General features: G+C 61.3%; 42 protein-coding genes and 1 tRNA gene. 21 read left to right on the top strand and 22 right to left on the bottom strand.

The window, feature by feature from the left end:
* The 3 genes from ACK59H_RS08285 to ACK59H_RS08275 form a co-directional block, all read left to right on the top strand.
* Positions 1-1,130: MFS transporter (locus ACK59H_RS08285; protein ID WP_409264393.1), on the top strand; the 1,130-nt coding region annotated here is incomplete at its 5' end.
* Positions 1,131-1,233: 103 nt separating this feature from the next.
* Positions 1,234-1,377, top strand: a complete 144-nt coding sequence (locus ACK59H_RS08280) for a hypothetical protein (protein ID WP_186478252.1) — start codon at positions 1,234-1,236, stop codon at positions 1,375-1,377.
* Positions 1,378-1,463: 86 nt separating this feature from the next.
* Positions 1,464-2,624 (top strand): MFS transporter, encoded by a 1,161-nt coding sequence (locus tag ACK59H_RS08275; protein WP_409264392.1) that lies wholly within the window; start codon positions 1,464-1,466, stop codon positions 2,622-2,624.
* A gap of 58 nt (positions 2,625-2,682) precedes the next feature.
* Here the strand turns inward: ACK59H_RS08275 and ACK59H_RS08270 are convergent, their stop codons facing one another.
* The 3 genes from ACK59H_RS08270 to ACK59H_RS08260 form a co-directional block, all read right to left on the bottom strand.
* Complete coding sequence (locus tag ACK59H_RS08270; protein WP_060477521.1) at positions 2,683-5,172, bottom strand: TonB-dependent receptor; 2,490 nt, start codon at positions 5,170-5,172, stop codon at positions 2,683-2,685.
* A 95-nt stretch (positions 5,173-5,267) separates the two neighbouring features.
* A complete protein-coding gene (locus ACK59H_RS08265) occupies positions 5,268-6,221 on the bottom strand; it encodes a FecR domain-containing protein (protein ID WP_060477522.1) in 954 nt (317 codons plus the stop codon).
* Positions 6,211-6,723 carry a sigma-70 family RNA polymerase sigma factor gene (locus ACK59H_RS08260; protein ID WP_060477523.1) on the bottom strand — a complete coding sequence of 171 codons (513 nt, stop codon included), beginning with the start codon at positions 6,721-6,723 and terminating at the stop codon, positions 6,211-6,213. Before ACK59H_RS08260 ends, ACK59H_RS08265 begins: the two co-directional genes overlap by 11 nt.
* Positions 6,724-6,899: 176 nt before the next feature.
* Here ACK59H_RS08260 and ACK59H_RS08255 point away from each other — a divergent pair, with 176 nt between their 5' ends.
* The 3 genes from ACK59H_RS08255 to ACK59H_RS08245 are packed head-to-tail and all read left to right on the top strand — an operon-like array spanning position 6,900 to position 11,070.
* Positions 6,900-7,523: a DNA-3-methyladenine glycosylase gene (locus tag ACK59H_RS08255; protein WP_060477524.1), complete on the top strand. Its 624-nt coding sequence runs from the start codon at positions 6,900-6,902 to the stop codon at positions 7,521-7,523.
* 35 nt (positions 7,524-7,558) lie between these two features.
* Positions 7,559-8,611, top strand: coding sequence for a bifunctional DNA-binding transcriptional regulator/O6-methylguanine-DNA methyltransferase Ada (gene ada, locus ACK59H_RS08250; protein ID WP_060477525.1), 1,053 nt, complete (start codon positions 7,559-7,561; stop codon positions 8,609-8,611).
* Positions 8,612-8,667: 56 nt separating this feature from the next.
* Entirely contained in the window at positions 8,668-11,070 is a 2,403-nt protein-coding gene (locus tag ACK59H_RS08245; protein WP_060477526.1) for a DUF3772 domain-containing protein, read from the top strand.
* Positions 11,071-11,239: 169 nt separating this feature from the next.
* On the opposite strand, the gene ACK59H_RS08240 is transcribed toward ACK59H_RS08245, so the two are convergent.
* The 3 genes from ACK59H_RS08240 to ACK59H_RS08230 form a co-directional block, all read right to left on the bottom strand.
* Positions 11,240-12,670 (bottom strand): aldehyde dehydrogenase family protein, encoded by a 1,431-nt coding sequence (locus ACK59H_RS08240; RefSeq protein ID WP_060477527.1) that lies wholly within the window; start codon positions 12,668-12,670, stop codon positions 11,240-11,242.
* Between the two features lie 13 nt (positions 12,671-12,683).
* Positions 12,684-14,183 (bottom strand): cytosine permease, encoded by a 1,500-nt coding sequence (locus tag ACK59H_RS08235; RefSeq protein ID WP_060477528.1) that lies wholly within the window; start codon positions 14,181-14,183, stop codon positions 12,684-12,686.
* Between the two features lie 93 nt (positions 14,184-14,276).
* Positions 14,277-14,666, bottom strand: coding sequence for a nuclear transport factor 2 family protein (locus ACK59H_RS08230; protein ID WP_060477529.1), 390 nt, complete (start codon positions 14,664-14,666; stop codon positions 14,277-14,279).
* 209 nt (positions 14,667-14,875) lie between these two features.
* Here ACK59H_RS08230 and ycaC point away from each other — a divergent pair, with 209 nt between their 5' ends.
* On the top strand, positions 14,876-15,496 hold the full coding sequence (ycaC, locus tag ACK59H_RS08225) for an isochorismate family cysteine hydrolase YcaC (protein ID WP_060477530.1): 621 nt from the start codon (positions 14,876-14,878) through the stop codon (positions 15,494-15,496).
* 99 nt (positions 15,497-15,595) lie between these two features.
* Positions 15,596-16,069, top strand: a complete 474-nt coding sequence (locus ACK59H_RS08220; protein WP_060477531.1) for an OsmC family protein — start codon at positions 15,596-15,598, stop codon at positions 16,067-16,069.
* A gap of 63 nt (positions 16,070-16,132) precedes the next feature.
* Here the strand turns inward: ACK59H_RS08220 and ychF are convergent, their stop codons facing one another.
* The 8 genes from ychF to ACK59H_RS08180 all read right to left on the bottom strand — a co-directional run bounded on the left by ychF (position 16,133) and on the right by ACK59H_RS08180 (position 22,935).
* Positions 16,133-17,233 (bottom strand): redox-regulated ATPase YchF, encoded by a 1,101-nt coding sequence (ychF, locus tag ACK59H_RS08215; RefSeq protein WP_060477532.1) that lies wholly within the window; start codon positions 17,231-17,233, stop codon positions 16,133-16,135.
* Between the two features lie 22 nt (positions 17,234-17,255).
* Positions 17,256-17,840, bottom strand: coding sequence for an aminoacyl-tRNA hydrolase (gene pth, locus ACK59H_RS08210; protein ID WP_009686183.1), 585 nt, complete (start codon positions 17,838-17,840; stop codon positions 17,256-17,258).
* An 81-nt stretch (positions 17,841-17,921) separates the two neighbouring features.
* The gene (locus ACK59H_RS08205; RefSeq protein ID WP_060477533.1) at positions 17,922-18,521 is read right to left on the bottom strand and encodes a 50S ribosomal protein L25/general stress protein Ctc; all 600 of its coding nucleotides are present in this window, start codon (positions 18,519-18,521) and stop codon (positions 17,922-17,924) included.
* Positions 18,522-18,641: 120 nt separating this feature from the next.
* The gene (locus tag ACK59H_RS08200) at positions 18,642-19,583 is read right to left on the bottom strand and encodes a ribose-phosphate pyrophosphokinase (protein ID WP_003247410.1); all 942 of its coding nucleotides are present in this window, start codon (positions 19,581-19,583) and stop codon (positions 18,642-18,644) included.
* A gap of 48 nt (positions 19,584-19,631) precedes the next feature.
* Positions 19,632-19,706, bottom strand: a tRNA-Gln gene (locus ACK59H_RS08195).
* Between the two features lie 20 nt (positions 19,707-19,726).
* Positions 19,727-20,587, bottom strand: coding sequence for a 4-(cytidine 5'-diphospho)-2-C-methyl-D-erythritol kinase (gene ispE / locus ACK59H_RS08190; protein ID WP_060477534.1), 861 nt, complete (start codon positions 20,585-20,587; stop codon positions 19,727-19,729).
* A 4-nt stretch (positions 20,588-20,591) separates the two neighbouring features.
* Positions 20,592-21,209: a lipoprotein insertase outer membrane protein LolB gene (lolB, locus tag ACK59H_RS08185; RefSeq protein ID WP_060477535.1), complete on the bottom strand. Its 618-nt coding sequence runs from the start codon at positions 21,207-21,209 to the stop codon at positions 20,592-20,594.
* A 4-nt stretch (positions 21,210-21,213) separates the two neighbouring features.
* Positions 21,214-22,935, bottom strand: coding sequence for a tetratricopeptide repeat protein (locus ACK59H_RS08180; RefSeq protein ID WP_060477536.1), 1,722 nt, complete (start codon positions 22,933-22,935; stop codon positions 21,214-21,216).
* Between the two features lie 291 nt (positions 22,936-23,226).
* Between ACK59H_RS08180 and ACK59H_RS08175 the strand changes: the two genes are divergently transcribed.
* The 7 genes from ACK59H_RS08175 to ACK59H_RS08145 all read left to right on the top strand — a co-directional run bounded on the left by ACK59H_RS08175 (position 23,227) and on the right by ACK59H_RS08145 (position 29,067).
* Positions 23,227-23,568, top strand: a complete 342-nt coding sequence (locus ACK59H_RS08175) for a hypothetical protein (RefSeq protein ID WP_060477537.1) — start codon at positions 23,227-23,229, stop codon at positions 23,566-23,568.
* Positions 23,569-23,717: 149 nt separating this feature from the next.
* A complete protein-coding gene (gene hemA / locus ACK59H_RS08170; protein WP_060477538.1) occupies positions 23,718-24,995 on the top strand; it encodes a glutamyl-tRNA reductase in 1,278 nt (425 codons plus the stop codon).
* The gene (prfA, locus tag ACK59H_RS08165; RefSeq protein ID WP_060477539.1) at positions 24,992-26,074 is read left to right on the top strand and encodes a peptide chain release factor 1; all 1,083 of its coding nucleotides are present in this window, start codon (positions 24,992-24,994) and stop codon (positions 26,072-26,074) included. The genes hemA and prfA overlap by 4 nt, the downstream gene beginning before the upstream one ends.
* Entirely contained in the window at positions 26,074-26,904 is an 831-nt protein-coding gene (gene prmC / locus ACK59H_RS08160) for a peptide chain release factor N(5)-glutamine methyltransferase (protein WP_060477540.1), read from the top strand. Before prfA ends, prmC begins: the two co-directional genes overlap by 1 nt.
* Positions 26,898-27,653: a molybdopterin-synthase adenylyltransferase MoeB gene (locus ACK59H_RS08155; RefSeq protein ID WP_060477541.1), complete on the top strand. Its 756-nt coding sequence runs from the start codon at positions 26,898-26,900 to the stop codon at positions 27,651-27,653. The genes prmC and ACK59H_RS08155 overlap by 7 nt, the downstream gene beginning before the upstream one ends.
* A complete protein-coding gene (murI, locus tag ACK59H_RS08150; protein WP_060477542.1) occupies positions 27,646-28,443 on the top strand; it encodes a glutamate racemase in 798 nt (265 codons plus the stop codon). Before ACK59H_RS08155 ends, murI begins: the two co-directional genes overlap by 8 nt.
* A 105-nt stretch (positions 28,444-28,548) precedes the next feature.
* The gene (locus ACK59H_RS08145) at positions 28,549-29,067 is read left to right on the top strand and encodes an acyloxyacyl hydrolase (protein ID WP_060477543.1); all 519 of its coding nucleotides are present in this window, start codon (positions 28,549-28,551) and stop codon (positions 29,065-29,067) included.
* A gap of 65 nt (positions 29,068-29,132) precedes the next feature.
* On the opposite strand, the gene ACK59H_RS08140 is transcribed toward ACK59H_RS08145, so the two are convergent.
* The 5 genes from ACK59H_RS08140 to ACK59H_RS08120 all read right to left on the bottom strand — a co-directional run bounded on the left by ACK59H_RS08140 (position 29,133) and on the right by ACK59H_RS08120 (position 34,211).
* On the bottom strand, positions 29,133-29,831 hold the full coding sequence (locus tag ACK59H_RS08140) for an SDR family oxidoreductase (protein ID WP_060477544.1): 699 nt from the start codon (positions 29,829-29,831) through the stop codon (positions 29,133-29,135).
* Positions 29,832-29,842: 11 nt separating this feature from the next.
* Positions 29,843-31,270: a deoxyribodipyrimidine photo-lyase gene (gene phrB / locus ACK59H_RS08135; protein ID WP_060477545.1), complete on the bottom strand. Its 1,428-nt coding sequence runs from the start codon at positions 31,268-31,270 to the stop codon at positions 29,843-29,845.
* 13 nt (positions 31,271-31,283) lie between these two features.
* Positions 31,284-32,159 (bottom strand): MerR family transcriptional regulator, encoded by an 876-nt coding sequence (locus ACK59H_RS08130; protein ID WP_060477546.1) that lies wholly within the window; start codon positions 32,157-32,159, stop codon positions 31,284-31,286.
* Positions 32,149-33,117 carry a DUF523 and DUF1722 domain-containing protein gene (locus ACK59H_RS08125; protein WP_060477547.1) on the bottom strand — a complete coding sequence of 323 codons (969 nt, stop codon included), beginning with the start codon at positions 33,115-33,117 and terminating at the stop codon, positions 32,149-32,151. The genes ACK59H_RS08130 and ACK59H_RS08125 overlap by 11 nt, the downstream gene beginning before the upstream one ends.
* Positions 33,118-33,224: 107 nt before the next feature.
* The gene (locus tag ACK59H_RS08120) at positions 33,225-34,211 is read right to left on the bottom strand and encodes an NAD(P)/FAD-dependent oxidoreductase (RefSeq protein ID WP_060477548.1); all 987 of its coding nucleotides are present in this window, start codon (positions 34,209-34,211) and stop codon (positions 33,225-33,227) included.
* A 188-nt stretch (positions 34,212-34,399) separates the two neighbouring features.
* Here ACK59H_RS08120 and ACK59H_RS08115 point away from each other — a divergent pair, with 188 nt between their 5' ends.
* Both ACK59H_RS08115 and hemH read left to right on the top strand, forming a co-directional pair.
* Entirely contained in the window at positions 34,400-35,305 is a 906-nt protein-coding gene (locus ACK59H_RS08115; RefSeq protein ID WP_060477602.1) for a TIGR01777 family oxidoreductase, read from the top strand.
* A 13-nt stretch (positions 35,306-35,318) separates the two neighbouring features.
* Positions 35,319-36,332, top strand: coding sequence for a ferrochelatase (hemH, locus tag ACK59H_RS08110; protein WP_060477549.1), 1,014 nt, complete (start codon positions 35,319-35,321; stop codon positions 36,330-36,332).
* Positions 36,333-36,399: 67 nt separating this feature from the next.
* On the opposite strand, the gene ACK59H_RS08105 is transcribed toward hemH, so the two are convergent.
* Positions 36,400-37,674: a uracil-xanthine permease family protein gene (locus ACK59H_RS08105; RefSeq protein ID WP_060477550.1), complete on the bottom strand. Its 1,275-nt coding sequence runs from the start codon at positions 37,672-37,674 to the stop codon at positions 36,400-36,402.
* Positions 37,675-37,676: 2 nt separating this feature from the next.
* A complete protein-coding gene (upp, locus tag ACK59H_RS08100) occupies positions 37,677-38,315 on the bottom strand; it encodes a uracil phosphoribosyltransferase (protein ID WP_060477551.1) in 639 nt (212 codons plus the stop codon).
* Positions 38,316-38,473: 158 nt separating this feature from the next.
* On the opposite strand from upp, the gene ACK59H_RS08095 reads away from it, so the two are divergent.
* From ACK59H_RS08095 to ACK59H_RS08080, 4 genes are all read left to right on the top strand, one after another.
* Positions 38,474-39,031 carry a hypoxanthine-guanine phosphoribosyltransferase gene (locus ACK59H_RS08095; protein ID WP_060477552.1) on the top strand — a complete coding sequence of 186 codons (558 nt, stop codon included), beginning with the start codon at positions 38,474-38,476 and terminating at the stop codon, positions 39,029-39,031.
* A 2-nt stretch (positions 39,032-39,033) separates the two neighbouring features.
* Entirely contained in the window at positions 39,034-39,507 is a 474-nt protein-coding gene (locus tag ACK59H_RS08090) for a WbuC family cupin fold metalloprotein (RefSeq protein ID WP_060477553.1), read from the top strand.
* A gap of 52 nt (positions 39,508-39,559) precedes the next feature.
* Entirely contained in the window at positions 39,560-40,030 is a 471-nt protein-coding gene (locus ACK59H_RS08085) for a hypothetical protein (RefSeq protein WP_060477554.1), read from the top strand.
* Positions 40,031-40,096: 66 nt separating this feature from the next.
* Positions 40,097-40,387, top strand: coding sequence for a PA4642 family protein (locus ACK59H_RS08080; protein WP_060477555.1), 291 nt, complete (start codon positions 40,097-40,099; stop codon positions 40,385-40,387).
* 53 nt (positions 40,388-40,440) lie between these two features.
* Here ACK59H_RS08080 and mqo read toward each other — a convergent pair whose 3' ends face one another.
* On the bottom strand, positions 40,441-41,946 hold the full coding sequence (gene mqo, locus ACK59H_RS08075; protein ID WP_060477556.1) for a malate dehydrogenase (quinone): 1,506 nt from the start codon (positions 41,944-41,946) through the stop codon (positions 40,441-40,443).
* Between the last annotated feature and the right edge of the window lie 411 nt (positions 41,947-42,357).

Below are 42,357 nucleotides of genomic sequence, written 5' to 3'. Positions count from 1 at the left end.
GCGCGCTGGCGCACCTGATCAATGACCTTATCCAGTCAGTGCTGCCAGCGATCTATCCGATGCTCAAGGCCAACTACGATCTGAGTTTTGCGCAGATTGGCATGATCACCTTGACCTTCCAGATCACAGCTTCGCTATTGCAGCCGTGGGTGGGTTTCTTCACCGACCGCAGGCCCACGCCCAACTTGCTGCCGCTGGGCACCCTGTGCACCTTGGTCGGCATCGTCATGCTGGCGTTCGTTGGCAGCTTCCCGATGATTCTGCTGGCATCGGCGCTGGTCGGTATCGGGTCTTCCACCTTCCATCCGGAAACGTCACGTATCGCCAGGCTGGCTTCAGGTGGCCGTTTTGGCTTGGCACAATCGACCTTCCAGGTAGGCGGCAACACCGGTTCTGCCTTTGGCCCGCTGCTGGCAGCGGCCATCGTCATTCCCTTCGGCCAGACCCACGTAGCCTGGTTCGGCGTGGCAGCACTGTTTTTCTTCGCCGTGACCCTGATGCTGCGCCGTTGGTACATGGAACACTTGAACCAGGCCAAGGCCCGCAAAACAATGCAGGCCCGCCATGGCATTTCCCGTGGGCGAGTGATTGCGGCGCTGATCGTGCTGGGGTTACTGGTGTTTTCCAAGTACTTCTACATGGCCAGCTTCACCAGCTATTTCACCTTCTACCTGATCGAAAAGTTCGACCTTTCGGTGGCAAGCTCGCAGTTGCATCTATTCCTTTTCCTCGGCGCGGTAGCCGCAGGTACGTTCTTCGGCGGGCCGATCGGTGACCGAATTGGGCGCAAAGCGGTGATCTGGTTCTCGATCCTGGGCGTGGCGCCGTTCACCCTGGTGCTGCCGTATGCCGACCTGTTCTGGACTACGGTACTGAGCGTGGTGATCGGTTTCATCCTCGCATCGGCGTTCTCGGCCATCGTGGTCTATGCCCAGGAACTGGTGCCGGGCAGTGTGGGCATGATTGCCGGGGTGTTCTTCGGGCTGATGTTCGGCTTTGGCGGCATCGGTGCCGCGCTGCTGGGCTACCTGGCCGATTGGCGCGGGATCGAATACGTGTATGGCTTGTGCTCGTACCTGCCGTTGTTCGGCCTGCTGGCAGTGTTCCTGCCGTCTACCAGCAAGCGTTGAGTTAGCTGGGGCCTCGCTGAGGCCCCATGGCAATTGACGGCTCAGCCTGCCTTGGCCTAGAGTGCCGTCTTTCATTTCACCCACCTGCGTAGTAGCCATCGCAATGCGCCGTAGCCAATCCCTCCCACACGCTCGCCAGCCTGCGCTTGAGGCCATGCGTCGTGCGTGGCCGAGCGATACGGTGCTCAAGCGTCGCCGCAGCGTGCTGTTCGCCTTCACGTTCTCGCCACACCCAGCCCTGATCTGACCCTGCGCCCTTGCCCCGTTCACCGTCCCGGTGCGCGTTGGGGCGCCTGTTTCTGCACGTCTTTTCGGTTTTGCCTGGAGTGGTACATGAACATGCGTTTGCTGGCGGGCCTTCTGTTCGCCGTGTCGGTGGTGGGCTTCAGCCTGGGAGCCAGCCTGCCGCTGGTGTCGTTGCGCTTGCACGAAGCCGGTGCTGGCACCCTTGAAATCGGCATCATCTCGGCCATTCCGGCCGCAGGCATGATGTTTTCGGCGTTCTTGGTCGATGCCTGCTGCCGGCACCTGACCCGGCGCACCATCTACCTGTTGTGCTTTAGCCTTTGCACGGTAAGCGTCGCGTTGCTCGATTCGGCCTTCGATTCGCTGTGGCTGCTGGCCCTGCTGCGTCTGGGGCTGGGTATCGGCATGGGCATTGCGATCATCCTCGGGGAGTCCTGGGTCAACGAACTGTGCCCGGATCACAACCGTGGCAAGATCATGGCCCTTTACGCCACCAGTTTCACGGGCTTCCAGGTCCTTGGCCCTGCACTGATCGCGCTGCTTGGCGCCGATAGCCCTTGGATCATCGGTGTGGTCATCCTAGGTTACGGCCTGGCTTTGCTATGTATCGTGCTGACAGTACCCAATGATCACGTCGAGCATGGCGATGATGACGAGAAAAGCTTCGGCCTGATGGGCTTCTTCCGCGTGGCGCCAGCGTTGTGCGTAGCGGTGCTGTTCTTTTCGTTCTTCGATGCCGTGGTGCTGTCGCTGCTGCCGGTGTATGCCACCAGCCATGGCTTTGCCGTGGCTGTGGCAGCACTGATGGTGACGGTGGTGTTCGCCGCAGACATGGTGTTCCAGCTGCCGTTGGGCTGGTTGGCCGACCGCGTAGAGCGCACGGGGCTGCATTTGATGTGCGGGCTGGTGGCGATGGCCATCGGCATCGCCTTGCCGTGGCTGCTGCAGGTGACCTGGCTGCTGTGGCCAATGCTGGTGCTGCTGGGCGCGGTGGCCGGTGGTATCTACACCTTGGCGCTGGTGCTGATCGGCCAGCGCTTCAAGGGCCAGGACCTGGTCACGGCCAACGCCAGCGTGGGCCTGTTGTGGGGCGTCGGCAGCCTGGTCGGGCCGCTGGTGAGCGGGGCGGCGATGGGTGTCGCACCCCATGGTCTGCCTATGGCGCTGGCGCTGATGGCAGGGTTGTTCGTGTGCTTTGCCCGGCAGTCCTGGCGCCGGGCAGGCAAAATGCGAGCGCTGGCCGATTGAGTTTGGCGGGTGGCCAGGGCCGGCCTGTTCGCGGGTGGATCGGGGCCCACGTCGCTAATCAGAATGTCCCGCGCAGCGTTACCGAGACATTGCGCGGGTCTCCCCAGTAATACCCGGTTGGCGTCGGCGCTACCTGGCGGTAGTACTTTTTATCGAAGATGTTGTTGGCATTGAGCTGCACCGAGTAGTGCTCGTTGAAGCGGTAGTTGACCATGGCGTTGTACACCGCGTAACCCGCCTGGCTAGCCTCGGCGCCGGGGTTGACGCCGCGTGCGTTGCTGGCCGCCCTTGAATAGATCGCACTCTGTGCCTGCACGCCACCGCCAACGGTCCAGGCATCGAGTTGACCCGGCAGCCGGTAGCTGGTGAATAGCTTGAGCAGGCGTTTGGGGTCAGTGGTGCGGATGGCATTGCCCTGGTTGGTCGGGTCGTTCAGGTACTCGGTGGTGTTGTAGGTGTAGCCACCGGCGACGTTCCAGCCTGGCAGCACCTCGCCGGAAATCTCCAGTTCGAAGCCTTGGCTACGGTTCTTGCCTGCGGCGATCTTGCAGTACCCGGTATTGACCCCACACGGCTGGCCGCTGGCGATGTCGTCGATCGCGTTACCCACTTGATAAATGCGAAACAACGCGAGCGATGCGTTCAGGCGCCCGTCGTAGAACTCGCCCTTGATGCCGGTTTCGTAGGCTTGACCTTCGACCGGTTCGAGCACCGAGCCGTTGATATCGGTGGAGGTTTGCGGGTTGAAGATTTCGGTATAGCTGGCGTAGGTGCTGAAGTTATCGTTCAGGTCATAAATCAGCGCGGCGTAGGGCACGATCTTGTTGTCGACGCTGAAGCTGCCATTGCTACTGGTGTTGTTCTCTTGCTCGTAGTCATACCAGTTGCTGCGTGCACCGATGATCGCCGTCAGCGGGTCGGCCAGCGAAATCCGCCAGGTGGCGTAGGCGCCTTGCTGGGTTGTGCGGGTGCGTACCGGGTGGGCGAGGATGTCGATATCGGGGTTGGCCAGGCTGGTTTTCGGGTCCCATTGGCGAATGTCGAAGACGCCCGACTGCACATAATTGGTCGCCGAGGCGTATGAGTCGTTGCGGATACGCTCCACGCCCAGCATCAGGTCATGGGTCCGGCCGAGTAGGTCGAACGGCCCGTTGAGGGTCGCGCTCAGGTTGTTTTGCAGGCTTTCACCGCCATCGCCTTCAGTAACCTGGTAGTTCATCAGGTAAGGGTTGTTGGTCGGGTTGGCAGAACCGGTGGCGCGGCTGAGGTAGGTTTGCTTAAAGCCATCGTCGGCCAGCTCGAAGTGGGTGCGCTGGGCCATCAACTTGAGCTTCCAGTCGTTGTCGAAGCGGTGCTCGAGTTCTGCGAAGGTTTGCAGGTTGCTGCGGTTCCAACGGTTCCAGTCGGCGCCCAGGTAAGTGCTGCGGCCCAGCGGTAGCGGCGAGCCGTCATAGTCGGCAGGTAGGTTGCCCCAGGCCCCGGTGGCATCGAGCTTGGTCCATTCAAGGCCGGTGGTCAGGGTGGTGCTGTCATTGAGGTCGAAGGCCAGCACACCGTACAGCACCTCCTTGCGCTCCTGGCGTGCTGCCTGGAAGTGGTCCTTGTCATCGTGCACGGCGATCACTCGGCCACGCACATTGCCGGTCTCGGTCAGCGGGCCGGAGAGGTCTGCCACGTAACGCTGGGCATCCCACGAGCCCAAGGTCACGCTGCCTTCGCCCTGGTACTGGTAGGTGGGGCGCTTGCGCACCAGGTTGACAGTGCCCGAAGGGTTGCCGGCACCGCGAATCATGCCAGTGGCGCCGCGCAGGATCTCGGCCCGGTCGATGATGGCCGAGTCGCTTTGAATGAACGAGCCGCCACCACTGCCCTGTACCACCGTGGCACCGTCATACTGGATGGCATCGATTGCGTAGCCGCGCGAATAGTACTGTACCCGCTCGCTGTCGGTCAGGTTCACGACCACGCCTGGGGTCTGCTCCAGCAAATGGGTGAGGTTGGTGATGTGCTGGTCATCGAGGCGCTGGCGCGTGATCACGGTGACCGACTGTGGCGTTTGCCGCAGGCTTTGCGCGGTCTTGCCGATGGTGACAGCGCCAGTGGTGTATGAGCCGCTGCGCTCGGTGGTCTCGCCCAGCCGAGCGCTGGAAATGCTGGTGGCTCCCAGTTGCAGCGCGCCGTCTGCAGCCATTGTCGGGGTCAGCACAAAGCTGCCGTGACCCTCTTGTTGCACCTGGACATCGCTGCCCTGCAACAGAATCGACAGCGCTTGAGCGCCATCATGACGACCCTGCACACCCTGTGTGGTCTTGCCTTGCAGGCTGCTGGCATCGTACGAGATGTTCAGCCCGGCTTGGCGGGCCAGTTGGTCCAGTGCCGCTGCCAGTGGGCCGGGTGCAATGTGCCAGTCGCGCGGCTGGCTATGGCTCGAAGGCGCCGCCAGGGCCACTGCCGGAGCAGCCAGGCCGCAGCCCAAGCCAAGGCCGAACACGCCAGCGCGCACAGCTTGGCTCAGCCGCACATTGCGGGGAAAACTGGGGTGGATCATGGAGCGCTCCTGAAGGTTGGTAGACCACTGTTGGGGCTTTATTCCCTTCAGGCCGAACGAGAATGAGATTCCACCTCATTTATTTCCAGAAATATTCAAACGGCGGCGACGCTCACCCAGTAACGCGTACGCAAGTCGATGCGCACCGGCAGGCTGCGCCTTAACAGTTGAAGGATCCGCAGCGTGTCGCCTAATTGATAGGTACCCGACACCCTCAGCCCCGCCACCTCTGGAGCGCAACGCAGCACGCCTGGGCGGTAGCGCGCCAGCTCGGCGATGAATTCACCCAGTGGCATCTGCTGCACGCTGAGCACGCCATCGGTCCAGCCCCACGGGTCGCCATGCCAGTGGGCGGGGGAGTAGGCGCCGCTGGCCAGCACTTGCAGCACTTCGCCAGCCTGCAGCTGCTTGGCAGCGCGGGTGTTCGGCAACAGCGTGACGGTGCCGCGACGCACCGCCAGCAATACACCCTGATCGTTTTCACGCAGTAGTAATTGCCCATCGCGGGTGCCCAACGCGCCGATGCGCGTGTTGATGCGATAAGGCCGGTCGTCGCTGGCGTTGCTGTCCAGGCTGACCTCGCCACGCAGCAGCGTCAGCTCACGGTAGTCGGCGCTGTAGTGCAGATCGATGGCACTGGCAGTGTTGAGTTGAATAAGGCTGCCATCACTGCCCTGGATGCGGCGGCGTTCGCCAGTGGCTGTGCGGTTGTCTGCCATCAGGGCTGGCAGGCCCAGGGGTTCGCGGGCGGCCCAACCGAGGCTGCCACCGACCGCTAGCACCGCCAGCAGCTTGAGGTGGTCACGGCGGCGGATCTGCAGGCGCCGGCTACCCTCCAGGGTGTTGCGGCTCAGTGCGTTCGGCAGCTCAGCCAGTTCATCGCTCAGGTTGCTGACCCGCAACCAGGCCTGGGCATTGTGCGGATGCTCGCCCAACCATTGCTCGAACGCACGGTGCGTTTCAGGGCTTGGCGTATCGAAGCGCAGTTTCACCAGCCACGCGATGGCCTGGTCGACCTGTGCCTGTGGCGGTGCTGGCTCACTCGGCATAACGTAGCCGGTAGCAAACGCCCAGCGCCTTGGCCAAGTCGCGCTCGACGGTGGCTCGTGAAACCGCCAGGTGCAGCGCGATCTTGGGGATGCTCAAACCCTCCAGCTGGGCCAGCAAAAAGGCCTGTCGGGTACGCGGCTTGAGCTGCTGCAGGGCACGGTCCAAGCGTTCGAGGGTATCGAGGATGATGCGTCGGTGCTCCTCGCTGGGCGCCTCGCCCTCAGGCAGCAGTGCCAGGCTTTCCTGATAGGCCCGCTCCAGCGCGCGGCGGCGGAACTGGTCGATCATCAGGCCACGGGCGATGCTGCTCAGGTAGGCGCGGGGCTCTTTGAGCGGTGATACCTGGCGCGCGCGTAGCAAGCGCACGAAGGTATCTTGTGCCAGGTCCGCCGCATGCTCCTGGCAGCCGACCCGGCTGCGCAGCCAGCCACGCAACCAGGCGTGATGCGACTGATAGAGCACAGCGACCTCGGCCGGTTTGAGCGTGTCGTTGATCTGCATCGTAGCGAAGGCCCGGTTTTGTGGATCATGTGCGTTTGTGAATGGTTCTCAATTCTATGCGGGGATGCTGGCACTGAGCAATGGCGTTTCTGGAATTACCTGAGCAAGATCCGGCGTTTGCCCGATGAGTGGCTGCGTTATGCTGGACCTGCCTGAAGCTGAAGGAGCGTTGCTAGATGCTTGCCGACCTTTTCCCTGACGCGTACCGCGCAGCCACGCACTACCTGGCTTCGCTGGATCCTGACTGGGCACGGCATATCCAGGCTACCGGGCCATGCCTGCATCGGGCCACCCCAGAGCGCGAGCCTTACGAAGCGTTGGTACGCGCCATCGCCTATCAACAGCTCCATGCACGGGCAGCCGAGGCGATACTTGGCCGGTTGCTGGCTCTGTTCCCCGGGCAGCCGTTTCCAGCGCCCGCACAACTGTTGGCGCTCAGTCCCGAGGTACTGCGCGGGTGTGGCTTTTCGGCGAGTAAGCTGGCCACCCTCCAGGGTATTGCGCAAGCCAGCCTGCAGGGCATCGTGCCAAGCCGCGATGAGGCACAAGAGCTATCCGATGATGCGTTGATAGCGCGCCTGGTGACGTTGCGTGGCGTGGGCCGCTGGACGGTGGAAATGCTGCTGATCTACTGCCTGGAGCGTTCGGATATTCTGCCGGTGGACGATTTTGGTGTGCGCGAGGGCTACCGTCGGCTCAAGGGGCTGGACAAGGCGCCGACGCCAGCTCAGATGCGCTCGCTCGGCGGTGCCTGGAGCCCGTACCGTACCGTTGCCGCCTGGTACCTGTGGCGGGCGTGAGCCACCGACCGAACTGACTGTCGAGGTAAACCGCGATGAAAGCTTTCACAACCGACCTTCAACGCTGGCAAGCCGTCGAAGCCCGCGATGCCTCTGGCGCCGGGCATTTCGTCTACGCGGTGCGCACCACCGGTGTGTACTGCCACCCCGGCTGCAAGGCGCGCATGGCCAAACGCGAGAATGTCGAGTTCTTCAACGACTCCAGCAGTGCCGAAGCCGCAGGCTACCGCCCGTGCCGCCGCTGCATGGCCCAGCCGAACGCTTCTCGGCGCGCAGACTTGGTGGCCCGCGCCTGTCGCTTGCTCGAACGCAGCGACAGCCCGCCGACGCTCGACCAACTCGGCGCGCAACTTGCCGTCAGCCCATTCCACCTGCACCGCTTGTTCAAAGCCGCAACCGGCCTCACGCCCAAGGCATACGCCAGCGCCTTTCGCGCCCGGCGCCTGCGCGAGCGGCTGGGCGATGGGGATGGGTCGGTAACCGATGCCATCTACGACGCGGGCTACAACTCCAACAGCCGTTTCTACCAGAGCGCCCCCCAGCGCCTGGGCATGCAACCCCGCGACTACCGGGCTGGCGGCGTGGGTGCGACCGTCCATTTCGCCATCGGCGAGTGTTCTCTGGGCGCAATCCTTGTAGCGCAAAGCGAAAAGGGCATCTGCGCCATCGCGCTGGGCGATGATCCCCAGGTTTTGCTCGAGCAGCTGCAGGATCAGTTTCCCAAGGCTCGTTTGATTGGGGGCGATGCCAGTTATGAGCGGCTGGTCGCCGAAGTGGTCGGGTTCGTCGAGGTGCCAGCACTGGGGTTGAACCTACCGTTGGACGTGCAGGGTACCGCCTTCCAGGAGCGGGTCTGGCAAGCGCTGCGCGAGGTGCCCGTGGGCAGCCAGGTCAGCTACAGCGATATCGCTGAACGCATCGGTGCACCAAAAGCGGTGCGGGCGGTAGCCAAGGCCTGTGGCGCCAATCGCATTGCGGTGGCCATCCCTTGCCATAGGGTGGTGCGCCGGGACGGCGATATCAGCGGCTATCGCTGGGGGGTAGAGCGCAAACGGCAGCTGCTGGCACGAGAAACGGCACTCACCTGAAGGCACCAAGGCGGGTAGAATCCACCGCCATATCGATGTGTGAAGAGGAACATTCGATGAGGCGCGTTTGCCTTGCCCGTTTTTGTCTGGCCTTCTTGGCCTTGATGTTGGTAGTGGCGCAGCCGGCCTGGTCGGCGCCCGTGGCACCCGCATCGAACCTTGCGGCCGGCGATTTGCCAGCGCTGGATGAAACCGCCAGCTATGAACAACTCAGTGACCGGCTCGACCTGATCCGCCAGGGGGTCACCAGCAACGCCAACGACGATGTGCTCTCGCAGTTGCGCTTGGCGACCGTGCAGGTGCAGCGCCAGGCTGATGCCTTGAGCACCTTGCGCGCCGCCGATGTGGCCAAACTGGACGATAAGCTCAATGTGCTGGGGCCGGTGCAGCCGGACGAAGCGCCGAGCATCACCCAGCAGCGCAAGCAGCTCGATGCCGAGAAAAAGGCGCTGGTGGCCGAACAGGATCAGGCCGCCAAGTTGACCCAGTCGGCCCGCGACCTGTCGACACAGATCGTCAACCTGCGCCGCAGCCAGTTCAACTCGCAGATCCTCAGCCGTGCCGCCAGTCCGTTGAGCCCCGCCTTCTGGTCGAGCCTGATCCGCCCCACCGATGATGATGTCGCTCGCCTGCGTGACCTGCGCAGTGAAGCTGGGGCTGCCTTGAACAGTGCCTTCAGCGCCGATCATCGCTGGTTCTTCATCGCCACTGTGGCGGCCGCGTTCCTGGTCTGGATCTGGCTGCGGCGGGTTATCGAGCGCATGTTGGCCGCTGCCATGGTGCGCTGGCTACCCGAGGGGCGCCTGCGCCGCAGCGCATTGGCCCTGAGCGTCAGCCTGGCCACCCTGGCCACCATCGCAGGGTCGGTATCGCTGCTGCGCTGGGGCCTTGAGAGCAGCGCAGAACTGGGCTCCGACGTTGCCAGCCTGACCAACCATTTCCTGACCCTAGTGGTGTTCAGCGCCTTCATCAGCGGCCTTGGCCGCGCCATGCTCATGCTGCAGCGCCCATCCTGGCGCCTGCCAGCAATCCACGACGAAGTGGCTGCGGCCCTGGGCTGGTTCCCCAAGCTGCTGGCATTGGCGCTGATGGTGATGCTGACCATCGAGCGCATCAACAGTGTGATCGGCACAAGCCTGGCGCTGACCGTGGCCACCAATGGCCTGACGGCGTTGGTGGTGGCGGCGATTTTCTCGTTTGCCCTGGTGCGATACCGCCGCACGTTGCGTGAGCATCAACTGCCCCGCCCGGCAGGGTTGGCGGGCTTGATCCCGTTCGTGATCGTGGTGTGGGTCGGTTTGATCGTGCTGAGCCTGCTGGCCGGCTACCTGACGTTGGCTTACTTCCTCACCGGCAAGCTGCTGTGGATCAGCGTGGTCGGGGTGTGCGCCTACCTGCTCACCACCTTCTTTAGCGACCTGTGCGAAATCCTGCTCTCGCCTCGCCAGCCAGGGGGGCTGACGCTGGCCGCGAGCCTGGGCTTGGCACCGCGCCACCAGGCGCAGGCCAGCACCGTGCTGGTGGGTATCAGTCGCACGGTGCTGCTGCTCATGGCCATCCTGCTGGCGTTGATGCCATCGGGCACGAGCCCCGGCGAGTTGCTGCTGAGCCTGGGAGATTGGGACGGCACCGGCGGCAAGCTGCTCGGCAACCTCAACATCGTGCCGCAGGACATTGTGCTGGCGTTGTTGATCTTTGTGGGTGGCTGGTTCGCCATACGGGTGCTCAAGCGCTGGCTGAGCGAGCGGTTGCTGCCGGAAACCGACATGGATGCAGGTATGCGGGCCTCGCTGGTGACCCTCGTGGGGTACCTCGGTTTCCTGTTCCTGGCCATGTTGGTGATGTCGACCCTGCATATCAACCTGACCAGCCTGACGTGGGTCGTCAGTGCGCTGTCGGTGGGCATCGGTTTCGGTTTGCAGCAGATCGTGCAGAACTTCATCTCCGGCCTGATCCTGCTGACCGAGCGCCCGGTGAAGGTGGGCGATTGGGTGAGCCTGGCAGGGGTCGAGGGGGATATCCGCCGGATCAACGTACGTGCTACCGAAATCCAGATGTCCGACCGCTCAACGGTGATTGTGCCCAACTCGCAGTTCATTTCGCAGAATGTGCGAAACGTGACCATGGGCAATGCCCTGGGCGTGGTGGGTATCACGCTGACGTTGCCGCTGGATACCGATGCCAACCGCGTGCGTGAACTGCTGCTGGCGGCCTATCAGGAGCATGAAGCGATCCTTGACGCGCCGGCCAGTTCGGTCAGTTTCAAGGAGCTGACTTCGACGGGCATGGTCATTGGTGTGAGTGGCTTTGTGGCGGGGCCGCGGCAGGTATCGGGCACTCGCAGCGATTTACTGTTCACCATTCTGGGCCGCTTGCGCGAAGAGGGGATCGCCCTGTCGTCGCCCCAGAGCATGGTGCTGCTGCAGGAAGGCACGCGCGGGGGCGATGAGCCTTCGTGAGCATTTTGCCGCTGAGGGCCGTTCGTAACGCGAATGTCTTTATAGCCCAACGTCGTTGAGGCCAACAGGTGTTCGCCTCAGCGCCTGGTCAGGCGCTGAGGCTGATGCGTCCTAGTCGACGCCTGGCCTTGAAGGCGATGAAGGCGTCGTGGTGCACACCTCTGGCCCATCACCCCAAACAGCGGGTCACATGCTTCACCGACTGATAAGCCGACAACCCCCAGGGCCCCAGCTCGCGACCAATTCCGCTGCCCTTGGTGCCGCCCCAAGACGTCTCTACGAACACTGCCTGTACCGAGTTGATCCACACATGCCCGACTTCCAGGGCATCGGCGACACGTTCGGCGCGTGCCAGGTCGGCGCAGCACACCGTGGCAACCAGCCCGAAACGGCTGTCGTTGGCCTCGGCAATCGCCTGTTCCTCAGTGGCGAAGCGGCGCGCGCAGAGTACCGGGCCGAAGATTTCCTCGCTCCATAGGCGGCTATCCTTGGGCACGTCGGTATACAGTGTCGGGCTCACGAACCAGCCTTCGCGGTCCAGCGCCTGTCCACCTGCCAGGCAATGCAGGCCTTCTTCACGGGCGGTGGCGAAGTAGCTGGCAACCTTCAGCCATTGAGCCTGGCTGGTCAGCGGCCCCATATCGACGTCTTCGGTCAAGGGGTTTCCCACCCGCAGCTTTTGCAGCGCCGCCTGCAGACGCGGCAGCAGCGTATCGGCAATGCCCTCCTGCACCAGCAGGCGCGAAGTGGCCGAACACATCTGGCCGGCGTTCCAGGTGATACCGGCGACGATCCATTGCACTGCCTGGTCCGGGTCGCAATCGTCGAACACCACGATCGCCGATTTGCCACCCAGCTCCAGGGTCACCGGTCGGCATTGGGCCGAGGCACTGCGCATCACCAGGCTACCGACGCTGTTGCTGCCGGTGAACGAGAGTTTGTCCAAACCGTTGTGGTTGCTCAACGCGGCGCCTGTTTCAGCCTTGCCATTGACGATGTTCAGTACACCGGCCGGCAGGCCCAGGCTATCGGCAATCTGGCCGTAAGCCAGCTCGATGAGCGGCGTCACTTCCGAGGGTTTGAGCACCACGGTGCAGCCGGCAGCCAGGGCTGGCGCAAGCTTCCAGGCGCTGGTCACCAGGGGGAAGTTCCATGGCACGATCAGGCCGACGACGCCCACCGGCTCCAGGCGGGTGCGCGCCGTGAAACCGGGCGCAGCCAACGGCACCTCGCGGTTTTTCGATGGCAGTTGCTCGGCCAGGTCGGCGTAGTAAGCGAAGGTGGCGATCGCATCGTCCAAGTCGATCTCGGCCTCATGGCGTGGTTTGCCATTGTTGCGCATCTGCAGCGCGATCAATTCCTCGCGACGCTGGCCGAGCTGTTCGGCAAAACCGCGCAGGTAGGCGGCACGCGCTTGGCTACTGACCCGTTTCCAGGTCGTCAGGGCCTGGCGCGCAGCGCTCACAGCCTGGTCGACCTGGGCCACGCTGGCAGCCATCAGTTCGGCAAACGGCAAGCCCAGTGCAGGCTCGTTGACGTTAATGCAGTCGCTGCCCTGGCCTTCGACCCAGCGCCCGCCAATGTAGTGGGAAGTATTCATGCAGATAATCCAGTCAGGCTGTTTCGGCAGCGGTTACAGGAGGATGCTCGGCGCTTTTGCAGCGCACCCAGCGCGGGCCTTTTGGGCCATACACGCCAGCAGGTTCAGGGAACAGGTTGAGCAGCAGCAGGTACAGCACACCGGCCAGGCCCAAAGTTACCGGCAGGCTCAGGTCGATGCCCCCGGCCAGGTTGCCCAAGGGGCCGACGAATTGCCCTGGCAGGTTGACGAAGCACAACCCGACCACCGCGCTGGGGATCCACGCGCCCATGCCACGCCAGTTCCAGCCGTGCAGGAACCAGTAGTGCCCGCCACGCTGGCCGCGGGTAAACACCTGCAGGTCGTCGGCATGGTAAAAACCGCGCCGGGTGATCAGGCCGATGATCATGATCACCATCCAGGGGCTGGTGCAGGTGATGATCAGGACGGCGAAGGTCGACACGCTCTGCACCAGGTTGAAGGCGAAGCGGCCGATGAAGATGAAGCCGATCGCCAGTACACCGATCAGCAAGGTAGCGCCAGCGCGGCTGAGCAGGCGCGGGAACACGCTGGACATGTCCAGCCCGGTGCCATATAGCGCGGTGGTGCCGGTGGACATGCCGCCGATCACGGCAATCAGGCACACCGGCAGGAAGAACCAGCTCGGCGCCACCGCCAGCAGGCCGCCGACGTAGTTGTTGGCAGCGACGTAATCGGGCGCTTGGGTGGCCACCAGGGTGGCGGTGCACAGGCCGAACAAGAATGGGATCAGCGTCGCGACCTGTGCTGCAATCACCGCCAGCATGATGCGCGACTTAGGGGTTTGCCGTGGAATGTAGCGCGACCAGTCGCCGAGGAAGGCACCGAACGACACCGGATTGCTCATTGCCAGGATCGCGGCACCGACGAAAGCTGCCCAAAACCCCGGCTGGCTTAGGTTGACGCTACCAGCAAAGCCCGCATCGAATGGGCCGGCAAAGGCGAATATGCCTAGCAGAAACAGCAGGCTCGACGCCCAGACGGCGACCTTGTTGACCCACAGCATGAAGCGAAAACCAAAGATGCACACAACCAGCACCAGCACCGCGAACAGGCCGTAGGCCAGGCCCAAGGTCAGGTCGGTTTCCGGCAGCCCGGCCAGGCGCTTGGCGCCGCCGACCAGGGCATCACCTGAGCTCCACACCGACAGTGAAAAGAACGCCACAGCGGTGAGCAGCGACAGGAACGAGCCAACGATGCGCCCGTGCACACCAAAGTGTGCGCCCGATGACACCGCGTTGTTGGTGCCGTTGAGCGCACCGAACAGGCCCATGGGGGCGAGGATCAGTGCGCCAACGCCAACGCCGAGCAGAATTGCCCAGACGCCGGCCTGGAACGATAGCCCGAACAGCACTGGGAAGCTGCCCAATACGGCAGTGGCGAAGGTATTGGCACCGCCGAAGATCAGGCGGAACAGGTCTAGCGGGCAAGCGTCGCGTTGATCGTCGGGGATCTGTTCGACGCCATTGGTCTCGATACCGGTCGAGTGGCTCATGGTGATGCTCCAGCGCGGTTGTTGTAGGCCCGCAGCTATGTGTGGGCCCTATTGTGGGTGCGATGGCAGTGCGGCAAGGCCGCGTAAGTTGGATCAGGATGCAGTCACGACCGACAAGTGCTCGTGGCACGCCAGCCAATGATCGCCCTGGCGGCGAAACACGATGGTTTCGCGTTCGGCCAGTTGGTGTTCTTCGCCGGCAAGGCGGATATGCGTAGCCACGTCATGCATGAAGATGGCTACTTCCCCTTGCAGGCTCACCTGCACGTTGCTCGACTCACAGCCGAGCACGGCCAAACCCTCGGCCTGCCATTGGGCCCAGAGCGCTTGGTATTCACGGCGCGAGAGCAGTGGCTGGGGCAAGGTGTGGAACAGGAACGTGGCGTCTTCGCTGAAACAGGCGAAATAGCGTGCGCTGTCGTTGCTGGCGAAGGCTGCGATCAGGTCGGCGGCGGCTTTGCGTACTTGAGCGGTCTGGTCCACGACAGTGGCCTCACGATTATTGTGATTGTGGTGAAGCGATTCTGGTGGCGACGCAGAAGGGGAAAAATCGCTAAGGAAAAATAATCACTTCAGAAATCTGTGAAGTGATGGTCGTCAGGCCCTAGCCTGCCCACCCGACTGACGGTTCTACGCGATCCTGATCCTTGCCTACGCTCAAACTCCCACCCTTTGCGAGTAGGAGATGCGTCATGGCGTTCCAATACAAGCGTCTGGACAAGAATGATGCCGCCGTTCTTTTGGTCGACCATCAAACGGGCCTGTTATCGCTGGTACGCGATATCGACCCCGACCGGTTCAAGAACAACGTGCTGGCGCTCTCTGACCTAGCCAAGTACTTCAAGCTGCCGACCATCCTGACCACCAGTTTCGAAACCGGCCCCAACGGCCCGCTGGTTCCGGAGCTCAAGGAGCAGTTCCCTGACGCCCCCTATATCGCCCGCCCTGGCAATATCAACGCCTGGGACAACGAAGATTTCGTCAAGGCGGTGAAGGCCACTGGCAGGAAACAGCTGCTGATCGCCGGGGTAGTCACCGAAGTCTGCGTAGCCTTTCCGGCATTGTCAGCCTTGGAGGAGGGCTTTGAGGTATTCGTGGTGACCGACGCCTCTGGCACTTTCAACGAGTTGACCCGCGACTCGGCCTGGCGGCGCATGGAGGCAGCCGGTGCTCAGCTGATGACCTGGTTTGGCGTGGCTTGCGAGCTGCACCGTGATTGGCGCAACGATGTCGAGGGGCTGGGTACGCTGTTCTCCAATCACATCCCCGACTATCGCAATCTGATGACCAGTTACGACAAGCTGGCGAAGTAGGGTAGCAAGGGCGTTGCCAGACGAGCAAAGCGGTTTGCTGTCATGTCCAGTGCTCGATTAGTCTGAGTGCAACGCCCTTAACGCAATCGAGGAATACGTATGAAGGAACATACCTATCAGGTGACGGTGGATTGGGTGGGCAATACGGGTGAGGGCACATCCAGCTATACCTCCTATCAGCGCAATTTCACCGCCCAAGCCCTGAACAAACCTGTGCTTGAGGGCTCTGCAGACTCGGCCTTTCGCGGTGATGCCAGCCGCTGGAACCCCGAGGACATGCTTGTCGCATCGCTTTCGGCCTGTCACAAGCTCTGGTACTTACACCTATGCGCAGTCAACGCGGTGAATGTGCTTGAGTATGTCGATAATGCTCAGGGGCGAATGGTTGAAGGCGATGCTCATCGTAAAGGGCATTTCACTGAAGTGGTGCTGCGTCCACAGATCGTGGTCAGCGCAGAGTCCGATGTAACCCTTGCAAGGCAGCTGCATGATACTGCCCATCATGAGTGTTTCCTGGCCAATTCGGTCAATTTTCCAGTGCGCTGCGAACCGGCTATCCACCGCCAGGGCTAAAGAAAAAACCCCTTGCGGCGTGGGCAGCAAGGGGTTTTTTTGGCTTGCACAGCGCTTTGTGCGTTACACGTTGAAGCGGAAGTGCATAACGTCACCGTCTTTGACGATGTAGTCCTTGCCTTCAAGGCGCCATTTGCCGGCTTCCTTGGCGCCGCTTTCACCCTTGAACTGGATGAAGTCGTCGTAGGCCACCACTTCGGCGCGGATGAAGCCTTTCTCGAAGTCGGTGTGGATCACCCCTGCGGCTTGCGGGGCGGTGGCGCCGACGCGCACGGTCCACGCGCGAACTTCCTGCACGCCAGCAGTGAAGTACGTTTGCAGGTTGAGTAGCTCATAACCGGCACGGATTACACGGTTCAGGCCAGGCTCTTCCAGGCCCAGGGCCTCGAGGAACATATCTTTCTCTTCACCGTCGTCCAGCTCGGCGATTTCCGCTTCGATCTTGTTGCACACCGGCACCACGACCGCGCCTTCTTCTTCGGCAATGGCCTTGACCACGTCCAGGTGCGGGTTGTTCTCGAAGCCGTCTTCGGCCACGTTGGCGATGTACATCACAGGTTTGCTGGTCAGCAGGTGGAAGCCGCGGATCAGGGCCTTTTCATCATCAGCCATGTTCTTCATCAGGCTGCGCGCAGGCTTGCCTTCGGTGAAGTGCGGGATGAGCTTCTCCAGGATCGCCTTCTGGGCCAGGGCATCCTTGTCACCGCCCTTGGCATTGCGGGCTACTTTCTGCAGCTGTTTTTCGCAGCTGTCCAGGTCGGCGAAGATCAGTTCGAGGTCGATGATCTCGATGTCACGCTTGGGGTCGACGCTATTGGAAACGTGGATCACGTTTTCATCTTCGAAGCAGCGCACCACATGGGCGATGGCATCGGTCTCACGGATGTTGGCCAGGAACTTGTTGCCCAGGCCTTCACCTTTCGACGCCCCGGCCACCAGGCCTGCGATGTCGACGAACTCCATGGTGGTCGGCAGGATGCGGTTGGGCTTGACGATTTCCGCCAGGGCTGCCAGGCGTGCATCGGGCATCGGCACGATGCCGCTGTTCGGCTCGATGGTGCAGAAAGGGAAGTTCTCCGCCGCGATGCCAGACTTGGTCAGGGCGTTGAACAGGGTGGACTTGCCGACGTTGGGCAGGCCGACGATGCCGCAATTGAAACCCATGGGTATTCCCCTCTCTAGGAAATCAGGCCTTCTGGCTGTGCAACTCGCGCATGGCCTTGGCGAAGTCGCCAGCCAGTACGTCCGGCAGCACGCCGAGGGCAAAATCGATGCTGGCGTCGAGCTTCTCCTGCTCGGCGCGCGGCGCGCGGCCCAGGACGAAGTTGGAGACCAGTTTGGCGTCACCTGGGTGGCCGATGCCAAGCCGCAGGCGATGGAAGTCGTTCTGGTTGCCGAGCTGCGCGATGATGTCGCGTAGGCCGTTGTGCCCCCCATGGCCGCCGCCGCGCTTGAGCTTGGCAACGCCCGGAGGCAGGTCGAGTTCGTCATGTGCCACCAGGATTGCTTCCGGCTTGATGCGGAAGAAATTCGCCAATGCCGCCACGGCCTGGCCGCTGCGGTTCATGTAGGTGGTGGGGATCAACAGACGAACGTCGTTGCCCTGATGGCTGAACTTAGCCGTCAGGCCGAAATATTTCTTGTCAGCGGTCAGCGATACCCGCTGGGCGCTGGCAATGCGTTCTACGAAAAGAGCCCCTGCGTTATGCCGGGTCTGTTCGTATTCGGGGCCGGGGTTACCCAGGCCGACGATCAACTGGATGGCGGTCACGTCAGGGGCTCTTCCTTGGAGTTGTTGGGTTACAGGGCGCGGGGCGCACTGTAACCCGATCAACACCGGCGCGCGAGTGGATTACTCGGCAGCGTCTTCTTCAGCAGCTTCGGCGGAAATGCGCGGAGCGTGAACGTTGGCAACAGCTTTGTCATCACCGTGGGCCAGAGCGACGAACTCTACGCCTTTCGGAGCTTTCAGGTCCGACAGGTGGATGATGGTGCCGATTTCGGCCTTGGCCAGGTCAACTTCGATGAACTCTGGCAGGTCTTTGGCTTCGCAGGAAACTTCGATCTGCGATTCAACGTGCGAAACTTCGCCGCCTTTCTTGATCGGTGCTTCTTCGTTGATGAAGTGCACTGGAACAACAGCGGTCAGCTTCTGGCCAGCAACCACGCGAACGAAGTCAGCGTGCATGATGAAGCCTTTGGCTGGGTGACGCTGCATGGCCTTGACCACGACGTTCTGCTTGGCGCCATCGACGTTCAGTTCGATAACGTGGCTGAAGGCAGCTTCGTTTTCGAACAGCTTGGCGATTTCCTTGGCCACGATGGTCAGGGATTGGGCTTCTTTATCGCCACCGTATACAACGGCAGGGATGTTGGCGGAGTGACGCAGGCGGCGGCTCGCACCTTTCCCCAGGTCAGTACGCGCTTGGGCGTTCAGGATGAAATCAGTCATTTTGCTTCTCCAAAATAGCCTCCCGTAAGGCGTTTGCGACCAGCGCCAGACGGGGTGGCAAAAAAGCCCCGCCCCAACAAGATGCTGGGGCGGGGCGCTTCATATCAACACGTGTTCCGCTTAGCGGAACATCGCGCTGATCGATTCTTCGTTGCTGATGCGGCGAACCGCTTCGGCAACAACCGGTGCGATATCCAGCTGGCGGATACGGTCACAGGCTTGAGCAGCGGCAGACAGCGGAACGGTGTTGGTCACCACCAGCTCGTCCAGGACCGACTTCTCGATGTTTTCGATCGCACGGCCCGACAGAACAGGGTGCGTGCAGTAGGCGTAAACCTTGGCAGCGCCATGCTCTTTCAAGGCTTTGGCCGCGTGGCACAGGGTGCCGGCGGTGTCGACCATGTCGTCTACCAGGATGCAAGTGCGCCCTTCGACGTCGCCGATGATGTGCATGACCTCGGAGTGGTTAGCCTTCTCGCGGCGTTTGTCGATGATACCCAGATCTACACCCAGGGACTTGGCAACGGCGCGTGCGCGCACAACGCCACCGATGTCCGGGGAAACGATCATCAGGTTCTCGAAACGCTGGTCTTCGATGTCGTCGACCAATACGGGCGAACCGTAGATGTTATCGACAGGAATATCGAAGAAGCCTTGGATCTGGTCAGCGTGCAGGTCGACGGTGAGTACACGGTCGATGCCTACGACAGTGAGCATGTCAGCGACGACTTTGGCGCTGATGGCTACACGTGCCGAACGCGGACGGCGGTCCTGGCGGGCATATCCGAAGTAAGGAATCACGGCGGTGATTCGGGATGCTGAGGAGCGGCGGAAGGCATCGGCCATCACTACCAGTTCCATCAGGTTATCGTTGGTCGGGGCACAGGTCGGCTGAATAATGAAGACGTCTTTACCGCGAACGTTTTCATTGATCTCAGTGCTGATCTCACCGTCGGAGAATTTACCGACAGAGACGTCACCGAGAGGGATATGCAGCTGACGTACGACACGCCGAGCCAGATCGGGGTTAGCGTTCCCCGTAAAGACCATCATCTTGGACACGCGCAGTACCTGAAGGCTGAGGGTATACCTGGATGAGTATAAGGAAAATGGCAGGGGCGGCTGGATTCGAACCAACGCATGGCAGGATCAAAACCTGCTGCCTTACCGCTTGGCGACGCCCCTGTATCTGTTGCTGCGAACGCTTATGCGCTCGACTTCTTGACCAGACTTTGCAGCTTGCGATGCAACATCGAAATATTGCTTCCTTTCGCCACAAACCCTGTTTGGGTCACTGAAAGAAGGGCCAGAACTTTATCAGCTTCGGCTTTGCTTGGGAAGGCCCCAAACACACAACTTCCAGTACCGGTTAGTCGAGCCTCTGTGAATTTACCCAAAGAATTCAGCGCGTTGCGAACTTCTGGGTAACTCTGCTCTACCACCGGTTGGCAGTCATTTCGACTGTTTCCCTTGGGAACGGGGCGCATCTTAAGGGGGAGCGAATCACGTGTCAACTGCGGATGTGAAAAAATTTCTGCTGTGCTGACAGACACTTGCGGCACCAGCACGACGTACCATGGCTCCTCAGGATCTACCGGCGTCAATTGCTCGCCCACCCCTTGGGCAAAGGCGGCGTGGCCACGCACGAACACTGGCACATCAGCGCCTAGACCCAAGCCCAGTGCAGCCAGGCGATTTTCGTCCCAGTCCAGTTGCCAAAGGTGCGCCAGCCCCAGCAGCGTAGTGGCGGCATCGGAGCTTCCGCCACCGATGCCGCCGCCCATGGGCAGTACCTTGGTCAACCAGATGTCGGCGCCGAGCCCAGTGCCAGACTCCTCCTGTAACTTACGCGCGGCACGCACGATCAAGTTGCTGTCGTGGGGCACCGACTCGATTTCGCTATGCAGGCGGATCACGCCGTCCTCGCGCCGGGCAAAGCGCAGTTCATCGCCATGGTCCAGGAACTGGAACACCGTTTCCAGTTCGTGGTAACCGTCGGGGCGGCGGCCAAGGATATGCAGCCACAGGTTAAGTTTGGCCGGGGCGGGCAGGGTCAGGGTAGGCATGAACTCAGTGCCCCAACTGACGCGGCTGCCAGTCCTTGACCACGAGCGTTACGTCGAGGTCTTTGCCGTGCAGCTTCAGGCGCTCAGGCAACCAATAGCCGTTTTGCTCGGTGTAGCTCAGGTACTGCACCTGCCAGCCGTCCTGGTCGAGGCTGGCCAGGCGGCTGTCGCCGTCGAGGGTCAGCTTGCTTTTGCTGTCAGGGGCGGGCAGGCCGCGAACCCACCAGACCAGATGCGAGACCGGCAGTTGCCAGCCCAGCTGTTCTTCCAGCAGGGCTTCGGGGCTGGCGGCTTCATAGCGGCCCTGGTTGGCCACTTCCAGCACCACACCACCGGGGCGGCCGGTCAGGCGGGCAGCGCCACGGCCCAGTGGGCCGGCAAGGCGGATATCGTAATAGTCCTGACGCTGCAGCCAGAACAGCGTGCCGCTGCCGGAATCGCGCGGGGCGCGGATGCCGACCTTGCCGTTGATCTGCCAGCCGTCGAGGCTGCTCAATTGTGCTTTATGGGCGCGCCACTGCTGTGGGTCGCCGTGGCCCTGCAGGGCTTCGCGGCTTCCAAAGCCGGCGCAGCCAGCCAGCAGGGCGATCAGGGTGAAGGTGATGCAATGGCGCAGGAACATAGCGTTAAAGAGTCTCGGATCCGGTCAGGCGCAAGAGGGTCTTGCGCAGGATAGGGCTGTCGGCCTGGGCTTCGAAACCTTTGGCCCAGACTTGGCGGGCTTCACGGCGTTTGCCGTTGGCCCAAAGCACTTCGCCCAGGTGAGCGGCTACTTCGTGGTCTGGGAAGCGGGCGAAAGCCTGGCGCAGGTAGTTTTCAGCCTCGTCGAGGCGCCCGAGCCGATAGTTGATCCAGCCCATGCTGTCGAGCACGGCAGGGTCATCCGGGGTCAGCTGATGGGCCTTCTCGATCAGTGCTTGAGCTTCGCTGTAGCGAGTGGTGCGATCGGCCAGGGTATAGCCCAAGGCGTTGAGTGCCATGGAATTGTCTGGCTCGCGATCGATGATGGCGCGCAGGTCTTTTTCCATCAGTGGCAGGTCGTTGCGTTTTTCCGCCAGCATGGCGCGGGTATAGAGCAGATTCAGGTCGTCTGGGTAGCGTTTGAGGGCTTGCTGGAGCACCTGGTCGGCTTGGGCGTCCTTGTTGTTGTTGCTGTAGCTTTCCGATTCGATCAGGTACAGCTGTACGGCGCTGTCCGGCTGCGCGTCGCGAGCTTCGGCAAGCAGGCGCGAGGCCTCGGTGCCGCGGCCATTGGCAATCAGGATATCGGCCTGGCGCAACTGTGCCGGCAGGTAGTCCGGGCCGGGGCCGACCAACGCGTACTCGCGTAGCGCACCTGCCGGGTCATGGCGCTCCTCGGCAATCCGCCCGAGGTTAAGGTGGGCGGCGTCGACGTTGCTGTCGCGCTCAATGAGTTCGCGCAGGTACACCTCGGCTTCGTCCCAATCCTGGTTTTCCAGGCAGACCAATGCCAGGGCGTATCGCGACTCGTCGTCGTCCGGGTACTGCTGCACCAGGCTCAGGAATTCAGCCTTGGCGTCGGCCATGCGGTCCTGTTCGACCAGGGTGCGCGCGTAGGTCAGGCGCAGGCGCTTGTCATCCGGGTTGTCGCGGATTGCCCCTCGCAGCAGTGGCAATGCTTCCGGGCCCCGATCCAGGGCCTGTAGCAGGCGAGCGCGCAACAGGGTTGGGGCGATTTCGCCATTTTGAACCGGGTGGGCTTCGAGCAGGTCCAGTGCCTCCTGCGCCTTGCCGTCCTGGTTCAGCAACAGCGCCTTGCCGAACACCAGTTGGCTGTTGTTCGGGTACTTGACCAATAGACGGTCGAAGCTTTGCATCAAGCCGTCGCGGGTACCCTGATCGGTCTCGGCGGCCGACAGGGCAAGGAAGTCGAAGTGGGTGTCGCCCTGGCCCTGTAGCACTTTCTCCATGTAGACCATGGCGTCATCGTAACGCCCGGCCCGGGCCAGCTGAATGGCCGCAGCGCGCTGGGCGTCGAGGTTCTGCGGGTCGTTCTTGGCCCAGATCAATGCGCTGTCCAGGGCCGGTTCGTCTGCGCCCAAGTATTCGGCGATGCGGTAGGCACGCTCGGAGACGCCAGGATCCTGGGTCTTCTGCGCCTGGTCGGTGTAGTTGGCCAGGGCGATATCAAAGCGGTTGCGCTGGCCGGCCAGTTCGGCCACCAGCAGGCTGTACAGGGTGTCCTGCGAAAACGACCCATACATCACAGGCTTTTCGGCCTCGCCTTTGCCGGCCTCGGCAACGGTGGGCGCGGCATTGTGCGGAGCCAGGCTCTGGCAGCCCTGGAGCAGGGCGAAGGCAAGCAGCAGTGCGTAGGGTCTGTTCATAGAAGGCTTACAAGGACTAACCGGCGGTCGGAGCATGATGACACAAGCGCGGGGGCAAACCCACCTGCGAAGGTCGCGGTTTCATTGCAAGACTCCGACACTCACTGGGGGCAGAAGTGCAGATCGAAACAGCCGTTGGAAAAAATACGCCGGGTAAGTGCGGAATTTGCAGCGCCCAATGCCGAGTGCGCCTATGGGGTGAGTTCCCTGGACGACGTATTCATACATGCACTTGGAGCAAGCCCTTGGCTGTTTCGAGAAATCTTTCACCCCTCATTGAAGGAATCCGGCATGTCTGCCATCTCCAAATCGCTCGAAGAACTGCTCGCCAACATCTACGCGGACCACAAAGTGTCCATGCAGGAATTCCTGACGCTTCAGGCCGAATCGGATCGGCGCTGGGAAAAAGTCATCGAAGAACTGGGCCCGAACACCACACTGCTGGCTTTCCAGAAATCCATGGATGTTGCACTGCACATGCTCCACCTGAGTGTCGAGCACATCAAGAAGCAGGAGCTCACCGATTTGGGTGAAGCGGTGGTGAAGGATGCCATCACTGCCCAGGTAGAAGCGGTGAAGGCCGGTAGCCTGCTCAGCTTCAAGGCGCTGAAGGTAGGCCCGAACTCGCTTTAAGCCAAAGCGTCTGGGTTCACTGGTACTAGCCCCGGCCCGGCGAGCCTTCGTCGGGCCGGGCTGCTTCTAGCACAATAGCGAACGGTGGTTGTCCTAAAACCTGCGAAAGAGGACAATTATCGGCTTCTCGTCACAACCAGCGACCTTGCATGGCCTTTCTTGCACTTGGTATCAACCATAAGACTGCCTCGGTAGACGTACGCGAGCGCGTGGCGTTTACCCCTGAGCAGCTGGTAGATGCCCTGCAGCAGCTCTGCCGACTGACCGCCAGCCGCGAGGCGGCAATTCTGTCGACCTGCAACCGCAGTGAGCTCTATATAGAGCAGGACCACCTGTCCGCCGACGCGGTTTTACGATGGCTGGCCGACTATCACCGGCTGAGCCTGGATGAGCTGCGCGCCAGTGCCTACATCCATGAAGAGCACGCTGCGGTGAAACACATGATGCGCGTGGCTTCCGGGCTCGACTCCCTGGTGCTGGGCGAGCCGCAGATCCTCGGCCAGATGAAGTCGGCCTACGCGGTGGCACGCGAAGCCGGCACTGTCGGCCCGCTGCTCGGGCGCCTGTTCCAGGCCACGTTCAGCGCTGCCAAGCAGGTGCGCACCGACACCGCTATCGGCGAAAACCCTGTGTCGGTGGCATTTGCCGCCGTGAGCCTGGCCAAGCAGATCTTCAGTGACCTGGGCCGCAGCCAGGCCCTGCTGATAGGCGCTGGCGAAACCATAACCTTGGTAGCTCGCCACCTGCATGAACAAGGCGTGCGCCGTATCGTAGTAGCCAACCGGACACTGGAGCGGGCGAGCATTCTTGCCGAGCAGTTCGGTGCCCACGCCGTGCTGTTGGCCGACATCCCGCAGGAGCTGGCCAACAGTGATATCGTCATCAGCTCCACCGCCAGCCAGCTGCCGATACTTGGCAAGGGCGCGGTCGAAAGCGCGCTGAAGCAGCGCCGGCACAAACCGATCTTCATGGTCGACATCGCGGTGCCGCGAGATATCGAGCCGCAAGTGGCCGAGCTGGACGATGTGTACCTTTACACCGTCGATGACTTGCACGAAGTGGTGGCGGAAAACCTCAAGAGCCGCCAGGGCGCGGCCCAGGCGGCCGAAGAACTGGTTGCGGTAGGCGCTGAAGACTTCATGCTGCGGTTGCGCGAACTGGCCGCTGTCGATGTGCTGCGCGCCTACCGTCAGCAAAGCGAGCGCCTGCGTGACGAAGAATTGCAAAAGGCCCAGCGTCTGCTGGCCAACGGCGGCAACCCCGAAGATGTACTGGCGCAATTGGCCCGGGGCCTGACCAACAAACTCCTACATGCGCCCAGCGTGCAGTTGAAAAAGCTCTCGGCCGAGGGCCGCCTCGATGCGCTGGCCATGGCCCAGGAACTCTTTGCCCTCAACGAGGGCTCGACGGACAAATCCCCGCAATGAAAGCGTCGCTGCTCAATAAACTGGAGATTCTCCAGGACCGCTTCGAGGAACTCACCGCGCTGCTCGGTGATGCCGAAGTCATTTCCGACCAGACTCGTTTCCGCGCCTATTCCCGCGAATATGCAGAAGTGGAACCGGTGTACGCCGCGTATAAAGAGTGGCGCAAGGTGCAGGACGACCTTGAAGGCGCCCAGGCGCTGCTCAAGGACGCCGACCCAGACCTGCGCGAAATGGCCGCCGAAGAGGTGCGTGAGGCCAAGGAGCAACTGCTCGGGCTGGAGTCCAACCTGCAGCGCATGCTGCTGCCCAAGGACCCCAACGACGGTCGCAACGTGTTCCTTGAGATCCGCGCAGGCACTGGCGGCGACGAGGCGGCGATCTTCTCCGGCGACTTGTTCCGCATGTACTCACGTTACGCCGAAAAGCGCGGCTGGCGTTTGGAGATCCTTTCCGAGAACGAAGGCGAGCACGGCGGCTACAAAGAAATCATCGCCCGCGTCGAAGGCGAAAATGTGTACGGCAAACTGAAGTTCGAGTCCGGTGCGCACCGTGTTCAGCGCGTGCCGGAAACCGAATCCCAGGGCCGCATCCATACCTCGGCCTGCACCGTGGCGGTATTGCCCGAACCGGATGAGCAAGCCGCCATCGAGATCAACCCGGCAGACCTGCGAGTGGACACTTACCGTGCCTCGGGCGCTGGCGGCCAGCACGTGAACAAGACCGATTCGGCGATCCGCATTACCCACTTGCCGACTGGCATCGTGGTCGAGTGCCAGGAGGAGCGGTCGCAGCACAAGAACCGTGCCCGCGCCCTGTCATGGCTGTCTGCCAAGCTCAATGACATGCAGACCAGCGCCGCGCAGAACGCCATTGCCAGCGAGCGCAAGCTGCTGGTCGGTTCCGGTGACCGCTCCGAACGCATCCGCACCTACAATTATCCGCAGGGGCGGGTAACCGATCACCGCATCAACCTGACCCTGTACTCGCTCGACGACATCCTCGCCGGAGGCGTGGAAGCCGTGATCGAACCCTTGCTGGCCGAATACCAGGCCGACCAACTGGCGGCGCTGGGGGACTGATGACCATCATTGCCAGCCTACTGCGCAACGCGCAGCTACCCGAATCGCCTAGCGAACGCCTGGACGCCGAGCTGCTGCTGGCTGCCGCCATCGGCAAGTCTCGCAGCTTTCTGCACACCTGGCCTGAGCGGATTGTCAGCAGCGAAGATGCCCAGACCTACGCCGGTTACCTGCAGCGCCGCCGTGCTGGTGAGCCTGTGGCCTATATTCTTGGGCAGCAGGGCTTCTGGAAGCTTGACCTGGAAGTGGCGCCACACACTCTGATACCGCGCCCGGATACCGAGCTGCTGGTCGAGACAGCCCTGGAGCTGCAGCCTGCGTCGCCGGCGAAGGTGCTCGACTTGGGCACCGGTACTGGCGCCATCGCGTTGGCATTGGCCAGCGATCGCCCGGCCTGGCAGGTGACGGCGGTGGACCGCATCGATGAGGCCGTGGCCCTGGCAGAGCGCAATCGCCAGCGCCTGGGCCTGGGCAACGTACAGATCCTCAAAAGCCACTGGTTCAGCCATCTGGCCGGGCAGCGCTTTGACTTGATCCTCAGCAACCCACCGTATATCCGCGCCCAAGACCCGCATCTGGCCGAAGGGGACGTGCGTTTCGAGCCTAGCAGTGCATTGGTAGCCGGTAACGACGGCCTCGAAGACCTGCGAGCGATCGCCGCCCAGGCTCCGGAGCACCTATTGCCCGGTGGTTGGCTGCTGCTTGAACACGGCTACGACCAGGCTGGCGACGTGCGTGCCCTGCTCGAGGCCAACGGCTTCACCGAGGTGACCAGCCGCAAAGACCTTGGCGGCCATGAGCGAATTTCACTGGGGCGCCTGCCATGCTGACCGATCAGGAATTGTTGCGGTACAGCCGGCAGATCTTGCTGGCCCAAGTCGATATCGATGGGCAATTGCGGCTCAAGCGCAGCAAGGCGCTGATCGTCGGCCTCGGTGGCCTTGGCTCGCCCGTGGCGCTGTACCTGGCAGCCGCAGGGGTGGGGGAGCTTCACCTGGCTGACTTCGACACGGTCGACCTGACCAACCTGCAACGTCAGGTCATCCATGACAGTGACAGCGTAGGTATGAGCAAGGTCGATTCGGCGCTGCAGCGCCTGCGGGCGATCAACCCTGAAGTCACGCTTGTCGCCCACCGTGAAGCATTGGATGAGGACTCTTTGGCTGCGGCGGTTGCAGGTGTCGACCTGGTGCTGGACTGCTCCGACAATTTCGCCACGCGCGAGGCGGTGAATGCCGCTTGCTTCGCCACTGGCAAGCCGTTGGTCAGTGGTGCAGCCATTCGCCTGGAAGGCCAGTTGTCGGTGTTCGACCCACGGCGTGACTACAGCCCTTGCTACCACTGCCTTTACGGGCACGGTAGCGAAGACGAGCTGACCTGTAGCGAAGCGGGTGTGATCGGGCCGCTGGTAGGGCTGGTGGGTAGCCTGCAAGCGCTGGAGGCGATGAAACTGCTGGCCGGGTTTGGCGAACCGCTGGTCGGCCGGCTGCTGTTGATCGACGCCCTTGGCACGCGCTTGCGTGAGCTGCGGGTCAAGCGTGACCCGGCCTGCGCCGTGTGCGCCAAGCGCGATGGTTGAGCGTTCGGCGCCGGTCGGCGTGATGGATTCGGGGGTCGGCGGGTTGTCGGTGCTCGCCGAGATTCAGCGCTTACTGCCCAATGAGTCGCTGCTTTACGTGGCCGATTGTGGTCATGTGCCATATGGCGAGAAGTCCCCAGACTACATTCGCCAGCGCTGCCGACGGATTGCCGAGTTCTTTCAGGCCCAAGGGGCCAAGGCAATGGTGCTGGCGTGCAACACTGCCACAGTGGCCGCGGTCGCCGATTTGCGCGAGTTGTACCCGCACTGGCCATTGGTCGGCATGGAGCCTGCCGTCAAGCCTGCCGCGGCCGCTACCCGCTCCGGTGTAGTGGGTGTGCTGGCTACCACTGGCACCCTGCAGAGTGCCAAGTTCGCCGCTTTGCTCGATCGTTTCGCCACAGACGTTCAGGTCATCACCCAGCCTTGCCCAGGGCTTGTGGAGCGGATCGAAACCGGCGACCTGACCAGCCCGCAGTTGCGTCAATTGCTGCTGGGTTACGTGCAGCCCTTGTTGGCCGCAGGTTGCGATACCTTGATCCTGGGTTGTACCCATTACCCCTTCCTACGCCAGCTGTTGACCGAGATGGTGCCCGCTGACGTGGCCATCATCGATACCGGTGCTGCAGTAGCCCGCCAGTTGCAGAGGTTGTTGGCAGCCCAGGCGCTTTTAGCTGATGGGCCTTCCCGCGAGGCAAGCTTCTGGAGCAGCGGTGATCCATTGGCACTCAAGCGAGTCCTGCCCGTGCTCTGGCAGCCATCTGATCGGGTGGAATGTTTCACTTTGTAAAAAAAATGTGAAGAACACCTGAACTATCGTACCAATCCCGCTTTCTATCCAGGTGCCTGATGGCAGGTGGATACTAATAACGGTATGAAAGGAAGGATGTTTTTGATGAAGCGACTGCTCGGTTTGGCGGCGGCTGCCGCCCTGGCCCTGGGACATGTAGTGGTGGCACAAGCTGCCGATGTCTCGCTTTCGGTTGGGCAGACCGGTGACTCCACCATGGTCTATCGTCTGGGGTTGCAGTCCAACTGGGACAAAAGCTGGTGGCAGAGCAGTGTGGGTCGGCTAACGGGTTATTGGGACGGGGCCTACACCTACTGGCAGGGCGATGAAACTGCCAGTAACCACAGCCTGTCTTTCTCGCCAGTGTTCGTTTACGAGTTTGCAGGGCAGTCGGTCAAACCCTACATCGAGGCGGGTATCGGTGTGGCGGCGTTCTCCAGCACGGAGATTGAAAGCAACAACCTCGGTTCATCCTTCAATTTCGAAGATCGGGTAGGCTTCGGCCTGCGCTTTGCCGGCGGGCACGAGGTTGGGGTGAGGGCGATTCATTATTCCAACGCAGGCATCAAGCAGCCCAACGACGGTGTCGAGAGCTACAGCCTGCATTACCGCATGGCGCTCTGACCGATTTCGTCCTGGCGCTGCCGCTTACAATGTAGGCGGCAGCGCCAGGCTCGGTAAGTCATCAGTCAACGTGACAACGGCCACAAGCTGCTGATGTCCATTACCTCCAACACCAGCTCCGGTTCGCGTAGCGGCAGACGGTTCAGCAGCTCATCCGCTGCACTCTGCGGTGTCCATTCACTCGGAGCCGCCTTGACGGGCGTCACCGGCGTCTTCAACGACTGGGGCGCCACCACAGTCAGATCAATCCCTTGGCTCTTCAAATTCGCGCGCTGTTCCCGCGTCCATTGCACTGCACTGTTCCAGCCTGACGTCACCTGAGTAGGCGAATACAGCTGCAAGGCTGAGTAGCGATTGAAGACCACCATGACTTGCGGCTGATACCCCTGCTTGAGCAATGGCAAAGCACTGTTGAGGCAATGCTCGGTTGCCAGCTGATTATCATTGACGATGGTTTCCAATACCTGATCGTCAGGCACGCCAGCGGCTAAATAGTCACTGGTACCTGCATTGATGATCAGTACGTCAAGCGAGCACCATGCGTGACAAATCTGCTCAGCTGCACGGCTAGCTTGGCCTTCTTCATGCAATTGCCAGGGCAGCCTTAACAACTGGCTGCCATGTCGCATGCCCAATGCATCCAAAGCGTCGCATTCCTTGCCACTTGCGGCGACTCGGTGCCCGTTTTCGAGCAACCTTTCCACCAAGGCCAAACCCAGTCCATTCCCGGCCCCCGTAATCCAGAAACTACGCGAGTCATTCAAGATACTGCCCTCTATTTCTGCCGACGTGGTAGGCCTTTGAAGGCTTCCAATGCACGTTGGCGACTGCTTGCCAGATCGACTATAGGACTGTGATAAGCGTTATTAGCAAAAAGATCCGAGCATTTCACTGGATCGTGAATGTTTTTTTCATCCAGATGCTTTAACTCTGGCAGCCAATGCCGAATAAAACGGCCATCAGGGTCGAATCGCTCTGACTGGGAGATGGGGTTGAAGATCCGAAAATAGGGCACTGAATCGGTTCCGGTCGAAGCGCTCCATTGCCAGCCACCATTGTTGGCAGCCAGGTCGCCATCAATCAGGTGACGCATGAAGTGACGTTCGCCCAAGCGCCAGTCGATCAATAGGTTCTTGGTCAAGAACATGGCGACGATCATACGCAAGCGATTGTGCATCCAGCCGGTATGCAACAGCTGGCGCATGGCCGCATCGATGATCGGGAAGCCAGTACGGCCTTCCTGCCAGGCCTTCAGATCATCTGGGGCATTGCGCCACGGCAGGGCTTCGGTCTGTGCGCGGAAGGCGCGGTGCCTGGAGACCTGTGGATAACCGGTCAGGATATGCTTGTAGAACTCCCGCCAGATCAGTTCATTGATCCAGGTTTGTACCCCGCGGCTGCCGCTGTCGAATTCGCCACGGTTACTTCCCAGGGCAGCATGCAGGCATTGCCTTGGCGAGATCACACCTGCGGCCAGGTAGGCGGACAGTTGGCTGGTACCCGGTTTGGCCGGAAGGTCACGCAGTTGTTCGTAATCGTCGATGGTTTCATCGACAAAGCGCGTTAGGCGGGTCTGCGCCTCATCCTCACCGGCAGGCCATTGATCGCTCAGTGTGCGAGGAGGTTTATCGAACCCCTCGATGTGTTGTGGGATCGGGTCACTGGCGATATCCAGTGGGCGTTGCTTTTTCACCCGGCTGGCCAGCGACGGCAGGCTGCGGTGCAGGTGTTCAAGGCAGACTTTCTTGAACTGGCTGAATACTTGGAAATAATCGCCGCTGCGGGTAAGGATAGTGCCGGGCCTGAAGAACAACTGGTCGAGATAGCTGTGGGCCTGCACACCAGCCTTCTCAAGCTGCGTGCGGGTGGCGTCATCACGAAGCGCTTCGTTGATGCCATATTCTTCGTTCCAGTGCACTGCCTTGATGTCGTGCTTACGGCAAATGTCGAGCAGCGTAGCCGGCACCTGCTCCCAAGTGTCGATCTTGCGCACCAACAGAGGGATGTTCAGCTGCTCGAGGGACTGGCGCAGTTGGCGCAGATTGCGCAACCAGAAGTCGACCTTGCAGGCGGCGTCATCGTGAGCCTGCCATTGGCCGGGGCTTGCCAGCCACACGGCTACGGTAGGGCCGCGCTCGCAGGCGGCGCTGAGGGCGGAGTTGTCAGTAATGCGCAAGTCGCTGCGTAGCCAGATCAGTTGCATTGAATACTCGTCTTTACTGGAGGCGATTATCGTCAAGCAGCGCTCGCAATGCCGCCTGCGGTGTATCGAACAAATAGAGATCGGGCAAACCGAAAGCGTTCAGTTGTGCCTGATGCAGAGCGATGGTTGCGCCGCCCAGCAGCTTGGGCCCGCTGATATGCTGCAAGGTACTCAGTAGTGCCGCTGCATCGATGCGCGGGCCTAGGTGAAACAACACTGCTCGCGGCTGCAGCGCGGTCACGGCACGGAGTAACTGCGAGCCCGCCACGGGCTGTTCCAGCACCTCCACGGGGACGCCGTTGCTGCTCAATAGCCATGCGCATAGCCACAGGCCTTGATCGAACGGGCGCTCACTGTCTTCACAAAGCAGCACTGGCGCACCTTGCAGCGATTGGTTGTCGTGATACACGCGGGCGCCCAGCTTGCTGCGCAACCAAGTGTTGAAGAACACCTGCTCAAGGCGTGCATCGAAGTGGCTGCGCCAGCGCACTGCAAGCCCACGCAGCAGTGGCAAAAGCAATTGCTCACACAAGGTGACAGCGGGGTAAAGAGCCATGACTTGATTGAGTTGCTGATCAAGTGAGCGCTGGGACAGACTGCCTATGGCGTCGATCAGCTGCCGTTGACGGAGCTGCCAGTCTCCCACAGGCGCCTGCTCAGGCGTGTGGTCCAGCAACTCGATCACTTGGCTGACCGATGCCCCACGTTCAAGCCACGCCAGAATCGACCTTACCCGTTCAAGCTGTTCAGGCCCGTAAAGGCGATGCCCTTTGGCCGTGCGCTGTGGTTTGAGCAGGCCGTAGCGGCGCTCCCATGCGCGTAGAGTGACCGGGTTAACGCCAGTTCGGCGGGCCAATTCGCCGATGGGTACTAGCGACTCAGACAGCATTGCGCAGGCCCAGGCTTTCCGGGTGCGGCTGTAGATACGCCTGTTGCTGCAGGTAGGGGTCTGGGTGCTTGAGCAGGTGATGCTTGAGCAATGTCAACGGTACTACCAGTGGCACCACGCCTTTCTGATACTGGCTGATGACGTGTTGCAATTCGGCCTTGTCCTGCTGAGTCAGTGCTTGCTTGAAGTAGCCACTTAGGTGCTGCAGCACGTTGCAATGGTTGCCACGGCTGGCACAACGGCGCAAGGCTTGCATCAGCTGGCTGAAGTAACAGGGCCCAATGCGCTCAGGGTCGTCATCGCGGCTCATACTGCCCAACAGGCGACCCAGCTCGCGGTAGGCCCGAGGGTTGTTGGCCATGACCAGGTACTTGTAGCGTGCATGAAAGCTTACGAGCGCACCGCGACTTAGCCCTTGTGCCAGCAAGCGCTGCCAGTCGGCGTAGGCGTAGACGCGGCTGATGAAGTTTTCGCGCAGCACTGGGTCGTGCAGCCGTCCCTCCTCTTCCACCGGCAGGTCTGGGCGGCGGTCGCAGAAGGCGGCGGCGTAAGCCCCTTTACCCCCTTGCTGAGCCGGGTAGCCGTTATCCTGATAGACCTTGACCCGATCCAGGCCGCAGGACGGGGACTTTTGCATGAATATATATCCGCAGATGTCATCGAGCTCTTCGGCCATCTGCTCGGCGTAGTTGCGCAGCGGGCCGGCCAAGTCGGCGCCCGGGTTACGTGTGCCTACCACCGCTGGCCGCTCGGGGTCACCCACCAATCGGATTGGCTCGCGTGGCACACCCAGGCCGATTGCGACCTCTGGGCAGACGGGCAGCCATTCAAAATGAGCTTCCAATTGCTCCCGACACAGGTCTGAGGACTTGTGCCCACCGTTGTAGCGCACGCTTTGGCCTGTCAGGCACGAGCTGATAGCGATACGGGGCTTATGTGCGGCGGCAGGTTCGTGCATGGCTGTCTCCGATAAACTTGTACATGAGTGCTTAGGTGTACAGGTTTATTCCAGCATAGGCAAAAACTTATGCAACAATTTTTTTTGTATAAGTTTTCTGAGCAGTGTCACTCAAGATGTTCCAGCAGCCTGCGCGCGGCTTCCTGCCCACTGAGCCAGGCACCTTCGACGCGGCCTGAGAGGCACCAATCGCCGCAGGCATACAGCCCTTGGTCGGCATCGGCCAAAACACCCCACTCGTGGTTGACGGCCGGTCGTGCGTATAGCCAGCGGTGAGCCAGGGCGAAACTGGGTGCCGGCACCACGCAGCCGATCAGCTCGGCGAATTCTCCACACAGCTGCTCGATGACCTCGTCCTTGGCCAGATCGATGTGCTGTTTGCTCCAGTCGGCGGTGGCATGTAGAACCCAAGTATCCAGCGGGGAGTCACGGCCGGGTTTACTGCGATTACGTGCCAGCCAGTCGAGCGCGCTGTCTTGCACGAAGCACCCTTGCATAGGGGTTTGCAGTGGGGTTTCAAAGCCCAGCGCGACTGCCCAGGTTGGGTCCATTTGCACGCCAGCAGCAACCGCCGCGAGCTTGGGAGTGGCCGCCAGCAACTGCGTGGCCTGGGGGGCGGGTACAGCGATCACTACACGACTGAATGGGCCGTGACTGCAGCCTTCGGTGTCCTGCAGATGCCAGTACTGCTTGCCGCGGAATACCTCAGCGATACGGCATCCGAAGTTGACGGTGACGTCCTTGAGCAAGCCGCGAGTGATGGCGCTCATGCGCGGTATCCCTACCCAGCGCGTTTGTTCGTCGGGGGAGGGTGTGAGCTGGCCATCACGGGAGTTGTAAAGCTGCGGTTTCCACTGTTCCACCCACCCGTTCGCCACCCACTGTTGCACCTGCTCGACGAAGCGTCGGTCGCGGGCGGTGAAATATTGGGCGCCAAGGTCCAATGAGCCTGCCTCGCTATGCTTGCTGGCCATGCGCCCGCCGCTGCCGCGGCCTTTATCGAACACGTGGACGGGCTGCCCGGCCTTTTGCAGCGCCTGAGCGGCAGACAGGCCGGCGATACCGGCACCGATGATGGCAATAGGTACAGTCATGATTGGCCTCTTCGAACCTTGCTGTAAGCAGACTACGCTGTCGGACAAACCTGTACAATGTAAAATCTTTGTATAAGGTTATACCGCTTCATAGGGATGTTGACCTATGTTTATCCGAGAGCGATTGGTCTGGAAAAGTGCCTTGTTCTTAAAAATAGACCATGGCCGCACGCTGCGAGGACACAGCCATGCATATATTGCTGACAGGTGGTACCGGTTTGATCGGCCAGCACCTTTGCCGGTACTGGCTCGGCAAGGGCCATCGTCTAACCGTGTGGAGCCGGCGGCCTGAAAAGGTGCCGCGCACATGCGGCAGTGGGGTGCGCGGCATTGCCCGGCTGCAAGAGCTGGGCGCCGATGAGCGGGTGGATGCGGTGGTCAATCTGGCCGGTGCGCCGATCGCCGACCGGCCATGGTCGGGCGCCAGGCGCAACCTTTTATGGGCCAGTCGCATTACCCTCACCGAACAATTGCTGGCCTGGCTGGGTAGCCGTGAGCAGCGCCCCCAGGTGCTGATTTCCGGTTCTGCCGTTGGCTGGTATGGCGATGGTGGCGAGCGCGACCTGACAGAGGCATCGCCCCCGGTTCGCGAAGATTTCGCCAGCCAGTTATGCATCGCCTGGGAAGAAACTGCCCAGCGCGCCGAGGCGCTTGGCATACGCGTGGTGCTGGTGCGCACCGGGTTGGTCTTGGCCAGTGATGGCGGCTTTTTGTCACGCCTGCGCCTGCCTTTCAAGCTGGGGCTTGGCGGGCCGTTGGGCAATGGCCGCCAGTGGATGCCCTGGGTGCATATCGACGATCAGGTCGCGCTAATCGATTTTCTTCTGCAGCACGACGATGCCAGCGGTCCCTATAATGCCTGCGCGCCTGAACCGGTACGCAACCGTGATTTTGCCAAAGCACTGGGCCGTGCGCTGCATCGACCGGCTATCCTGCCAGTCCCCTCCGTGGTGCTCAAAGTTGGCCTAGGTGAATTGTCCACCTTGCTGCTCGGCGGTCAGCGGGCGCGGCCGGCACGCTTGCTGGAGGCAGGCTTCTCATTCCGCTTCAACGATCTGCAATCGGCCCTGGGCAACCTGTCCAGCCGCCTCTGATATAGGACGCTGCATGACCGATCACGCTTTGCTTCTGGTCAACCTCGGCTCCCCGGCTTCCACCTCGGTGGCCGATGTGCGCCGTTATCTCAACCAGTTCCTGATGGACCCTTACGTTATCGACCTGCCGTGGCCGGTGCGACGGCTGCTGGTGTCGCTGATCCTGATCAAACGGCCCGAGCAGTCTGCCGAGGCTTATGCCTCGATCTGGTGGGAGGAGGGCTCGCCATTGGTGGTGCTGACCCGCCGCTTGCAGGCGGCGATGGTCGAACACTGGCCCCACGGGCCTGTGGAGGTTGCCATGCGCTATGGTCAGCCCGCACTGCCCGAGGTGTTGGCGCGTTTGGCCGCGCAGGGCGTGCGCAAGGTGACCCTGGCGCCGCTTTATCCACAGTTTGCCGACAGTACGGTGACCACCGTGGTGCAATTGGCAGAGCAGACGGTGGCTGAACAGCAGCTGGCGCTGCAATTGCGGATACTGCAGCCGTTCTACGATGACCCGGCTTACATCGACGCCTTGGTCGCCAGCGCCAAGCCGTACCTGCAAGAGGACTACGATCATCTTTTGCTGAGCTTCCATGGTTTGCCAGAGCGTCACCTGAAAAAGCTCGACCCCACCGGCAAGCATGACTTACGGGCTGCCGATTGCTGCATCGATGCCAGTGCCGACATGCGAGCTGTGTGTTACCGCGGGCAGTGCCTGGCGACAGCCAAAGCCTTCGCGACGCAGATGGGCATACCCGATGGGAAATGGTCGGTATCGTTCCAGTCGCGGTTGGGGCGCAACAAATGGATCGAGCCTTATACCGAGACACGCCTGGACGAATTGGCCAAGGCTGGCGTCAAGAAGCTCATGGTGATGTGCCCCGCGTTTGTTGCCGACTGCATCGAAACCCTGGAAGAAATCGGCATGCGTGGCAGCGAGCAATTCACCGAAGCAGGCGGCGAGGAGTTGGTGTTGATTCCGTGCCTGAACGACCACCCGCAGTGGGTGCAAGTACTGGCGCAATTGTGCGAAAAGGCCTGATTCGTCAGGCGAACTATGCCGGCCCCCAGGGGTTAACCCGGTAGGGGCCGGTCAGGCTAGCGCCGGATCAAAGCTGCTGATCATCCAGCTTCTTGTGCTTCCAGGCATCATTGCCAGGCAGGATAAGGTTCAGAGCAATGGCCACGATGGCGCACAGGGCGATGCCCTTGAGCCCCCAGTCGTCAGGGCGATCGCCGCTGCCGATCAGTACGCCACCGATACCGAACACCAAGGTCACTGAAACGATCACCAGGTTGCGCGCTTCGGCCAGGTCGACCTTGTGGCGGATCATGGTGTTCATGCCCACCGCCGCGATCGAGCCGAACAGCAGGCACAAAATGCCGCCCATCACGGGCACCGGGATACTTTGCAGCAACGCGCCGAACTTGCCGATGAAGGCCAGGGTTATGGCAAACACTGCCGCCCAGGTCATGATCTTCGGATTGTAGTTCTTGGTCAGCATCACCGCACCGGTCACTTCGGCATAGGTGGTATTCGGCGGGCCACCGAACAGGCCTGCGGCAGTGGTGGCCAGACCGTCACCCAGCAGGGTGCGGTGCAGGCCAGGCTTTTTCAGGTAATCGCGACCGGTCACACTGCCGACTGCGATAACGCCACCAATGTGTTCGATCGCCGGCGCCAAAGCGACTGGAACGATGAACAGAATGGCTTGCCAGTTGAACGCCGGCGCTGTGAAGTTGGGGATTTCCAGCCACGGTGCGGCAGCGATCTTGGCGGTGTCGACCACGCCGAATGCAAACGACAGGGCAAAACCCACCAGTACGCCAGCGATGATAGGCACCAGGCGGAAGATGCCTTTGCCGAACACGGCGACGATCAGGGTGGTCAGCAGCGCCGGCATGGAAATCAGCATCGCCGTCTGGTAAGGCAGCAGTACGCTGCCGTCACCGGCTTTGCCCATCGCCATGTTGGCGGCGATCGGGGCCATGGCCAGGCCGATGGAAATGATCACTGGGCCGATCACCACCGGGGGCAGCATGCGGTCGATGAAGCCTGTGCCCTTGATCTTCACCATCAGGCCCATGAAGGTGTACACGAAGCCCGCAGCCATCACGCCGCCCATTGTTTCGGCCAGGCCGAACTGCCCCTTGGCGAGGATGATCGGCGTGATGAAGGCAAAGCTCGATGCCAAGAACACCGGCACTTGACGGCCTGTGACCAACTGGAACAGCAGTGTGCCGATGCCTGCGGTGAACAGTGCCACGTTCGGGTCCAGGCCGGTGATCAGAGGCATCAGCACCAGCGCGCCGAATGCCACGAAAAGCATCTGCGCGCCCGAGACGACCTGTCGCCAAAGCGGGTCGTTGAAGCCGTCCTGCATGATCAGGCGTCCTTCTGCTTGGTGCCGAAGATCTTGTCACCGGCATCGCCCAGGCCTGGAACGATGTAACCATGTTCGTTCAGGTGCTGGTCAATGGAGGCGGTGTAGATCTGCACGTCTGGGTGGGCTTGTTCCACCACTGCGATGCCTTCTGGCGCGGCGACCAGCACCATGGCGCGAATCTCTTTGCAGCCGGCCTTTTTCAGCAGGTCGATGGTGGCAACCATCGAGCCACCGGTTGCCAGCATCGGGTCGATGATCAGCGCCAGGCGCTGGTTGATGTCGGGCGCAAGTTTTTCCAGGTAGGTATGCGCTTCGAGGGTTTCCTCGTTGCGAGCCACGCCGACGGCGCTGACCTTGGCACCCGGAATCAAGCTGAGCACGCCGTCGAGCATGCCGATGCCGGCGCGCAGGATTGGCACGACGGTGATCTTCTTGCCGGCAATTTTTTCAACCTGCACCTTGCCGCACCAACCATCGATTTCGTAGGTTTCCAGTGGCAGGTCTTGTGTGGCTTCGTAAGTCAGTAGCGCGCCAACTTCCTGGGCGAGTTCGCGAAAGTTCTTGGTGCTGATATCGGCACGGCGCATGAGGCCGAGCTTGTGGCGGATCAGCGGATGGCGGATCTCACGAGTAGGCATAGGGGGGCTCCGAAAGGCGGGCAAAAAAACCGCGCTAGATTAATCTATTCAGCCTTTGCTGTCGTGCGGTCCTTTAGCACGTTAGTCCATAAATGCTTGATCTGGGACGAGCGGATGCGTACCTTTGCCCGCTTTTCCAAAATCCCCCGGAGAGCGCCATGTCCGCCGATCTCGAGCACATCCGTCAAGTCATGCGCGAGGCAGACTGCCTGTACCACGAAGCTGAAGTCGAAGCGGCCATCGCCAAGGTTGGCGAGCAGATCAGCAAGGACTTGCAAGACACCAATCCCGTGGTGTTCTGCGTCATGAACGGCGGCCTGATCTTCGCCGGCAAACTGTTGACCCACCTGCAGTTCCCGTTGGAGGTGTCGTACATCCACGCCACTCGCTATCGCAACCAGACCAGTGGCGGCGAGCTGTTCTGGAAGGCCAAGCCCGAGGTCTCGTTCATCGACCGGGACGTGCTGATCGTCGATGACATTCTCGACGAAGGCCACACCCTCAGTGCCATCATCGAATTCTGCAAGCATGCCGGGGCGCGAGCGGTACACACCGCCGTTCTGATCGACAAGGATCACGATCGCAAGGCAAGCCCTGGCCTGAAGGCAAGCTATGCAGGCCTGCCGTGCATCGATCGTTATATCTTCGGTTACGGAATGGACTATAAAGGTTACTGGCGTAACGCAAACGGCATTTTCGCTGTCAAAGGACTGTAACCATGAGCCAGCCTGCATTCATCGATCAAACGCTGTTTACCGGGCTGGCGCAAAAAGCTGCTGAGGCGCCGCGTCTTAGGCATCATCACAACTTCCACGAGATGGCAGACCCCTGCCATCGCCTGGCGGTTGGTTTGCAGCCCTCGACCTACATCGCCCCACATCGTCACCTGAGTGACGACAAGGCCGAAACCCTGCTGGTGCTCAAGGGCCGCCTGGGCCTTTTGCTGTTCGACGAAACAGGCATGCTGACCAGCACCCGAGTGCTGGAGGCGGGGGGGGAGTGCATGGGGGTGGATCTGCCGCCGGGGGTCTACCATGGCCTGGTGGTGCTCGAAGCCAACTGCATCATGTTCGAGTGCAAAGCCGGCCCCTACCGCCAGCTGGTCGAGGGCGAGCATGCGCCTTGGGCGCCACGCGAGGGGGATGCGGGCGTAGCGCAGTATCAGGCCTGGATGCTCGCGCAGTTCGATTGAGGCCTGCCATTGTCTGCATGCTAGAGTGCTTCTCCATGCCAAGGAGCCTCACATGCGTGCATTCCTTCCTCTGTTACTGGCGGTGAGCCTGCCTCTGGCAGCCGCACCGCTGCATAGCCAGTTCCTCCCGCCCGATGACCAGGCCTTGCGCCAGGAAGCGCCAACCGGTCAACAGCTGTTGCAAGTGACCGACTACTCAGTGGTGGTGGGGGCCCAGCGCACGTCCGACCAGCAGCCTATCCCAATCACCGCGTCGCTGCAGATGCGCCTGAAGGGCAAGCCACTGAGCAAGGGCGCGACCATCAGCCAGGTACTGCTGACCTTCGATGGCGAGGCCGGTAAAAGCCTGAAGAAACCGGTGTACGACGACAAGACCCGCACATTGAGCCTGAACTACCCTGCCAGCGATTATCGAGTGGTCATGGACCTGCTGCGTAACGAGACGGTTTACGTGCAGTTCCTGACCTACGCCAACGGCCACATCTGGGCCGACCTGCACACCGGTACCGTACGTTCGCGTTGAGGCTCGCAGCCTGAGGGGGGTACACTGCCGGCCTTCGAAATTCGTGATGGTCAGTTGGAGCCGGCAATGCGCAAAGACAAGAAGCAGGTGATTGGTGACGAGATCAGCGACGACTACGTCAAGTCGTTCCTACAATTTGAACCAGCCGATGGCGTGACCTCGCCTTCGCACCACAAGTTGATCAAGGGTTACCGAGGCCTGCGTGTCGACGACTTCGAGCGCTTCGTCGGCTTCTTCGTAGAAGCCGGATTTGATCTGGACGGCAAGGACGAGCACGGCAAGACCTTCGCCGAGGTGATCGCTGACCAACGCAATGCGCCGGAGTACCTCGAGATCATTGCCAAAGCTCGCGGTTGATACGACTGGCACAAAAAAACGCCCCAAGGGGCGTTTTTTCGTTTCAAGCCGGCTTAGGCGTAATGCTTGGCCGGGCTTTGTTCCACCAGCTCCAATGCCGCATCGTTGTCGGCGCTGATCTTGCGGTATAACGCTGCATCGGTAGCCAGTTCCTTTTCCCGCGCCGGGAAAATTTCCTTGAGCTTGGCGGCCCATGGGCCCTTGGCCTGCTCGGGGAAGCAGCGCTCAATCAGCTCCAGCATGATCGATACGGTCACCGAAGCGCCGGGTGATGCGCCCAGCAGTGCAGCCAGGCTGCCATCCTGTGCGGAAACCAGCTCGGTGCCGAACTGCAGAATGCCGCCTTTTTTCGGGTCCTTCTTGATGATCTGCACGCGCTGACCAGCCACTTCCAGACGCCAGTCTTCCGCTTTCGCCTGTGGATAGAACCGGCGCAGGGATTCCAGGCGCTGCTCCATCGACTGCATCACTTCACTGACCAGGTACTTGGTCAAGTCCATGTTGTCACGGGCCACAGCCAGCATCGGGCCGATGTTGCCCAGGCGCACCGACAGCGGCAGGTCCATGAACGAACCATGCTTGAGGAATTTGGTGGTGAAGCCTGCGTACGGCCCGAACAGCAGCGACGTCTTGCCGTCCACTACACGGGTGTCCAGGTGAGGTACCGACATCGGCGGCGCGCCGACCGCGGCCTGGCTGTACACCTTGGCCTGGTGCTGCTTGACGATTTCGGGGTTATCGCAGCGCAGCCACTGGCCGCTGACCGGGAAACCGCCGAAACCTTTGCTTTCCGGGATGCCCGACAACTGCAGCAGTGGCAGGGCGGCGCCACCAGCACCGAGGAAGACAAAGCGCGCATCGACTTCGCGGGCACCGCCGCTGTTGACGTCTTTGATGCTCACGGTCCAACCACTGCCGTTGCGGCGCAGACCGACCACTTTCTTGCTGTACTTGACCTGCGCGTCGGGGCTGTCGCCCAGTACCTTGAGCAGTTTGTTGGTCAATGCACCGAAGTTGACATCGGTGCCTTTGGCCACGCGCGTAGCGGCGATGTGCTGGTCGGCCGGGCGGCCAGGCATCATCAGCGGCATCCACTCGTTCATCACCGCCTTGTCTTCGGTGTATTGCATCTCGGCGAAGGCGTGGTGTTGCTTGAGCAACTCGTAACGCTTCTTGAGGAAAGACACGCCCTTGTCACCTTCGACGTAACTCAGGTGCGGGACCGGATTGACGAACGCACGTGCAGAGCCGAAGTTGCCCTTCTTGCTCAGGTACGCCCAGAACTGGCGCGAAACCTCGAACTGCGCGTTGATGTGCACGGCCTTCTTGATGTCGATACTGCCATCGGCGGCCTGGGGCGTGTAGTTCAGCTCGCACAGGCCAGCGTGGCCGGTGCCTGCGTTGTTCCAAGGGTTGGAGCTTTCCGCGGCTCCGGAGTCCATCGCCTCGACGACCTCAAGCTTCAGGGTCGGGTCAAGCTCCTTGAGCAGTACGGCCAGGGTGGCACTCATGATGCCCGCGCCTACCAGTACCACATCAACCGATTCGTTCTGCGCCATTTAACGCGTCTCCACAATCTACAGCTACCTAATTGACAGCATAGGATCACTGGGGTTGCCAGGATCGCCATGTCCGACTCTTCGCAGTTCTTGCAACTTCCGCGGACACCGCCAACCAGTCTTCGGGTTCGACTATTGAACGCCGTTTGCCAGGGCTGCGGCAATTCGACTTATGGTCAAGGTGTCGTGCGTGCGTTATGGAACGACCTCAAACACTCATACGCGATGAGCGCTTTTGTCGTCTGTTCAGGGCTGTTAGGGACACATCTGCCGCTTTTGCACATGCCAGACTGTTCATTTGCTCGCCACACTCTCGTGAAGTTGTGAAAACCGTTTTTTCACGCTCTTTTGAAGACGTGAACCTCAAAAAGGGACTGCGCGTTGGCAACCCACAGGTTCATGCAGTGCTTA

The organism is Pseudomonas sp. KCJK9000 (genome assembly GCF_046230725.1).
GTDB classification, from domain to species: Bacteria; Pseudomonadota; Gammaproteobacteria; order Pseudomonadales; family Pseudomonadaceae; genus Aquipseudomonas; species Aquipseudomonas promysalinigenes.
The sequence above is the reverse complement of the archived record's forward strand: the minus strand, read 5'-3'. Positions and strand labels throughout refer to the sequence as shown.

Bases quoted from the DNA above. Each gene is read 5' to 3' on its own strand.
- ACK59H_RS08125 (WP_060477547.1), bottom strand. From the start codon at position 33,117: ATGCACGAACCTGCCGCCGCACATAAGCCCCGTATCGCTATCAGCTCG.
- phrB (WP_060477545.1), bottom strand. From the start codon at position 31,270: ATGCAACTGATCTGGCTACGCAGCGACTTGCGCATTACTGACAACTCC.
- hemH (WP_060477549.1), top strand. From the start codon at position 35,319: ATGACCGATCACGCTTTGCTTCTGGTCAACCTCGGCTCCCCGGCTTCC.
- ycaC (WP_060477530.1), top strand. From the start codon at position 14,876: ATGGCGTTCCAATACAAGCGTCTGGACAAGAATGATGCCGCCGTTCTT.
- ACK59H_RS08240 (WP_060477527.1), bottom strand. From the start codon at position 12,670: ATGAATACTTCCCACTACATTGGCGGGCGCTGGGTCGAAGGCCAGGGC.
- ACK59H_RS08105 (WP_060477550.1), bottom strand. From the start codon at position 37,674: ATGCAGGACGGCTTCAACGACCCGCTTTGGCGACAGGTCGTCTCGGGC.
- prfA (WP_060477539.1), top strand. From the start codon at position 24,992: ATGAAAGCGTCGCTGCTCAATAAACTGGAGATTCTCCAGGACCGCTTC.
- hemA (WP_060477538.1), top strand. From the start codon at position 23,718: ATGGCCTTTCTTGCACTTGGTATCAACCATAAGACTGCCTCGGTAGAC.
- ACK59H_RS08080 (WP_060477555.1), top strand. From the start codon at position 40,097: ATGCGCAAAGACAAGAAGCAGGTGATTGGTGACGAGATCAGCGACGAC.
- ACK59H_RS08175 (WP_060477537.1), top strand. From the start codon at position 23,227: ATGTCTGCCATCTCCAAATCGCTCGAAGAACTGCTCGCCAACATCTAC.
- ACK59H_RS08155 (WP_060477541.1), top strand. From the start codon at position 26,898: ATGCTGACCGATCAGGAATTGTTGCGGTACAGCCGGCAGATCTTGCTG.
- ychF (WP_060477532.1), bottom strand. From the start codon at position 17,233: ATGGGTTTCAATTGCGGCATCGTCGGCCTGCCCAACGTCGGCAAGTCC.
- ACK59H_RS08235 (WP_060477528.1), bottom strand. From the start codon at position 14,183: ATGAGCCACTCGACCGGTATCGAGACCAATGGCGTCGAACAGATCCCC.
- ACK59H_RS08220 (WP_060477531.1), top strand. From the start codon at position 15,596: ATGAAGGAACATACCTATCAGGTGACGGTGGATTGGGTGGGCAATACG.
- ACK59H_RS08145 (WP_060477543.1), top strand. From the start codon at position 28,549: ATGAAGCGACTGCTCGGTTTGGCGGCGGCTGCCGCCCTGGCCCTGGGA.
- ACK59H_RS08120 (WP_060477548.1), bottom strand. From the start codon at position 34,211: ATGACTGTACCTATTGCCATCATCGGTGCCGGTATCGCCGGCCTGTCT.
- lolB (WP_060477535.1), bottom strand. From the start codon at position 21,209: ATGTTCCTGCGCCATTGCATCACCTTCACCCTGATCGCCCTGCTGGCT.
- ACK59H_RS08275 (WP_409264392.1), top strand. From the start codon at position 1,464: ATGAACATGCGTTTGCTGGCGGGCCTTCTGTTCGCCGTGTCGGTGGTG.
- ACK59H_RS08245 (WP_060477526.1), top strand. From the start codon at position 8,668: ATGAGGCGCGTTTGCCTTGCCCGTTTTTGTCTGGCCTTCTTGGCCTTG.
- ACK59H_RS08270 (WP_060477521.1), bottom strand. From the start codon at position 5,172: ATGATCCACCCCAGTTTTCCCCGCAATGTGCGGCTGAGCCAAGCTGTG.
- ACK59H_RS08265 (WP_060477522.1), bottom strand. From the start codon at position 6,221: ATGCCGAGTGAGCCAGCACCGCCACAGGCACAGGTCGACCAGGCCATC.
- ACK59H_RS08115 (WP_060477602.1), top strand. From the start codon at position 34,400: ATGCATATATTGCTGACAGGTGGTACCGGTTTGATCGGCCAGCACCTT.
- mqo (WP_060477556.1), bottom strand. From the start codon at position 41,946: ATGGCGCAGAACGAATCGGTTGATGTGGTACTGGTAGGCGCGGGCATC.
- ACK59H_RS08130 (WP_060477546.1), bottom strand. From the start codon at position 32,159: ATGCTGTCTGAGTCGCTAGTACCCATCGGCGAATTGGCCCGCCGAACT.
- ada (WP_060477525.1), top strand. From the start codon at position 7,559: ATGAAAGCTTTCACAACCGACCTTCAACGCTGGCAAGCCGTCGAAGCC.
- ACK59H_RS08255 (WP_060477524.1), top strand. From the start codon at position 6,900: ATGCTTGCCGACCTTTTCCCTGACGCGTACCGCGCAGCCACGCACTAC.
- murI (WP_060477542.1), top strand. From the start codon at position 27,646: ATGGTTGAGCGTTCGGCGCCGGTCGGCGTGATGGATTCGGGGGTCGGC.
- ACK59H_RS08085 (WP_060477554.1), top strand. From the start codon at position 39,560: ATGCGTGCATTCCTTCCTCTGTTACTGGCGGTGAGCCTGCCTCTGGCA.
- ACK59H_RS08205 (WP_060477533.1), bottom strand. From the start codon at position 18,521: ATGACTGATTTCATCCTGAACGCCCAAGCGCGTACTGACCTGGGGAAA.
- ACK59H_RS08180 (WP_060477536.1), bottom strand. From the start codon at position 22,935: ATGAACAGACCCTACGCACTGCTGCTTGCCTTCGCCCTGCTCCAGGGC.
- ACK59H_RS08280 (WP_186478252.1), top strand. From the start codon at position 1,234: ATGCGCCGTAGCCAATCCCTCCCACACGCTCGCCAGCCTGCGCTTGAG.
- ACK59H_RS08090 (WP_060477553.1), top strand. From the start codon at position 39,034: ATGAGCCAGCCTGCATTCATCGATCAAACGCTGTTTACCGGGCTGGCG.
- ACK59H_RS08095 (WP_060477552.1), top strand. From the start codon at position 38,474: ATGTCCGCCGATCTCGAGCACATCCGTCAAGTCATGCGCGAGGCAGAC.
- upp (WP_060477551.1), bottom strand. From the start codon at position 38,315: ATGCCTACTCGTGAGATCCGCCATCCGCTGATCCGCCACAAGCTCGGC.
- ACK59H_RS08260 (WP_060477523.1), bottom strand. From the start codon at position 6,723: ATGCAGATCAACGACACGCTCAAACCGGCCGAGGTCGCTGTGCTCTAT.
- ispE (WP_060477534.1), bottom strand. From the start codon at position 20,587: ATGCCTACCCTGACCCTGCCCGCCCCGGCCAAACTTAACCTGTGGCTG.
- prmC (WP_060477540.1), top strand. From the start codon at position 26,074: ATGACCATCATTGCCAGCCTACTGCGCAACGCGCAGCTACCCGAATCG.